At 60.1% G+C, this 56,940-nt stretch carries 50 protein-coding genes, 1 tRNA gene and 1 pseudogene (1 of these 52 only partly in view); 29 read left to right on the top strand and 23 right to left on the bottom strand.

Going from position 1 to position 56,940, the window contains the following annotated elements; all coding sequences use genetic code 11:
- On the bottom strand, positions 1 to 521 hold the 5' portion of the coding sequence (locus tag ABQ278_RS14295) for a LuxR family transcriptional regulator (protein ID WP_349320172.1). It extends 223 nt beyond the left edge of the window; the window shows 521 of its 744 coding nt (coding positions 1-521); it begins with the start codon at positions 519 to 521; its stop codon lies beyond the left edge, outside the window.
- Positions 522 to 1,218: 697 nt separating this feature from the next.
- Positions 1,219 to 2,532, bottom strand: coding sequence for a heavy metal-binding domain-containing protein (locus ABQ278_RS14290; protein ID WP_349320171.1), 1,314 nt, complete (start codon positions 2,530 to 2,532; stop codon positions 1,219 to 1,221).
- A 238-nt stretch (positions 2,533 to 2,770) separates the two neighbouring features.
- Here ABQ278_RS14290 and ABQ278_RS14285 point away from each other — a divergent pair, with 238 nt between their 5' ends.
- Complete coding sequence (locus ABQ278_RS14285; protein WP_349320170.1) at positions 2,771 to 4,114, top strand: glycoside hydrolase family 27 protein; 1,344 nt, start codon at positions 2,771 to 2,773, stop codon at positions 4,112 to 4,114.
- A 151-nt stretch (positions 4,115 to 4,265) separates the two neighbouring features.
- Here ABQ278_RS14285 and ABQ278_RS14280 read toward each other — a convergent pair whose 3' ends face one another.
- On the bottom strand, positions 4,266 to 5,354 hold the full coding sequence (locus ABQ278_RS14280) for a glycerophosphodiester phosphodiesterase (protein WP_349320169.1): 1,089 nt from the start codon (positions 5,352 to 5,354) through the stop codon (positions 4,266 to 4,268).
- Between the two features lie 71 nt (positions 5,355 to 5,425).
- Complete coding sequence (locus tag ABQ278_RS14275) at positions 5,426 to 7,837, bottom strand: TonB-dependent receptor domain-containing protein (RefSeq protein WP_349320168.1); 2,412 nt, start codon at positions 7,835 to 7,837, stop codon at positions 5,426 to 5,428.
- A gap of 94 nt (positions 7,838 to 7,931) precedes the next feature.
- On the opposite strand from ABQ278_RS14275, the gene ABQ278_RS14270 reads away from it, so the two are divergent.
- Positions 7,932 to 8,279: a hypothetical protein gene (locus tag ABQ278_RS14270; RefSeq protein WP_349320167.1), complete on the top strand. Its 348-nt coding sequence runs from the start codon at positions 7,932 to 7,934 to the stop codon at positions 8,277 to 8,279.
- A gap of 153 nt (positions 8,280 to 8,432) precedes the next feature.
- Here the strand turns inward: ABQ278_RS14270 and ABQ278_RS14265 are convergent.
- A tRNA-Ser gene (locus ABQ278_RS14265) sits at positions 8,433 to 8,522 on the bottom strand.
- A gap of 235 nt (positions 8,523 to 8,757) precedes the next feature.
- Between ABQ278_RS14265 and msrA the strand changes: the two genes are divergently transcribed.
- The 3 genes from msrA (at position 8,758) to ABQ278_RS14250 (ending at position 11,149) form a co-directional block, all read left to right on the top strand.
- Complete coding sequence (msrA, locus tag ABQ278_RS14260; RefSeq protein ID WP_349320166.1) at positions 8,758 to 9,423, top strand: peptide-methionine (S)-S-oxide reductase MsrA; 666 nt, start codon at positions 8,758 to 8,760, stop codon at positions 9,421 to 9,423.
- Positions 9,424 to 9,690: 267 nt separating this feature from the next.
- Positions 9,691 to 10,671 carry a DUF3667 domain-containing protein gene (locus tag ABQ278_RS14255; RefSeq protein ID WP_349320165.1) on the top strand — a complete coding sequence of 327 codons (981 nt, stop codon included), beginning with the start codon at positions 9,691 to 9,693 and terminating at the stop codon, positions 10,669 to 10,671.
- A 73-nt stretch (positions 10,672 to 10,744) separates the two neighbouring features.
- Positions 10,745 to 11,149: a hypothetical protein gene (locus ABQ278_RS14250; RefSeq protein ID WP_349320164.1), complete on the top strand. Its 405-nt coding sequence runs from the start codon at positions 10,745 to 10,747 to the stop codon at positions 11,147 to 11,149.
- On the opposite strand, the gene ABQ278_RS14245 is transcribed toward ABQ278_RS14250, so the two are convergent.
- Positions 11,106 to 11,921: an NAD(P)H-hydrate dehydratase gene (locus ABQ278_RS14245; RefSeq protein ID WP_349320163.1), complete on the bottom strand. Its 816-nt coding sequence runs from the start codon at positions 11,919 to 11,921 to the stop codon at positions 11,106 to 11,108. The two genes, ABQ278_RS14250 and ABQ278_RS14245, sit on opposite strands and share 44 nt — an antisense overlap.
- Positions 11,922 to 11,964: 43 nt before the next feature.
- Positions 11,965 to 12,462 carry a hypothetical protein gene (locus ABQ278_RS14240; RefSeq protein ID WP_349320162.1) on the bottom strand — a complete coding sequence of 166 codons (498 nt, stop codon included), beginning with the start codon at positions 12,460 to 12,462 and terminating at the stop codon, positions 11,965 to 11,967.
- A 181-nt stretch (positions 12,463 to 12,643) separates the two neighbouring features.
- On the opposite strand from ABQ278_RS14240, the gene ABQ278_RS14235 reads away from it, so the two are divergent.
- From ABQ278_RS14235 to ABQ278_RS14215, 5 genes and pseudogenes are all read left to right on the top strand, one after another.
- Positions 12,644 to 13,477, top strand: coding sequence for a glycine zipper 2TM domain-containing protein (locus ABQ278_RS14235; RefSeq protein WP_349320161.1), 834 nt, complete (start codon positions 12,644 to 12,646; stop codon positions 13,475 to 13,477).
- Between the two features lie 67 nt (positions 13,478 to 13,544).
- A complete protein-coding gene (locus ABQ278_RS14230) occupies positions 13,545 to 14,624 on the top strand; it encodes an IS630 family transposase (protein ID WP_023447558.1) in 1,080 nt (359 codons plus the stop codon).
- 86 nt (positions 14,625 to 14,710) lie between these two features.
- A pseudogene (locus ABQ278_RS14225) lies at positions 14,711 to 15,936 on the top strand (IS701 family transposase); the annotation flags it as partial.
- Between the two features lie 246 nt (positions 15,937 to 16,182).
- Complete coding sequence (locus ABQ278_RS14220) at positions 16,183 to 17,613, top strand: acetylxylan esterase (protein ID WP_349320160.1); 1,431 nt, start codon at positions 16,183 to 16,185, stop codon at positions 17,611 to 17,613.
- Positions 17,614 to 17,670: 57 nt separating this feature from the next.
- Complete coding sequence (locus ABQ278_RS14215) at positions 17,671 to 18,342, top strand: peptidylprolyl isomerase (protein ID WP_349320159.1); 672 nt, start codon at positions 17,671 to 17,673, stop codon at positions 18,340 to 18,342.
- Here ABQ278_RS14215 and ABQ278_RS14210 read toward each other — a convergent pair.
- The 4 genes from ABQ278_RS14210 to ABQ278_RS14195 all read right to left on the bottom strand — a co-directional run bounded on the left by ABQ278_RS14210 (position 18,339) and on the right by ABQ278_RS14195 (position 23,002).
- A complete protein-coding gene (locus tag ABQ278_RS14210) occupies positions 18,339 to 19,919 on the bottom strand; it encodes an alkaline phosphatase D family protein (RefSeq protein WP_349320158.1) in 1,581 nt (526 codons plus the stop codon). The genes ABQ278_RS14215 and ABQ278_RS14210 overlap by 4 nt on opposite strands.
- Before the next feature lie 50 nt (positions 19,920 to 19,969).
- Positions 19,970 to 20,923: a hypothetical protein gene (locus tag ABQ278_RS14205; protein WP_349320157.1), complete on the bottom strand. Its 954-nt coding sequence runs from the start codon at positions 20,921 to 20,923 to the stop codon at positions 19,970 to 19,972.
- 389 nt (positions 20,924 to 21,312) lie between these two features.
- Positions 21,313 to 22,455, bottom strand: coding sequence for a HAMP domain-containing sensor histidine kinase (locus ABQ278_RS14200; RefSeq protein WP_349320156.1), 1,143 nt, complete (start codon positions 22,453 to 22,455; stop codon positions 21,313 to 21,315).
- 169 nt (positions 22,456 to 22,624) lie between these two features.
- On the bottom strand, positions 22,625 to 23,002 hold the full coding sequence (locus tag ABQ278_RS14195) for a response regulator (RefSeq protein ID WP_349320155.1): 378 nt from the start codon (positions 23,000 to 23,002) through the stop codon (positions 22,625 to 22,627).
- Positions 23,003 to 23,301: 299 nt separating this feature from the next.
- Here ABQ278_RS14195 and typA point away from each other — a divergent pair, with 299 nt between their 5' ends.
- A complete protein-coding gene (gene typA, locus ABQ278_RS14190; RefSeq protein ID WP_349320154.1) occupies positions 23,302 to 25,140 on the top strand; it encodes a translational GTPase TypA in 1,839 nt (612 codons plus the stop codon).
- Between the two features lie 117 nt (positions 25,141 to 25,257).
- On the opposite strand, the gene ABQ278_RS14185 is transcribed toward typA, so the two are convergent.
- Entirely contained in the window at positions 25,258 to 26,193 is a 936-nt protein-coding gene (locus ABQ278_RS14185) for a LysR family transcriptional regulator (protein WP_349320153.1), read from the bottom strand.
- Between the two features lie 89 nt (positions 26,194 to 26,282).
- Here ABQ278_RS14185 and ABQ278_RS14180 point away from each other — a divergent pair, with 89 nt between their 5' ends.
- From ABQ278_RS14180 to ABQ278_RS14170, 3 genes are all read left to right on the top strand, one after another.
- A complete protein-coding gene (locus ABQ278_RS14180; RefSeq protein WP_349320152.1) occupies positions 26,283 to 26,777 on the top strand; it encodes an SRPBCC domain-containing protein in 495 nt (164 codons plus the stop codon).
- Between the two features lie 159 nt (positions 26,778 to 26,936).
- Positions 26,937 to 27,926: a glycoside hydrolase family 5 protein gene (locus tag ABQ278_RS14175; protein ID WP_349320151.1), complete on the top strand. Its 990-nt coding sequence runs from the start codon at positions 26,937 to 26,939 to the stop codon at positions 27,924 to 27,926.
- A 142-nt stretch (positions 27,927 to 28,068) separates the two neighbouring features.
- A complete protein-coding gene (locus ABQ278_RS14170) occupies positions 28,069 to 29,493 on the top strand; it encodes a nucleoside hydrolase-like domain-containing protein (RefSeq protein ID WP_349320150.1) in 1,425 nt (474 codons plus the stop codon).
- Between the two features lie 93 nt (positions 29,494 to 29,586).
- On the opposite strand, the gene ABQ278_RS14165 is transcribed toward ABQ278_RS14170, so the two are convergent.
- Positions 29,587 to 29,985 (bottom strand): DUF1801 domain-containing protein, encoded by a 399-nt coding sequence (locus ABQ278_RS14165; protein ID WP_349320149.1) that lies wholly within the window; start codon positions 29,983 to 29,985, stop codon positions 29,587 to 29,589.
- Between the two features lie 298 nt (positions 29,986 to 30,283).
- On the opposite strand from ABQ278_RS14165, the gene ABQ278_RS14160 reads away from it, so the two are divergent.
- From ABQ278_RS14160 to ABQ278_RS14150, 3 genes are all read left to right on the top strand, one after another.
- On the top strand, positions 30,284 to 30,673 hold the full coding sequence (locus ABQ278_RS14160) for a hypothetical protein (RefSeq protein ID WP_349320148.1): 390 nt from the start codon (positions 30,284 to 30,286) through the stop codon (positions 30,671 to 30,673).
- Positions 30,674 to 30,741: 68 nt separating this feature from the next.
- Positions 30,742 to 31,107: a hypothetical protein gene (locus ABQ278_RS14155; protein WP_349320147.1), complete on the top strand. Its 366-nt coding sequence runs from the start codon at positions 30,742 to 30,744 to the stop codon at positions 31,105 to 31,107.
- A gap of 120 nt (positions 31,108 to 31,227) precedes the next feature.
- A complete protein-coding gene (locus ABQ278_RS14150) occupies positions 31,228 to 31,980 on the top strand; it encodes a hypothetical protein (RefSeq protein ID WP_349320146.1) in 753 nt (250 codons plus the stop codon).
- 7 nt (positions 31,981 to 31,987) lie between these two features.
- Here ABQ278_RS14150 and ABQ278_RS14145 read toward each other — a convergent pair whose 3' ends face one another.
- On the bottom strand, positions 31,988 to 32,548 hold the full coding sequence (locus tag ABQ278_RS14145; protein ID WP_349320145.1) for a superoxide dismutase[Cu-Zn]: 561 nt from the start codon (positions 32,546 to 32,548) through the stop codon (positions 31,988 to 31,990).
- Between the two features lie 138 nt (positions 32,549 to 32,686).
- On the opposite strand from ABQ278_RS14145, the gene ABQ278_RS14140 reads away from it, so the two are divergent.
- The 4 genes from ABQ278_RS14140 to ABQ278_RS14125 all read left to right on the top strand — a co-directional run bounded on the left by ABQ278_RS14140 (position 32,687) and on the right by ABQ278_RS14125 (position 37,648).
- Positions 32,687 to 32,923 carry a hypothetical protein gene (locus tag ABQ278_RS14140; RefSeq protein ID WP_349320144.1) on the top strand — a complete coding sequence of 79 codons (237 nt, stop codon included), beginning with the start codon at positions 32,687 to 32,689 and terminating at the stop codon, positions 32,921 to 32,923.
- A gap of 102 nt (positions 32,924 to 33,025) precedes the next feature.
- A complete protein-coding gene (locus ABQ278_RS14135) occupies positions 33,026 to 35,023 on the top strand; it encodes a DUF885 family protein (protein WP_349320143.1) in 1,998 nt (665 codons plus the stop codon).
- Between the two features lie 183 nt (positions 35,024 to 35,206).
- Positions 35,207 to 37,003: a DUF885 family protein gene (locus ABQ278_RS14130; protein WP_349320142.1), complete on the top strand. Its 1,797-nt coding sequence runs from the start codon at positions 35,207 to 35,209 to the stop codon at positions 37,001 to 37,003.
- Between the two features lie 171 nt (positions 37,004 to 37,174).
- Positions 37,175 to 37,648: a VOC family protein gene (locus ABQ278_RS14125; protein WP_349320141.1), complete on the top strand. Its 474-nt coding sequence runs from the start codon at positions 37,175 to 37,177 to the stop codon at positions 37,646 to 37,648.
- Positions 37,649 to 37,680: 32 nt separating this feature from the next.
- On the opposite strand, the gene ABQ278_RS14120 is transcribed toward ABQ278_RS14125, so the two are convergent.
- Entirely contained in the window at positions 37,681 to 38,610 is a 930-nt protein-coding gene (locus tag ABQ278_RS14120) for a glycoside hydrolase (protein WP_349320140.1), read from the bottom strand.
- A complete protein-coding gene (locus ABQ278_RS14115; RefSeq protein ID WP_349320139.1) occupies positions 38,553 to 39,578 on the bottom strand; it encodes a hypothetical protein in 1,026 nt (341 codons plus the stop codon). Before ABQ278_RS14115 ends, ABQ278_RS14120 begins: the two co-directional genes overlap by 58 nt.
- 317 nt (positions 39,579 to 39,895) lie before the next feature.
- On the opposite strand from ABQ278_RS14115, the gene recA reads away from it, so the two are divergent.
- From recA to ABQ278_RS14100, 3 genes are all read left to right on the top strand, one after another.
- Positions 39,896 to 40,981, top strand: a complete 1,086-nt coding sequence (recA, locus tag ABQ278_RS14110; protein WP_031220123.1) for a recombinase RecA — start codon at positions 39,896 to 39,898, stop codon at positions 40,979 to 40,981.
- Between the two features lie 271 nt (positions 40,982 to 41,252).
- Entirely contained in the window at positions 41,253 to 43,889 is a 2,637-nt protein-coding gene (gene alaS, locus ABQ278_RS14105) for an alanine--tRNA ligase (RefSeq protein ID WP_349320138.1), read from the top strand.
- A gap of 178 nt (positions 43,890 to 44,067) precedes the next feature.
- On the top strand, positions 44,068 to 44,853 hold the full coding sequence (locus ABQ278_RS14100; protein ID WP_349320137.1) for a glucose 1-dehydrogenase: 786 nt from the start codon (positions 44,068 to 44,070) through the stop codon (positions 44,851 to 44,853).
- On the opposite strand, the gene ABQ278_RS14095 is transcribed toward ABQ278_RS14100, so the two are convergent.
- From ABQ278_RS14095 to ABQ278_RS14065, 7 genes are all read right to left on the bottom strand, one after another.
- Positions 44,784 to 45,779, bottom strand: a complete 996-nt coding sequence (locus tag ABQ278_RS14095; RefSeq protein ID WP_349320136.1) for an AEC family transporter — start codon at positions 45,777 to 45,779, stop codon at positions 44,784 to 44,786. The two genes, ABQ278_RS14100 and ABQ278_RS14095, sit on opposite strands and share 70 nt — an antisense overlap.
- Positions 45,780 to 45,879: 100 nt before the next feature.
- Positions 45,880 to 46,500 (bottom strand): DUF2939 domain-containing protein, encoded by a 621-nt coding sequence (locus ABQ278_RS14090; protein ID WP_349320135.1) that lies wholly within the window; start codon positions 46,498 to 46,500, stop codon positions 45,880 to 45,882.
- A gap of 314 nt (positions 46,501 to 46,814) precedes the next feature.
- The gene (locus ABQ278_RS14085) at positions 46,815 to 47,894 is read right to left on the bottom strand and encodes an SGNH/GDSL hydrolase family protein (RefSeq protein WP_349320134.1); all 1,080 of its coding nucleotides are present in this window, start codon (positions 47,892 to 47,894) and stop codon (positions 46,815 to 46,817) included.
- Positions 47,895 to 48,084: 190 nt separating this feature from the next.
- Positions 48,085 to 49,152 carry a putative zinc-binding metallopeptidase gene (locus ABQ278_RS14080; protein WP_349320133.1) on the bottom strand — a complete coding sequence of 356 codons (1,068 nt, stop codon included), beginning with the start codon at positions 49,150 to 49,152 and terminating at the stop codon, positions 48,085 to 48,087.
- 3 nt (positions 49,153 to 49,155) lie between these two features.
- Positions 49,156 to 50,262 carry an SGNH/GDSL hydrolase family protein gene (locus tag ABQ278_RS14075; protein WP_349320132.1) on the bottom strand — a complete coding sequence of 369 codons (1,107 nt, stop codon included), beginning with the start codon at positions 50,260 to 50,262 and terminating at the stop codon, positions 49,156 to 49,158.
- Position 50,263: 1 nt separating this feature from the next.
- On the bottom strand, positions 50,264 to 51,400 hold the full coding sequence (locus ABQ278_RS14070) for a GDSL-type esterase/lipase family protein (protein WP_349320131.1): 1,137 nt from the start codon (positions 51,398 to 51,400) through the stop codon (positions 50,264 to 50,266).
- Between the two features lie 182 nt (positions 51,401 to 51,582).
- Complete coding sequence (locus ABQ278_RS14065) at positions 51,583 to 52,797, bottom strand: NADP-dependent isocitrate dehydrogenase (protein ID WP_349320130.1); 1,215 nt, start codon at positions 52,795 to 52,797, stop codon at positions 51,583 to 51,585.
- A 544-nt stretch (positions 52,798 to 53,341) separates the two neighbouring features.
- On the opposite strand from ABQ278_RS14065, the gene ABQ278_RS14060 reads away from it, so the two are divergent.
- The 5 genes from ABQ278_RS14060 to ABQ278_RS14040 all read left to right on the top strand — a co-directional run bounded on the left by ABQ278_RS14060 (position 53,342) and on the right by ABQ278_RS14040 (position 56,545).
- Positions 53,342 to 53,464, top strand: a complete 123-nt coding sequence (locus ABQ278_RS14060; protein WP_349320129.1) for a hypothetical protein — start codon at positions 53,342 to 53,344, stop codon at positions 53,462 to 53,464.
- Between the two features lie 46 nt (positions 53,465 to 53,510).
- A complete protein-coding gene (locus ABQ278_RS14055; RefSeq protein ID WP_349320128.1) occupies positions 53,511 to 54,290 on the top strand; it encodes an RNA methyltransferase in 780 nt (259 codons plus the stop codon).
- A gap of 64 nt (positions 54,291 to 54,354) precedes the next feature.
- On the top strand, positions 54,355 to 55,179 hold the full coding sequence (locus tag ABQ278_RS14050; RefSeq protein WP_349320127.1) for a serine aminopeptidase domain-containing protein: 825 nt from the start codon (positions 54,355 to 54,357) through the stop codon (positions 55,177 to 55,179).
- Positions 55,180 to 55,188: 9 nt separating this feature from the next.
- Complete coding sequence (locus ABQ278_RS14045; protein ID WP_349320126.1) at positions 55,189 to 55,539, top strand: DUF3147 family protein; 351 nt, start codon at positions 55,189 to 55,191, stop codon at positions 55,537 to 55,539.
- Positions 55,540 to 55,603: 64 nt separating this feature from the next.
- Positions 55,604 to 56,545 carry a type II CAAX endopeptidase family protein gene (locus tag ABQ278_RS14040; RefSeq protein ID WP_349320125.1) on the top strand — a complete coding sequence of 314 codons (942 nt, stop codon included), beginning with the start codon at positions 55,604 to 55,606 and terminating at the stop codon, positions 56,543 to 56,545.
- Positions 56,546 to 56,940: the final 395 nt, after the last annotated feature.

Genomic DNA, 56,940 nt, shown 5'->3' with positions numbered 1-56,940 from the left:
TGTGCATTCAGCCGTTTGTAGCTGAGATAAAACTGCGCGGTGAGGGCGCCGATCAGATCCGGATTGGCATGGGCGCCATCCTTGCCTTCGGTCGAGGCCAGGCCGATGCTGGCCACGAGGCCGGTCCGTCCCCAGATCGGTGCGGTCAGGCCATTGCGCAAGCCCCCTTCACGCGCGACATTATAAAGCCGGGTCTGGGCGGGCAGATAGTTGGAACGCTTCTCATAGTCTTCCCAATCGAGCACGCCGCTTTGCCGGCGCACCGCCATCATCACAGGATCGAAGGCAGCGCAGCCGTTCTCCAGATAATAGCCGCGTAGATCGTCAGGGAAATTGTGCAGCACGCCGCGGCCATGCACACGCTGCGGCAGGTCGGGATCGTCGATCACCCAGAGGCTGATACGGTCGTAGCCATGCTGGGCCACCGCGCGTTTCAGCAGTGCGAACAGGTCCACGTCCGCCGTTACCTGCCGGGTGTCGGTGACGAAATCTTCGAACTGATAGCGGTTGAAATGACCCATGCCGTCAAGTCTAGGCGCTATCCTGCGGCTTGGCGAGAAGGATATGGTAGCGCAAACATGGTTTTAAACCATGGGTGGCGTCTGGGCCACATCTGGCTGCGCGGTGCAAATCGAACAGGTGGAATGTTTTCGCGCATACCGTGAATTGGTATGCTAAATTAACTCAATCAGAGGGGGAAATTATGAAAAAACAAAATGGTTGCCTGGTGGCGTGCCTGATCGTGGTTGGTATAGTTGTCGTTATTGGTCTGGTTCATCTGGGAGTCGGGAATTACCTCTTATCGAAAAAATTTGAACTCAACGAAATAAAAGCCTCAGAGAGTGTTGCATCCGCTACCGTTGAGGCCATTTCGCAATCAGCGTTCGAGCCAGTATTGCCTGCGCCAGTCCTAAATAGCTCCGTTGACGAAGCCTTCGTTCATGACAAGGCACTTGAACTTACCGGATATTACTTCTCTTTCGAGCCGGTCCAGATAGGCAATTTCCGGTTGGCCCATATCGATATGGGGTCGAATAATGATCTCATTAAATTTGAAAAGGATGGGCAATCAATCCCGACATGGACGCCTTTCGAATTTGAATTTGAAGATATAACCAGCAAGGAAATACAAACGGATCAGGGTAATTTTCGTGAAAATTCACCACGCGTTTTTTGCACGCGTTACCTGATTACCCGCGAGGTCGTAACCTTTGAAGGCTATGACAAACAGGTGGGAAAAGTAAGCTTCACAGGCAAGTTCACAACGCAGTTTCTGGCTAACATGGTTAATTCTACGTCTATCTTAACGCAGGATAAGGATGCCTTCCTGACAGGAGACCTGATAATTAACGGCAAGACCTTCAGGAATGTGCGATTCCAGTACTGGGCTGGCGATTGACGCGTTGCTAAGCCCCTTGATTGTCCGCCGAGCGCATCAGCGACATGCCCATATCCGAATCCATCCAGGTGTCCTTGTCGTGGACAATGGCCTGTGCCGGCATCATCTGCGTATGTGTGCCCATGCCGCTGACCTTCTGCACCGCCGTGCCGATGGCCATGAATTCGATCAGTCCCTGACCGATCTCGATGATGTAGGTCTTCACCCCCACCACCTCCTCGGCGCCGATCGAATTCGGCTTCGGCCTTGAGGCGATCGAGCGCGTGTTCGCGGGCGTCATGCACCAGCGAGGTTAGTTCGCTGATCTCGCCCTTGGCGAAGGATTTCAGCGCCGAGAAGATGCCGCCGACGAGCCCCAGCGAATAGATCGAGGTCGACATCAGAAGCTTCATCGGCGCATAGCCCAGGCTTGCCATCGACCACAGCTCTTCGCCGGTCAGGTCGGACGTCACCACATGGTCAGACGGAAGCCCGGGGTGTGAAGCCGCCGTGCCGGTCATGACCATTTCATGCGTGCCCATCCACGGCAGGATGGTGGTGCGGATACCGAGCACCGCATTGGCGCCATCGGCGCGGGCGGCGGCGGTGATGCGGTCCAGCGCCTTGTGACGGGTCTTGTTGAAGACGTCGGAATATTCCGAAATCTCCCCGCGCCCCAATTGCTTGAGCGCGCCGATGAAACCGCCGCCGACGCCCATGGAATAGGCGATATTGCCAAAGACGTGCTGGATCGGCGTGTAACCGGCGTCCATGTGGCAGTAAAGTTCCTGCGCATTGCCGGCGGTGGTGAAGAACGGATCGCTGCTGGTTTTCGAGAAGACGCAGGAGCCGACAAACAGGAATTCGGTATTGCCGGAAAAGGCGCGCAGATCGCCCGAAACACCCGCCACGCCAGACGCGCCATAATTTTGCGCCTCCTTGGCCATGCGGGCGAAGGCGTGCATGCGGCCATCCTGAATGGCCTGCGTCACCTGCGGGATTTCACCGCCCAGAATATTGTTGAGACCGGCGCCGATCGAGCCCAGGAACCCCATCGAATTGACGCTGTTGCCCACCACCAGCTCACCGGCCGTATAGCCCTTGAGCGCCATGCAGTAGATTTCGTTGCCTGATAAACCGGTAACCCTGGCCATGACGGCGCTCCCTCACTTGGTGATGATAAGCGGGAGGGTGGAGCCTCTTTGGAGCGTTTGTCAATGGCCGGAGCGGCGCCAGATTTATAGGCGCATGATGTCGCTGGACCTGATCGCGTTGGGCTGTGGGAAAGGCACCAAAGTGTCCTCGCTGTCGGGTGTTTCGTCTTTACGGCTGGATTTCTACGCGGCCCATGGTATTCCTCAGACAATAACAATGATCACGCAGGATGACCGCATGCCCCGTTTTTCGACCGACCGCCGCAGCCTTCTGGCCGGCCTTACCGCCTTGTCGGCATTGGGCGCTATGGCGACCACAACGGCCGAGGCCAAAACACCGGCAGTCCTGGCGCCGAAGCCGCCGATGGGCTGGAATAGCTGGAACAGCTTCGCTACCACCATCAATGAGGACCAGGCGCTGGAAACGGCGCGGATCATGGCCGACAAGCTGAAACCGCATGGTTATACGGTCTTCACCATCGACATCCAATGGTACGAACCCGGCGCTAACAGCTATGCCTATGCCGAAAAACCGGTTCCGACTATGGATGGTTACGGCCGATTGCTGCCGGCCCCCAACCGTTTCCCCTCCAGCGCCGGCGGCAAGGGTTTCAAGCCGATCGCCGATCAGGTGCATGCGCTTGGCCTGACCTTCGGCATCCACCTGATGCGCGGCATCCCGCGTCTGGCGGTTGAGCAGAACCTGCCGGTTTTCGGCACCTCGGTCCATGCCCGCGATATCGCCAATATTGAGAGCATCTGTCCGTGGAACCCCGATATGTATGGCGTCGATATGTCGAAGCCGGGGGCGCAGGCCTATTATGACAGCGTGTTCGCGCTCTATGCCTCGTGGGGCGTTGATTTCATCAAGATGGACGATATGAGCCGCCCTTACGATGCCCATGCGCCTGAAATCGAAGGCGCGCACAAGGCCATCGTCAAGACAGGCCGGCCGATTTTGCTCAGCCTGTCGCCGGGCGAAACCCCGGTGGCGCGCGCCGGCCACGTCCGGAAGTACGCCCAGATGTGGCGCATCAGCGATGACTTCTGGGACGAGTGGCCGCTGCTGGAATCACAGTTCACGCGTCTGGAAAACTGGAACGAACACCGCACCATCGGTGGCTGGCCCGATGCCGACATGCTGCCGCTGGGCCGTCTGGCGCTCGGCAACCGCGACACCAAGTTCACGCCGGCGGAGCAAACCACGCTGATGACCTTGTGGTCGATTGCGCGTTCACCTCTGATCATGGGCGGGGACTTGCGTCACCTCGATCATCCGACGCTGGCCTTGCTGAACAATGACGAAGTCATCGCCATCAATCAGGACAGCCACGACAACCAGCCGCATTTCCTGGGCGATGGAAAACGCGTCTGGACCGCGAAAGCCGCCAATGGCGACACCTATCTGGCTTTGTTCAACACCGCGGACAAGACCGCGGATCTGACTTTCGATCTCAGTGTGATCGGCCTTAAAACTGCGAAAGTGCGCGATCTGTGGGCGAAGGCAGATCTGGCGCCCGTCAGCGGCCGCCTGATCGCGTCCGTGCCATCGCATGGCGCAGCCTTGTTCCGTTTGAGCTAAGTAGGTTTGATTCCCCCCTGTAGCGAAGCGTACGGGGGAGGTGTCACGGCTTGTCCGTGACGGAAGGGGGCGACCCTACAACAGAAGAGGCCCCACCGGCGGGACTACGCCCGCCACCTCCCCCGATAAATCAAGGAAGGATGAAGAGGTTTTACCCCTTAAAACTCGCCCGCGCTTTGACGCCGGCATCCGGAAAATCGGTGAAAACCCCATCGACACCCATGCGGAAAAGCTGGTGGTATTCGGCATCGACATTGCCGGTATAGACCGGATCCAGGCGGTCATTGCGCATCGTCCAGGTGTGAACCTGCAGGCCGAGTTTGTGGGCATTGTGCACGATATCTTCCCGCAGCACGGGCTTTCCCTTGGCGAAGCTGATCAGGTGGCGCTTCCATGGCGCCACGATGTTGGCATAGCCGGCGATCTCGGTCAGGCCTGACACTGTAAGCTGGTCAAGATTGTTACCGGCGCGGCCGGCCACCACCCAGTCATAGGGCTTGTCGGAGGGCGCGGTCAGGATCATGGCGCCGGTGTCGGGGTTGGTGTCCGAACCGTCGATCAGTTGCATCAGGCGCACATCGGTTTTCTTGCGCAGGTATTTCAGATTGGCCGTCTCGAACGACTGGACGATGACCGGCGAGCTGGCGCGCGTCAGGTCGGCCTTTTTCAGAGTGTCGAGGAACTTGTCCTCGATGGCGAGGCCGAGCTGCTGGTGAAAGGTCGAGTGCTTGATCTCAGGATAGACGCCGATGATACGGCCGGTCTCGCGCGATTTCGCCTGCGCCAGATCGATCACCTCTTGCAGGGTCAGCACCGGATAGAGGCCGTCATGGCTGTGGTCGCGGTCATCGAACGCCTGACGCGCGCGCAGGGTTTTGATCTCGGCCAGCGTAAAGTCGCAGGTGAAGAAGTCGGTGGTCTCGATGCCGTCCAGCGTGCGGGTGCGCTTGCGGTCGGCGAATTCGGGGTGCTTCACCACGTCGGTGGTGACGGAGAGCAGGGGCTCGTGGCGCACGATCAGGTGGCCGTCGGAGGTCGAGACCACATCGGGTTCGATGAAATCGGCGCCCATCTTGATGGCCAGTTCATAGCCGGGCCGGGTATGTTCGGGCAGATAGCCAGGTGCACCGCGGTGCCCCACGATCAGCGGCGGTTTTGGCGTTGCGGCATAGGCGAGGGTGGCGGAGGCCATGGTGGCAAGTCCTGCGCCGAGCAGCCGGCGGCGATTGAGATAGGTCATGGTAACTCCGGTAAACAGGAAAGGCCAGCCGCTGTGGTGACAGCGACTGGCCCAAGGTCAGACACACAAATTTAGAACGCTTTTTTGACCGAGACGAACCACTGACGCGGGGCGCCGGTCAGGATGGTTTGCTCGTTGTTGTCGGCGTCGGAATTGACGAAGCCGGCGGAGCCGATAGTCGAGATGTACTTTTCGTCCGTCAGGTTGGTGACGTTGAGCTGGATGCTGGTGCCGATGGTTTCGAAGCGATAGCCCACGGTCAGGTCGGAGAGGGTGCTCGAAGGCACTTCGCCGCCGACATTGGTGTAGGTGTAATAACGCTTGTCGGTGTAGCTGACGCCAAGTGTGCCGAAGAGTTCGCCGTTATCATAGGCGAGTTCGGTCTTCAGCAGGTTCTTCGGGCTGTTGACGACCGTCTTGCCCTTGGTCAGCGCTTGGATGGTGCCGTCCAGGGACACAACGTTATTTTCATACTTTGAGTTGTTGTAGCTGTAGGCGGCGTAGAGCTTCCATTCCGGTGTGAAGCGGTAGGTGCCGGCCAGTTCCACGCCCTTGGTCTCCACGCCACCGACGTTGGAGAGCACAGGGGCGTTGCCCTGGATGGCCGAGCCTTGCGCCACAGCGAGGATACGGTTGTCGAACTTGACGCTGTAAAGTGCCGCGACGCCCTGGAACTGCGGGAAGCGGAAACGCAGGCCGCCTTCAAGGGTGTTCGAGGTTTCCGGCTTCAGGTTGTTCTTCACGTAATCGACATTGGTCTGCGACAGCGAGCTGAAGGGGCCCGAAGAGGCGGCAGAAACATAGGCGTTCATGTTTTCGGCGTAGGAACCGAACAGTTCGTAGTGCGAGTTCAGCTTATAGACCGCGCCGATCTGCGGCAGGAAGCTGTCTTCCGACTTCAGCTTCGAGTTCAGCGCGCCGGCCGCCTCCAAGAGGTAGACCGGCTTACCTGCCAGCAGGCTGGCGGCAGGTATAAGGCCGTATTTCGCCGTCACGTCATGCGTGTTCTTCACCGAATTTTCGACCGACAGCGACTTGAAGCCGAAATTGACCTTCAGGACGTCGTTTACTGTCCAGATATCCTGCACATAGTATTGCGTGGTCTTGGTCTTGAAAGTGTAGGACCATTGCGTAAAGAACGGATTACTCTGGAAGCCCAGCGAGTTGCGATGCGGCGCGCTTAGGGATTCCCCATAATAACGGCGCGCCTGTTGGAAGTCATTGTCTTCCAGCCAGAAGCCGGCCGAAACCTGGTGGGCGCCGAGATCGAAGTTGACGTCACCGATTACGCCCGTGCGGTCGATATCATACTCAGTTGTACGGACCGAAACATTGGCCGTGTCGGTGCTGGTGGCGCTGTACGACGGCGAACCCGCGGCGGCAAGGATCAGGCTGCCCGGCGACGGGGTGTAGGGGGTAACCCACAGACCCTGACCTTCGTTGGTGTGATGGTAGATCTGGGCGTCGAACTTGATCATGTCCGATACCGGCATATCGAGCTTGATGCCCGAAAGCGTGTCGTCACGGACGCCGCCGCCATAATAGTAGGCGTCGTCAACGGACGTGATCTTGCCGGGATAGACGGCGGTGGTGCCGGTCAGTTTGCCGGCCCAGTACGCCATCGAAACGTCGTTCGCCAGCTTCCAGTCGGGCTGGAAGTTATCCCAGTCGTAGCCCAGACGGTCGATCATTTCGAACGACATGTCCTGATAGTCCTGCTCGCGACGCTCTGAGTGGTTCACGAAAGCCGACAGCGTGCCTTCGCCGATCGGCAGCACGGCCTTGGCGTCGATCTGCTGAGCCTTTTGTTCCGAGCTGCCCTTCCACTTGTCGGTCTTCATATCGACGGCCGACACATAGGCGCGCAGACCACCGAGCGCGGCGATCGAACCGGTCTCGAAGCGGCCATAGAGACGGTGCATCGAATCCGAACCGACGGTGGCGGCCAGTTCGCCGCCTAGGGTCTTTGACGGATCGCGCGAGACGAACTTCAGCGTGCCGCCCATGTTGGAGGAGGTGGCGGAATCGAGCGAACCGGCGCCCTGGCTCAGGTCAACGCGGGCGATGTCTTCGTTGATGATGGCGCGCGAGATGTGCAGGCCGTTATAGTTGCCGTAAGACATGTCGCCGAGTGTGACGCCATCGAGCGTGAAACCCATCTGGTTCTGGTTGAAGCCGCGCACTGAAATGCGAGCCGACCACTCATAGGCGCCGAACGGATCGGCCGACTGGAACGAAACGCCCGGCAGCTTGTCGAGGACCTTCAGCGGGCTGGTGCCGGGCGCCACCTTGGTGATGTCGTCGGCCTTGAGCGACTGGGTCTGGCGGCTCTGGCCGGCGCCATAAACAACGACTTCGGTAATCTCTTCGGCAGCGGCCGGCGCGGTGGTGGCGTTGACGGCGGCGTCCTGCGCCTGCGCCATACCGGCGAGGCTCATAAAGGCAAGCGCGGCGGCGCTCGTAAGAAGTGTGGTTTTCATCATCTATCCCCATGACGGCCTGAAGTGGCCCCATGGATCAGCGCCTAATCGGCTACGGTGACAGTTTGAGAAACCTTTTCCGACGAATAGGCGTCAGATGAGCAAAGCTTTTGCGACACAAATTAAAGTGTTGTTTTATATAATTTTTATAGCAATTCAGCCTGTGCTTTTGCGATCACAGCGCAAGGACTTCGCCGTACGCCTTAGCGACAAGGAAGCGGACTTTCAGACCGGTATTAAAGCCGGCATGAGATTCTTATTGCGACGAAGGTTTCCCAGGCCCAAAGTCAAGACCGGGGTGCTCGATAGCGCGGGAGGAAAGGGAAGGATTGGCTTCTGCTCCCTCAAAACCTTCGCTGTGACCGGGATTGACGCGCCGCGTTTTACACGGCTTGCCCTGCGGGTGCCTTTGGCTGGCACCGAACCCCATATTTTGCATTACTGAGAATTTTCTGTGTACGGAGGGATTGGCTGCGCTTTGCTCCGCCGAAACCTTCGCTGCGCTCGGTTTTCGAACCCACATTTATGCATGTACCGAGCGGTTCTGAGCCCCATTTCCGCCATTAAAAAAGGCCCCCTCGCGGGAGCCTCTTTTTAATGGCGGACAGGGAGGGATTCGAACCCTCGGTACGCTTTCACGTACACACGCTTTCCAAGCGTGCGCGATCGACCACTCCGCCACCTGTCCATCCATCAATGCGCGCCGGGGTCTATGGCGCGCGGAAGGCGGCCTTTATACCCATGCCGCGCGCATTCGCAAGCCCCACAGCCCCTTCCACACAGTTTTTTTGTAACTATATTGGCCACAAGCGCGTATCTTACATTCCAAATCCCGCTTAAAGGGGATTTGGCAAGGGCAACCGCCCGCCGCCGCCTTTGCGGCGAGCCCTGCGGCGCCTGAGCACTTTAAAAAGGAAAACAGCATGTTCGGCCTCAAAACCCAGATGATCGCTCCCGCCAACGCCCTGGCCGGTCGCAGCGAAGCCATACCCACCGAAGACACCCATTTTGTGCTGCATACACCGCTCAAAGGCCCTTATCCGGCCGGCATGGAGACCGTTGTGCTGGCCATGGGCTGTTTCTGGGGCGTCGAGCGCAAGCTGTGGCAGCAGGACGGCGTCTATGTCACCGCCGCCGGCTATATTGGCGGCTATACGCCGAATCCGACCTACAAGGAGGTCTGCACCGGCCAGACCGGTCATACCGAAGGCGTGCTTGTGGTCTATGATCCGCAAAAGATCACCTTCCAGCAACTGCTGAAAGTGTTCTGGGAAAGCCATGATCCGACGCAAGGGTTCCGTCAGGGCAATGATATCGGCACGCAGTATCGCTCGGCCATCTTCGCCTCGACCGATGCGCAATATGATGCCGCTGTGGCCAGCAAGGCTGATTTCCAGAAGGCCCTGACCGCACTCGGCAAGGGCGCGATCACCACCGAGATCGAGCCGCCCTCAAGCAGCGAAGCGGCAGGGCAAATCAATACCAATGCACCCTTCTATTTCGCGGAAGGCTACCATCAGGGCTACCTCGCCAAAAACCCCGAAGGCTATTGCGGCCTCAAGGGCACAGGCGCGGTCTGCGCCATCTGACGATATAATTTCCATCGTCACGACTTTACATTTTGCCCGCCGCAACCCATCCTTGCGGCGGGCATTTTTTTACCGGGGCGTGGACTTTGAAAGAACTTGAACTGCTGACGATGGACGGGCTGGGGTCGCTCTTCGGTCGCCATAAGGCCTTTGTGCCGGAGCCTGGCCAAAAGTGCCTGAATTGCGAAACCGAGTTGCAGGGGCGCTTTTGTTACGCCTGCGGTCAGGACGCCAGCAATCATCACCGCCATATCCTGCATATGATCGTTGATTTCGATCGAAAGCCTGTTCCATCTCGATGGCCGGCTGTGGCGCACCCTGCCGCCGCTGTTTTTCCGGCCGGGCACGCTGGCGAAGGACTACATGTCGGGCAAGCTGGCGCGCCATGTCCCGCCCTTCCGCACCTTTTTGGTCGCCCTGCTTTTGTTCATCTTTGTTTCCGAAGGCCTTACGCATCACCTCGCCAAGGAGTTCGAGCACAAGACCGAGGAGGCTGCCCATGCCTTGCATGATCCGGCGGCGGTAAAAGCGCATGGCGATGAGCTGCTGAAATCGGCGCAGGCTGACTATGCCAAAGAGACGGCGGCTCTGCAAAAAGAACACGCTGAAGATCTGAAAGATGCAGCTTCCTCCGAAGAAAAAGCGCTGGTCGAGGCCAGCTATGCCAAGGCTTTCGCGGCTGAGAAGGCCGAATACGATGCGGTGGCGGCCGATCCGATCGCGGCAGCGACCCACGATCTGGAACTGACGTCCAAAGGTATGGCGGTTCTGGATTATGAAGAGGTTTCGGTTCGCGCTTTTGCCCATGATGAAAAAGGCGCCGGCAGCCTCAAGGCGAAGATCAACAAGGCGCTGAAAAATCCCGAAGCCCTGATGCTGACCATGTTCGGCTGGGGGCACCGGCTGGCGGTGCTGCTTTTGCCGCTGATGACGCTCGCGCTGGGCCTGCTCTATGTCTATCGCAAGCGCTTCTACCTGTTCGACCACTTCCTGGTGGCGTGTAACCTGATGTCGTTCATTTTCCTGACCAATGCGCTCGTTCTGGCCCTGCCGGACAACCTGAAGATCTGGGGATTTCGTTTGTTGATGGTATGGACGCCTGTCAATATCTTCATGACCCTGCGCGGTGCCTATGGTTCGGGCATTCTGGGTGCGCTCATCAAGACGCTGCTGTTGTGGCTTACAACGACGATCAGTTTCGCCCTTCTGGTGGTGGGCATCTTCCTGGTGTCGGTCAACGGGTTCTGAAGCGCCTTCGCCTTATGGGTGAACCAGGGTTAACGGGGATGCGTAGAAGCTTACGTAACCTCCGGAGCCCGCGATGCCTTTCAAAGCCCTCTCGATCCTGACGGCCGCCCTTTGCCTGGTCCTGGCGGTGGTTTGGTTTGTCCTGCCGGACTGGATCCTGGCGAACTGGCATGTCGCCTATCTCGAAGTCGGCACGCTGGAGTCGCGACGCATGGCCTGCCTGTTTTTGGCGCTGGGCGTGATCCTGTTCGGGCTGCGACATCTGCGCTCGCGCGAAACACAACAGGCGCTGGGCAAGGGCATCATCGCCGCCTGTGCGTCGCTAATTGTGCTGGGCCTTTATGAACGCATCAGCCATCACGCCGGCAATGGTATTTTCGCCGCCATCGGGCTGGAAAGCGCCATTTGCTGCGCCTTCCTAAGCGTGGGGCGGTTCAGCGTCCGAGATGACGCAAAACTTGTGGTACAGCCTCGCTGAGATCTTCCGAAATCAGGCCGGGACCGAAAATCCGCGCCGCTTCGGCGTGAATCCAGGCCGCCGCGCACGCGGCATTGAACACGTCCATGCCCTGCGCCATCAGGCCGCCGGTGAAACCCGCCAGCACATCGCCCGAACCGGCTGTGGCCAGGGTTGGCGGCGCGGCACGGTTGATAAGGATGCGGCCATCCGGCGCGGCGATGACCGTATCGGCGCCTTTCAGCAGCACCACAGCGCCGCTCTGTTGCGCCGCTCTGAGTGCATCGCTTTCGCGGTCTGTGACCTTGCCGAACAGGCGCGAGAATTCGCCCGCATGCGGCGTGAGCAGAACCGGCGAGCGGATCGCGTCGAAAAGTTCGGTGGGCTGATCCTGAAAGACGGTGAGGGCGTCGGCATCGAGCACGCAGGTTTTTCCGGCCCGCAAGGCCGTCAGCACAAACGCCCTGGTGCGGGCAGTGATACCTGCCGCAGGTCCCAGAAGGACGGCCGTTATGCGCCGGTCAGCCATGAGTTCGGCAAAGGCGGCTTCGTCCTTCACTGGCTTGGTCATCACCGCTTGTAGCGCCGTGGCGTAGACGATCAGGCTCGACGGATCGCACGCCACCGACACAAGTCCGGCACCGATGCGAAGGGCCGCCCGTGCGGAAAGCCTGGCGGCGCCGGTTGAGGCCACCGGTCCACCCAGCACGACGCAATGGCCGCGATCATATTTGCTGCCGTCGCTTTTCAGGGCGGGCAGGGCCTTGAGCCAAAGGTCGGGGGTATTGTCCATGCTATCCTCTTATACCTCCCCGATTTGTCGGGGAGGGGGACCATCAAGCGTAGCCAGATGGTGGTGGGGTTTCTTGCTTCACAAAAGGCACTAACGCCTCCAGCCCTTGGATATCAACCCCGTCGCCATAGCGCGGCTTTAAACCCGCGCGCAGGCGCATCCAGTCCTCGACCATGGCGGCCTGTTGTTCGTAGCCATAATCCGTATAGGCGCGGCCATCGATGCAGTAATGATACTGTCCGCGTTCGCGCAAGATATAGCGCCACAGGGTCAGGCCGTTTTCATACTGCCAGACATGGACCAGTTCATGCGCCAGCAGGCTCATGGCCAGCGGGTGTGCGCTGACATCGGGCAGAAGGCGTGGCCAGAACACCTTGCGTCCGCGTACCACGATCTGTGTGCCGCGTCCGATCAGTTGCGCCAGCCAGGACACCCAGTGATGACGGCTCACCAGCCGCACCCTGTCGAGCGGGATCACCGCCGCCAGTCCGGCGGGCAGGGCGTTGATTTCATCTACAGTCAGGCGGCGCGTGTGACTCACGGTGCAATCAGCCTAAACGCTTTGGCGCTAAAACCAAGCCGTCAAAGGCGATGAGCCGCCCCAAGATAAAATCCCTTACCCGTTAAGGATACGCGTCCATAAATCCGCCCTTATTGCATTCTTATATCCTTAAGCGCATCTAAGATGCAGAACTCAACGCGCTCATGAGGAGACGCAAACCATGACCTATCTGAGGAAATTCGCCGCCCCTTCGCTGCTGGCGCTTGCCGCCGTCACGCTCATGCCGGTCGCGGCCTACGCGCAGTATGACAGTAAGGCTTATGACGGTTATTGTTATACCCGCAAGAGCAATGCCGGCACCAATGGCGCGGTGATCGGCGCCGTGGTCGGTGGTCTGGCCGGTAGCCAGATTTCCAAGAATGAACGCGGCCTCGGCACGGTCGGCGGCGCGGTGCTCGGCGGCGTGATCGGCAATCAGGTCGGCAAGTCATCGGTGAAGTGCTATAATGGCAGCTATTACGCCTATCGTCAGGGCCGTTACTATTCGCCGCCCCCTGCGCCGGAGGGCTATGACGTCATCTATTTCCGCGATCGCCCGCAGACCGGATATTACGATAACGTCTATTATGATCCCCCCCAATACAGCAGCAATTCCACGGCGCCATATACGGACAATAGCGACTATCAGTCGAAGCCGTACAACAGCACGCCGTACGCAAGTCCGCAGCCCTATCATCATTACAGCGACAACAGCACGTCGTCGGGCACCGGCTATAGTTCCTCCACCTATTCGTCGTCCTCGACCTATAGCGATGGCACGCCCTACAATGATGGCTATGGCGCTGAGCGTCCTCGTAGCGCCGATGAAGGCTGGCGTGACGAGCAGGGCCAATGGCACAACGGCCGTCCGCGTGCGGTTGGCTGGCAGGACGATCAGGGCCGCTGGCACGTCGGCCAGGTCGTCGCCTATGGCTGGCGCGATCGTGACGGCGCGTGGCACGAGGAATTGTCAGGCTATTCGAGCACAAGCTACAGCTCGAACTCCGGCTACTGAGTTTAGCTAGTGTTGCGGAATCAACGGATGGATTCCCTTGATCTTGCAAATATGCGAGTTTGTGTCGATGGACATGGACAAAAGGCTGTTGCTGTCGCCTGAGGCTCGGGTGCGGTTGGAAGGTTGGGTGGCGGACCGGAACACGCCGCAGAAGCTTGTTTGGCGTGCGCGGATCGTGCTGATGTGGGCGGACGCGGCGAGTTTGGCGTCGATTGTGCGGACGCTGGGCAAGACCAAGAAGACGGCCTACCGCTGGCGCGATCGTTATCTTGAGCAGGGTGTCGATGGGCTTGGGCGCGACGCGACCCGGCCTGGCCGTAAGACGCCGTTGAGCGCCGAAGTCATTGCGCGTGTGGTCGAGATGACGCTGCGACAGAAGCCACCGGCTGCCACGCAATGGAGCGCGCGCACGCTTGCCAAGGCGGTGGGTCTGAGCCACACCAGCGTACAGCGCATTTGGAGCGCGCATGGGCTCAAGCCCCATTTGACCAAGACGTTCAAACTGTCGAACGACAAGCAGTTCGTCGAGAAGGTGACGGACGTCGTCGGTCTCTATCTTGATCCGCCGGACCGGGCACTGGTGTTCTCGGTCGATGAGAAGTCACAGATCCAGGCGCTGGACCGCACCCAACCGGGCCTGCCAATGAAGAAGGGGCGGGCGGGAACGATGACCCACGACTATAAGCGGCATGGCACGACGACACTGTTCGCCGCCCTCGATGTCGCCACCGGCAGGGTGATCGGCGAATGCATGAAACGTCATCGGCACCAGGAATGGCTCAAATTCCTTCGACTCATCGACCGCAGCACGCCCAAGGGCTTCGACCTGCACCTGATCGCCGACAACTATGCCACCCATAAGCATCCGGCGGTCAAAGCATGGCTGGCCAAACATCCTCGCTTCCACATGCATTTCACCCCCACTTCGGCGTCCTGGCTCAATCAGGTCGAACGCTTTTTCGGCTTGATAACAGGCGATCGCATCCGCTGCGGCGTGTTCAAGAGTGTCGCCGAACTCGAAGGCGCAATTCAAGACTATCTCGATCATCACAACGCCGATCCAAAGCCCTTCGTTTGGACCAAATCCGCTACAGACATTCTTGAAAAGGTCGCCAGGGGGCGACAGGCGTTAGAGTCACAACACTAGCACTACTTTGGCAGAAAATGAATTTTGAGGATTCCCCCGGCTGACATTGCGTGATTCATAGAGAGCCAGCTTTAAGGAGACTGGCGATGTCGGAACATTGGCGCGTAGATTTGGAAGATTGGTTGACGCCCTTCCTGGTGGCCTTGCGGCATAAGACCCGGATGCGGCTGTGCCCTGCCTATATTGCAGGCCTGATTGGCCCGGGTGACCGCAAGAGTGTCCAGCCGATGGCCGCCCGCGATGGCGAGTTTGGCTATGACCAACTCCATCATTTTGTCTCTGACGGCGTTTGGGAAAGTGGACCGCTTGAAGCCGTTCTCCTGAAGGAGGCCGACCGTCTGGTGGGGGATGATGCCGGTTATCTTGTCATCGATGACACGGCGCTGCCGAAAAAGGGCAGCCATTCGGTTGGCGTGGCGGCGCAATATGCTTCCTCGCTTGGCAAGACGTCCAACTGCCAGTCGCTTGTTTCGGTGACGCTGGCATCGCGCGAAGTGCCTGTGATGGTGGGCCTGCGCCTGTTCTTGCCCGAGAGTTGGACGAATGATGTCGCGCGGATGAACCGGGCTCGGGTCCCGCAAGAATGCCAGGTTGCCCTGACAAAGCCGGAGATCGCCATTGAGGAAATTGATCGTGTTATAGCCTCTGGGGCCCGGTTCGGGTGCGTGCTGGCCGATGCTGGCTATGGGTCAAGCGGGCCGTTCCGCGAGGCCCTGAGCAAGCGCGACCTGTTGTGGGCCGTCGGCATATCACGGCGTCAGAATGTGTATCAGGCAGACGTCGGCCTAATCTTCCCGGAAGCGGCAACCGGAAGGCGGCGCAAATACCATGTCCCTGACGATGTTGCTGTCTCTGCCGAAAAGATGTTGGCTGATGGGAAATGGAAGAAAGTAAGTTGGCGGCGCGGAACCAAAGGCAAGCTGAACTGCCAGTTTGCCGCTTGCCGCGTTCGGGTCGCAGATGGCCACAGGCATCGTATGAGCGACGGTCGTGTCCAAGCCATGCCTGGCGAGGAGGAGGTCTGGCTGGTCGGGGAAAGGCGTTCAACCGGAGAACAGAAATACTACCTGTCAAACCTGCCTGCCGACGCCCCCCTCAAGATGCTAGCCGCGGCTATCAAGGCAAGGTGGATCTGCGAACAGGCACATCAGCAACTCAAGGAAGAGCTTGGGCTTGATCACTTCGAAGGCAGGTCATGGACCGGTTTGCACCGACATTGTCTAATGGCGATGATCGCTTTTGCATTTCTCCAATCCCGCCGCCTCAAAGCAGCGGGACGAAAAAAAAAAGTCGGGGGGCCACCGCCTCAGCCGACAATGCCCGCCATCCGCCAGGCCATTCTCGACCTCTTCATGCGACCGCCACCAAGGCGCTGTCCCCACTGTGACAAACGCCTCGCCGAGCCCGCCAAGAATAATATGCCAAAGTAGTGCTAGCGTAAAAGTCTTGAAGGTGGAAGGTGCGTGCATCTTCCGCTTTTTTTGATCTTTCCGTCCGGCCGATTACATGGGACAGTAGCACCAAGCCGCCCGCATGAGCGCGGCATGGGAGAGATGTCATGACACCAGTTTTGCGGGCCGTTCTGGCCCTGTCCATGTTAGCGCTACCGCTTTGCGCCCCGGCGCAGGTCATGGCCGAGCCGGTGACCTTTACCACCGCGCAGGACCACCGCAACATGATGGACCAGCTCCACATCGAGACCTTGCGGCCGGGCGCCAATGGCGATGAAAACGCCCCAGACCATGCCAATTACGATGAGGCCAGGGCCAATCCTTACCCCGACTGGCCCGATATCCTGACGCGCGACAACGGTCAGCCGGTCACTAGCCCCGATCAGTGGTGGCAGCAGCGCCGGCCGGAGATCGTCGCGGCCTTTGAGCGCGAGGTCTATGGCCGTGTACCCGCCCATGTGCCGGCCGTGACGTGGCGCATCAAGGCCAGTGAAGCCGAAACCCTGGAGGGCATGGCGATCGTGGCCACGCACCTGACCGGTCATGCCGATAACAGTGCGGCTCCCGATATCACTTCCGATATCGACGCCATGCTGATCATGCCCGCCGCCAGCAAGACGCCGGCGCCGGTACTGATCATGTTCGACTGGTCGCCGATCCGTTTCCCCGCGCCACTCAAGCCCGAACCGGAACCGGCCAATGTCGATCCGCGCATGGCGCCCTTTCAGGCCGCCGCGCGGGCCGGCATGCTGGAACGCCTGCAGCACCTGCTCGGCGATGGCTGGGGCGTCCTACTCATCAACCCGGGCAGCTTCCAGGCGGATAATGGTGCAGGCCTTACCCGGGGCATCATCGGCCTGACCAATCAGGGCCAGCCGCGCAAGCCCGAGGATTGGGGCGCCCTCAGAGCCTGGGCATGGGGCGCCAGCCGCGCCCTTGATTATCTCTCGACCCGCCCTGATGTGGATAAAAACCATGTCGGTATTGAGGGCGTGTCGCGTTACGGCAAGGCGGCGCTGGTCACCATGGCGTTCGATCAGCGCTTTTACATGGGTCTGATCGGATCATCCGGCGAAGGCGGGGCCAAACCGCACCGCCGTAATTTCGGCGAGGCGGTCGAGAACCTGACCGGCGAGGGGGAGTATCACTGGATGGCCGGCAACTTCCTGAAGTATGGCGGCCCGAAAAACGCCGGCGACCTGCCGGTGGATGCGCATCAACTGATCGCCCTTGCCGCGCCGCGCCTGATCTTTATCTCCTATGGTATCCCCAAGGAAGGCGATGCCAAATGGCTCGATCAGCAGGGCAGCTATATGGCGACGGTGGCGGCCGGTTCGGCTTGGAAGCTGCTCGGCGCCAAGGACCTGGGTGTCGGCAATGACTATCGCACGGCACAGATGCCACCACCCCTGACCGAACTGATGGATGGCCAACTCGCCTGGCGGCAGCATGTCGGCGGACATACCGATACGCCGAACATGGCGAGCTTCATTCAATGGGCTGATCGTCACATGGGGCGCGAAACCACCTCTAAATAGGCTTGCCAAAGCGGCTGAAATTTCGATACTTCGGCGCAGCGTACAAGGAGTGTGACGGTGGATCATAACAAACGTGGATTTTTGGCGACCGGTGCGGCTTTCGCGCTTAGCGCCCTTGCTGGCACTTTGGCGGCCTGCTCCAAGCCTGCGCCGAAAAAGACCGAGGCCAAGCCCGCGCCTGTGGCAGCACCCGCCCCGCCGCCGCCCTTGCCGGATACGGTAACTGTCAGCCTGCAAACCACCAAGGGCGAGATCGTCATTTTGCTGGAGCAGAAGAAGGCGCCGATCACCGTGGCCAACTTCCTGCACTATCTCGATACGCACAAGTTCGACGGCGCCACCTTCTGGCGTTCGCTGAAGGACGGCAAGACCGGCTTTGTCCAGGCCGGCGCCTCAGGCCTGACCTATCCGCCGATTGCCCATGAATTGACCAAGATGACCGGCCTCAGCCATACCGACGGCGTGATCTCGATGTCGCGTTTCGCACCCGGCACCGCCACCAATGAATTCACTATCATGGTGGGCGACAACACCTATCTCGACGCCGGCCCCAAGGCGTCCGACAACGAAAAGCTCGGCTATGCGGCGTTCGGCCACGTCATCAAGGGCATGGACGTGGTCCACGCCATCCTGAATGGCCGGATTGACAAGCATACCCGTGAAGGCGGCTGGGCCGGTCAGATGCTGGCCGAACCGGTGGTGATCACCAAGGCCGTCCGCGTCAACTAAGCGATCGCATTGACCGTGGCGTTTCCGGCCTCGACCGCGAAGGCGATCTCGGTGGAGACCGTCGCGTTCAGATCGGTGCGGTCGGAAATTGCCATAAACCGGCTCATCAGCCGCTTTGGCGTCACCTCGACCGCGACATAGCCGTTGGTGCGGCTGTTGAAATACTTCACGTGCGGATTCTGCGGCAGCATGTCGGCGAAGGCCTTATACGCCGGCATATCGGCCGTCACCGAGGTGCAGACAAACTCGCTGGCGATCGTCCGGCTTTCCGGATCGCGGAAGTCGGCCTTCAGTTCGGTCGCCCAGTAGGAGTGGATGTCGCCACCGAGCATGACCGGATTCTTCAGCTTCGTGCCCTGCATCGCCTTGATCAAGCGGTCGCGCGTCGCCGGATAGCCATCCCAGCCGTCGGTCCAGTGCCCGACGATCGGATTCTTGTCCTTGTCCTTCCCCGATTGCAGCAGGGAGGTGGCCAGCAGATCCTGACCGAGGATATTCCACGTCGCGCGGCTCTTGCGGAAGCGGTCGAACAGCCAGGCCTCCTGCGTGAAACCGAGCATGCTGCGCTTCGGATCGAGCCGGTCTAAGCAGCTATCATCGACCACATGGCCGCGGCGGCTGTCGCCGACCGGACAGGCGGCGGCGGAGCGATATTGCCGGCCATCCAGCATGTTGATCTCGGCCAGCGCGCCGAAGCGGTAGCCCTTGTAGAGATCGAGCCGCGTGCCGATCAGGCGCGACGACCGGCGCAGCGGCATGTTCTCGTAATAGGCCTGATAGGCGGCCATGCGCCGCGCCACCATGCCGGAATCGTCCTTCATATATTGCGACAGGAAGCCGCCGTAGTCGTTCTGCACCTCGTGATCGTCCCACGTCATCAGGCAGGAGGTGCTGGCGTGCAAAGTCTGAAGGTCGGCGTCCATATGATAGAGGGCGTAGCGGTTGCGATAACCGGCCAGGTCGGTCACCTCGTCCTTGCGCTCATGCTGGCGCACCAGTTTCGAGGTGTCCTTGTAGCTGTATTCATAGATATAATCGCCGAGGAACAGCACGAAATCGGGGTTTTCGGCGGCCATATGACGGTAGGCGCTGAAATAGCCTTTTTCATAGTGCGAGCACGAGGCGAAGACCAGTTTGAGCGCCGCGGGCGAGGCGTTTTCCAGCGGCAGGGTGCGGGCGCGGCCGGCCGGGCTCTGCACCCCCATCGCCTCGAAGCGATACCAGTAGAAGCGGTCCGGACGCAGACCGGCGACCTCGACGTGGACGCTGTGGGCCGTATCCGGATGCGTGGTGACTTCACCGCTCAGTGCCGGCTTCGTCAGGGCGGCGTCGTGATAGACGCACCATTTGACCGTGGCGGGCGCGGTCAGGCCGCCCAGACCATCGGGCGCCAGCGGATCGGGCGCGATGCGCGTCCAGATGACAAAGCCATCCGCCGACGGATCACCGCTGGCGACGCCTAAGCCAAACGGCTTTTGCGCCGACGCCAAAGGGCCGGCGTGCGCGACGGTGGTGGACAGGAGGGCGCTGACGCCGCCCAGCAAGGCGTGACGGCGGGTCAGTAAGGTCTGGCGCATGGATACTCTCACAGGGAAGGTATCTCTGGCTTAGGCCTTATGTTTGACGATTATATTACAGTCAGCGCCATCAGCCCCGTGCGCGGGCCGAATGTCTGAAATGCGGGTTGCGCACCAGCCACCACGGGAAGCACGATCCGATCGTGCTTATCGGGCGGATGCGGAATATCGGGGGGCGGCCGTTTGAGGACATCCTGCTCATAGCGCGCGGTGATATCGTAATAATCCGGGTCGTTTTCGTCAAAGGGCGACCGGTCGGGCCAGTGGCCGTCACGGCGGGCCATGGCGCGGGTGACGGCGTTGACGCGGCTGATGATCAGGATGGCCGGCCAGCGGTCCTTGTCCTTCTGGGTGGCTTCCTCGCTCCGGCAGCGGGTCAGGGTGATGCGGTCGGGGGCGTCCCACGGATAGTCCGGCTCCGGTTCGCCTTTGGCGCACGGCGTGCCGTCGGGCCAGATGCCGCAGTTTTCGGCGTGGAGCCTCGTCATGCGCTCGACCTTGGCAAGGAAGGCCGCACCCCATTCGTTATCCGATCCGTCGGCGCTTTCGTATTCGTCCTCGTCGTCGGTATCGCGCGCGCCGTGGCCTTTTGTCTTGGCGCCTGTGTGGGTTTGCGGCGCTTCGTAGAGCTGGCAGAGCATGCGGTCGGTGGCCAGCACGCAGCGGCCGGCGCGTTCGCATTCCAGAAAATTGTCCGGATCGGGGATATGGCCGATGACCTTGATCAACTGGTCGGCGAAGACGCGCAGGCGCTGGCGCGGCGGCTTGATGACGCCGGTGTCGGTTGTGCTGTCGGTGTCGGTCAGGGGCAGTTGCTGGACCATGCGGTCGGCCACGGTGACGGCGCGCGCGGCGCGTTCGGCCTCCAGAAAGCTTTCAGGCAGGTCCATGCCCTCGATCACCTGCGCGATATGATCGGCATAGGCGCGAAGGGTCAGCCGGCGCGTGGCCAGCGCCGTTGCATCATCCTTCGTCTGTGTCGCCGGATCGGCAGAGCTGTCCATCGGGCTATGATGAGGCCGGATGATGGGGGGGGATATTTTTGTTTATCCTCCCCTGCAAAGCGGCAACTTCGTTGTGAGGGAAGGTGTCGAGCAAGCGAAGCGCGCAGGGCTGGTGTCGCTGACGGAGGGGGCATCTTTCCGTATGATGAAAGACAGCCAGAAACCCCACCACCACATTCGCATCGGCGATCCGATCGGCCTTCGGCCTCGTGCGGTCCCCCTCCCCATCAAAGCTGGCGAGGTATAAGGTTAAGCGCCTGTCTTCTGCCTTATACCTCCCTGGCTATGCCGGGGAGGGGGACCGACGCGCGCTTGCGCGTTGGTGGTGGGGTTTCTTGCTTAAAGCCGTTTAATTATGAAGTTAAGCTAACGCACCCCATCTTCATCCGTCATTCCGGCGTCTTCACGGTGCGCGGGAAGGAGGCCGTAAACGTGGTGCCTTCGCGTTCGGACGAGGTCACCCAGATCTTGCCGCCATGCGCCGTGACGATTTCCTTGGAGATATAGAGGCCCAGACCCAGATTGGTGAGGGGCGTGCGCTGGGTGTCGTCAGCAACGGCGGGCGCACGGGTCAGGGCGTTGAAAATGGTGCCGATGGCGTCCTCACTGATCGGAACGCCTTCGTTATGGACGCTCAAGACCACCTCGCGCGGCATGCCCTCGACCCGGATGGTGATCGGCGCGCCGCGAAAGCCATACTGGACGGCGTTGCCCAGCAGGTTGGAAAACACCTGGCCGATGCGCGCCTTGTCCCAGTCGCCGGTGGTATCGCCCGAAACGGTCAGCACGAAATCGCGGTTGGGGTGCAGCACGCGCATTTCATCGACCAACTGGTTGCTGATGAAGCCGATATCCATCGCTTCGCGCAGGATCGGCAGGCCGGAGCCCAGCCGCGCGCGGGTCAGGTCGAGCAGGCTTGAGACAATCGCGGTAGCGCGGGACGAACTGTCGGAAATCTGCGACTGGAGCATGGTCTGGCGTTCGCTCAAGGCGCCGATTTTCATGGTGAGCTGGGCCGACATCGAGATGGCGCCGAGCGGATTGCGCAGATCGTGGCTGAGAATGCCGAGGAACAGGTTGCGGGAGAGATCCATCTTCTTGGTGTAGTCGCAGATGGACTCGGTCAGCGCCTGGTCGATCGCCTCGTTGAAGCGGATCAGGTCGCGCATGTCCTCGATGCCGGATTCCGGGCCGGCGGCTTGCCACAGCTTGATGACGCTGGCGCGTAGGGAGCGGTATTCCGAGACCATCTGGTCCATGTTGAAGCCGCCGTCATAGCGTAAGGACGCATGGACTTCCGCGGCGCTGGGATAGAGGCTTTCGGGCTTTTCGCCATGCGATTTGCGCACCTGTTCAGCATCGGTCTGGGCGGACTCGATATCGGCCGTCACGAAAGCCAGAATCTGGTGGATATGGTTGCGCAGGGCCAAGGGGCCCATATAGTCGGACTCCGGTACAAGGCTCCGGGCGAAGGCCTCCCATTCACCCACGATGAGCTCTATGTTGTCGCGGATAAACTGGGCGAGGCGCATTCAGGATATCTTTCCACAGCGACCCGTGATCCCGATCTGCTGCGGGGGCTGTTCAGGTCGAATTTCAGGGAAGGGCCTGCGCTCAAAACGGGCTTGCGATATCCAATCCGCGCATGTTTTTTGATGATAATACGAAATCTAATTCTTGTATAGGTTGAAGGCGGGTCGTCTAAGGGTGATGGGTGGTGAGGACGAGGCGCTCGACCTCAGCCAGATCTATGGGCTTGACCAGATGAAAATTGAAGCCGGCGGCAAGGGTTTCCCCCCGCATGCCGGCATCGTCCCAGGCCGTCTGCGCAATGATCATGGCGTCATTCATATGCGGCTGCTGCCGCAGGGCGCGGCACGCCTCCAGACCGTTCATAACCGGCATGCCGATATCCAGAAGAACGACCTCCGGATGAAAGCTCAGGGCCATTTCAACGGCATCCCGGCCATTGTGGCAGGTGCGAACATTGTGGCCGTTGCCTTCCATGGCCCAGGTGAGGGTCATGGCGGACGGATAGTTGTCATCGACAACAAGTACGCGGGTGGCGTGGTTTTGCATAGGAACGGGCGCTTTCTGCATCTTTATAAGAAGCCGCTATCTTAAGCCCGCCGGAGCAAGGTGAACGCTTAGACTATACGCCCATAAGTTTTATTGCAGTGGTGCGGGGGTGTTCATTTGTAATGATGTCATGCGAGCATCGGGTTCTGTGCGCGTATGAGCTTTTCGCACCCGCGAAAATAATCCACCGGCTGCACTAGCCTTTTGCGCCGGATTCGGTTATAGAGCGCGCAATTCCGAATGAATCAACCCTTCCGGCCTCTCTGTCGAGAGGCTTTTGCGCGTTTAAAAGGCCCCGAATGAACCTGCGTAACATCGCCATCATCGCCCACGTTGACCATGGCAAGACCACTCTTGTCGACGCCCTGCTGGCGCAATCCGGCGTCTTCCGCGCCAACGAAGCCACCGTCGAGCGCGCTATGGACTCAAACGACCAGGAACGCGAGCGCGGCATCACCATTCTCGCCAAGTGTACCTCCGTTCTGTGGAACGGCAAGGCCGGCGAAACCCGCATCAACATCATCGACACCCCGGGCCACGCCGACTTCGGCGGCGAAGTCGAACGCATCCTCGGGATGGTGGACGGCTGCGTCATCCTGATCGACGCCGAAGAAGGCGTCATGCCGCAAACCAAGTTCGTGCTCGGCAAGGCGCTGAAGCTGGGCCTGCGTCCGATCCTCTGCATCAACAAGGTCGACCGTCCGCACGCTGATCCGGATCGCGTCCACAACGAAGCCTTCGACCTGTTCGCCATCATGGGCGCCACCGACGAGCAACTCGACTTCCCGCACATCTACGCTTCGGGCAAGAACGGCTGGGCGACGATGGACATGAACGTGCCGTCGGATAACCTGGGGCCGCTCTTCGACCTGATCGTCGAGCACGTGCCTGAGCCGAAGGTCATCGAAAACAAGGACAAGCCGTTCCAGATGCTGGCCGTTCTGATCGAATCCGATCCGTTCCTCGGTCGCGTGCTGACCGGCCGCGTCAATTCGGGCAAGGCTGTTCCAGGCCTGGCCATCAAGGCGCTGAACCGTGACGGCGTTGAAATCGAGCGCGGCCGCATCACCAAGGTGCTGGCCTTCCGCGGCCTGAAGCGCCAGCCGGTCGACGAAGGCACCGAAGCCGGTGACATCTGCGCCATCGCCGGTCTCTCCAAGGCGACGGTTGCCGATACGCTGTGCGACATGAGCCTGACCGACGCGCTGCCGGCGCAACCGATCGATCCGCCCACGATCTCGATGACCGTTTCGGTCAACGACTCGCCGCTGGCCGGCAAGGAAGGCACCAAGGTGCAGTCGCGCGTTATCCGTGAGCGCCTGCTGAAGGAAGCTGAATTGAACGTCGCCATCCGCGTGACCGAAACCGACGAGAAGGACGCTTTTGAAGTGGCCGGCCGCGGTGAACTGCAACTGGGCGTTCTGATCGAAAACATGCGCCGCGAAGGCTTTGAAGTCGCCATCTCGCGTCCGCGCGTGGTCTTCAAGATCGATCCGGAAACCGGTGAGAAGATGGAGCCGATCGAAGACGTCGTGATCGACGTCGACGAAGAGTTCACCGGCGTGGTCATCGAAAAGCTGTCGGCCCGCAAGGCCGAACTGAAGGACATGGGGCCTTCGGGCGCCGGCAAGACGCGCATCACGCTGAAGTCGCCTTCGCGCTCGCTGATCGGTTATCAGGGCGAGTTCCTGACCGATACGCGCGGCTCCGGCGTGCTGAACCGCGTGTTCTCGCACTATGAAGGCTACAAGGGCATCATCGACCAGAACCGCAAGGGCGTGCTGATCTCGAACGGTGACGGCGAAACCGCGGCGTTTGCGCTGTGGAAGCTGGAAGAGCGCGGCACCATGTTCGTGGGCGGCAACGAAAAGACCTATATGGGTATGATCATCGGCGAGAACTCGCGTCTCGACGATCTCGATGTCAACCCGATGAAGACCAAGCAACTGACCAACATCCGCGCCTCGGGTACGGACGAAGCCATCCGCCTGACCCCGCCGCGTCGCCCGACGCTGGAGCAGGCCATCGCCTATATCGAAGACGATGAACTGGTCGAAGTGACGCCGAAGTCGATCCGCCTGCGCAAGAAGGAACTTAATCCTTCGTTCCGCAAGAAGCGCGTCCGTACCGACGCCTAAGCTTCGATCCCAGGCCGCCTAATACGCAGTCGCTCTCGCAGGTACCAAAGTACCTGCATTGTGCGCCGGCTGTTATGCAACTCAAGGCTCTCGCTTAGGGCTGTCATCGCCCAAGTCCTAAACGGCCTCAGTGATGGGGCCGTTTTTTTGTGCGGAAAAGAGCAGGGCGCGTATCCAGCGGTGTGCGGCATTGCGATGGGTGCGTTCATGCCAGAGGGCGACCTTGGTGAAGCCGGGCACTTCGATTGGCGGATCGACGATTACGAGCCCTTCGCTATCCGCAGCCAGCCGGCGCGGCATGATTGCGATGATATCCGTGGTCCGCAGGATTTCCGCCAGCACAAGGAAACTCGTGACGGTCAGGACGATGCGGCGCTCGCGGCCGATCCGGGCTAGCGCGTCATCGGTCACGCCGCGAAAACGCTCGCCGGAATAAGAGACCAGCGCGTGATCGAGCGCGCAGAAGGTTTCTAGGGACAGGGGCGTGTCGCTGGCGTGCGGATGCCGGGCGCCCATGGCGCAGACATAGGTCTCTTCGAACAGGCGGCGGGAATACTGGCCGGGGTGAGCGCTGCCGGGGGTTGAGAGGGCAAGGTCGAGATCGCCTCGCTCGAATTGGCCTTGAACGCTGTCCTCTTCCATCGGTCGTATCGCCACCCTTATGCCTGGCGCTCTGGTGCGCAGATGGACCAGAAAGGGTACGACAATCGCTTGCAGGGCGTAATCGGTGGCCGCCAGTGAAAAGGTCATCTCTGCGGTAGCCGGATCGAAAGTCGCGGGCTTAAGCAGCCTCTGCGCCCCACCTAAAACTTCCTTCACTGGTGCTGCCAGTTCCAGTGCTCGCAAGGTGGGGGTGATGCCGCGCGGGTTGCGGACGAAGAGTGCATCGCCGAAAATGCCTCGCAGGCGCGTCAGTATGGCGCTCATGGCAGGCTGTGTCAGGCCCAGGCGGACGGCGGCCCGCGTGACGCTGCGTTCATCGAGCAGGGCATCGAGCGCCTTAAGGAGGTTGAGGTCAAAAGCCTTGATATCATTCATATCTATATCAATCATGCAATATATCTATTTGATTTATATCACGCCTACGCCCATTTTGCGTTCAGGCCAAGGGGAAACCGTATCCGCATTAGAAAGGTAAAGTCATGAACGAGATTATCTGGCCGCAGGACTACGTCCCCGGTTTTACTGAAAATTTCTGCTCCAATGAGGTCATAGTCGCCGGTCTAAGTGCCGTCGCAGTCTGGCCCTTGCTTAGCCGACCAGCCGCGTGGCCCATCTATTACGCCAATTCCGCCAACGTGCGTTTTTATGAGGACAAGGGGCCGGAACTGGCAGAGGGCGTGCGCTTCTATTTTGAGACCTTTGGTTTTCCCGTTGAGGCCCAGGTCGTGGAATATGTGGCGCCAGCGGGCCTGCCGGGACGTGTGGCCTGGCATGGCTGGGCCGGCGAGGGGGAGACCCGACTGGATGTACATCATGCCTGGCTTGTGGAAGACTTGCCGGGCGGACGGGTGCGAATCCTGACGCAGGAAACTCAGAAGGGCAAGCCGGCAGCCGAACTGGCGCAGACGCGGCCCAATCCCATGATCAATGGTCATCAGGACTGGCTCGATGGTCTTGTGGCTGCTGCCAGGTGAAGCAATGCCGGCTGTTATGCGACTTAAATCTCTCGTTTAGGGCTGTCATGGCTCAAGTCTTAAACGGCCCCAGCGATGGGGTCGTTTTTTTATACTGTTGAGGGATCGCCGTTTCCTGACTATGCTCGCCGCTAACGATATATACAGGCAGGTCTACCCATGAAACTGATCTCCGCTGGTCTTGCGGCCCTCACCTTACTGATGACGACGCCGGTTCACGCGCAAACCCCTGTCGAGGTGCATGGGGCCTTATCGATTTCGGGCAAGCATGTCGTCGATGCCCAGGGCCAGATGACGGCCTTGAGCGGGGTCAGTTACTTCTGGTCAAACACCGATTTTGGCCAGTCGGGCTTTTATAACCCGCAGAGCGTGGCCTATTTTGCCAAGGACTGGAACGTGTCCGTGGTGCGCGCCGCCATGGGGATTGACGGGCCCGGCGGCTATGCCGAGTCGCCGGAGGCCAACCGCGTGCGGGTCAAGACGATTGTCGATGCCGCGATTGCGCAGGGTATCTATGTGATCATAGACTGGCATTCGCATCATGCTGACAAGGACCCGCAGGCGGCTGTGGCCTTTTTCAGCGACATGGCGCGCACCTATGGCCAGACGCCGAACGTGATCTATGAGATCTATAATGAGCCGTTGCGAGATGTTAGCTGGCCGAAGACGATCAGACCCTATGCCGAGACCGTGATTGACGCTATCCGCGCCATGGATCCGGACAATCTGATCCTAGTGGGCACGCCCACCTGGGACCAGGATGTCGATCTGGCGGCGGCCGATCCGATCAAGGGGCGGCGCAATATCGCCTATACCCTGCATTTCTACGCCGGCACCCATAAGGACGATATCCGCGCCAAGGCCCGGGCCGCGATTGCCGCTGAAGCGCCTTTGTTCGTCAGCGAATGGGGCAGCGTCAATGCCGATGGCAATGGCGCGGCCGTGCCGGACGAGACCCGCAAATGGTTTCAGTTCCTGAAGGCCAACTGCCTGTCCAATGCCAACTGGGCCGTCAGCAATAAGGCCGAAGCGGCGTCGATCTTCAAGCCCGGCGTGTCGCCAACTGGCCCATGGACCGATGCTGACCTGACGCCTTCGGGCCTGCTGACGCGCGATCTGGTGCGCAACTGGACGGCGGACTGTCGCTAGGGCTGGCCTTTAGGGCGCCTCATCCTTGCGCTGCCCCATGTGCGCCCTTAGACAGCGGCCCCGGAGTCTCCGGGGCCGTTTTTTATTGTGCCGGGGAGCAGGCCGTAATAGGTTGCCGTAAAGATAAAAAGGGAGCGGTAACATGTTTGGGAAGCTGATTGCGGCGGCGCTGGTTCTGGCGCTCGTGAGTGCACCGGTGCAGGCGGCGGAAAAGCAACGGTTATTCGTTCTGACCGATATCGAGGCCGATCCGGATGACAGCATGTCGCTGGTGCGGCTGCTGCTCTATGCCAATGAGATCGATATCGAAGGTCTGGTCGCCACCACCTCAACGCACCAGAAGACGTTTGTGGCGCCGGAGACGATCCGGCGGATTGTCGGCGCCTATGGCGAGGTGCAGCCGAACCTGCTCAAACATGAGGCCGGTTTCCCGGAAGCGAAGGCCTTGCTGGGTGTGATCAGCGAGGGCCTGCCGGTCTACGGCATGGCGGGGGTGGGCGAGGGCAAGGATTCAGCCGGGTCTGACCGCCTGATCCGCGCGCTGGAAACGCCCGATCCGCGGCCTTTGTGGGTGACGGCATGGGGCGGCACCAACACGCTGGCTCAGGCGCTGTGGCGCATCCGGCAATCGAAAAGTCCGGCAGAGGCGAAGCGGTTGATCGCCAGGTTGCGCGTCTATACGATCTCCGATCAGGACGACAGCGGCATCTGGATACGGACGCATTTCCCCGACCTGTTCTATATTGTCAGCCCGGGCAGCTATGCCGTGGCGACCTGGACCGGAATCCTGGCCGAAGAGGCGGGCTTCGATAACACAGAGATCAGCAATGCCTGGCTGGCGGAGCATATCCAGCAGGGCCATGGCCCGCTGGGGGCGCAGTATCCCGATGTCGGCTACGGCATGGAAGGCGACACGCCATCCTATCTGGCGCTGATCCCTAATGGCCTGAACGCGCCGGACCATCCGGACTGGGGCGGCTGGGGCGGTCGTTACCGGATCTCGATCCCCAAACTGGCCGATCTCGATCCGAAGGGCTTTACCGGCGGGGTGCCGGTGGGCGAGGAGCCGCGCCCGATCTGGACCAATTCGGCGGACAGCTATACGCCCTATGTGGCCAATGACATCGGCAAGTCGGTGAAGCTGTTCGACAAGACGGTGAAAAGCGCCCGTATCACGGTCGGTCGCTGGCGCAAGGATTTCCAGAACGATTTCGCCGCCCGCATGGACTGGACGGTCAAGCCCTATGCCGAGGCCAATCATCCGCCGGTGGTGACCCTGGGGCAGCCGGATCATATCACGGTCAAGTCCGGCGCCGGCTTTCATCTGAGCGCCACCGGCCGCGATCCGGATGGCGATAACCTCAGCTATTTGTGGTTCAACTATCCCGAAGCGGGAACGCTCGACCAGCCCATTCCGATTCAGGGCGCGGAAAACCTCTACCGTGTGCCGGTGACGGCACCGGTGGTAACGACGACGCAGACGGCGCATTTTATTGTCAAGGTGATGGACAAGGGCACGCCGCCGCTGACGCGTTATGGCCGCGTGATCGTGACCATAACGCCGTGACATCAGGCTTCTCGCGCCGCCACAGCGCGCGCCACAGATTTTCCGGTATATGGGGAAAGTCGCGTTCGATGACGACGCAGCGGCGCTCGGTGATCAGGCTTTCGCCTTTTGACGGTTCAGTGCGATGGCGGCCTTGATCAGCGCCTTGAACGCCTCGGCATCGATCGTATCGCCCTCACGGACATCGATAGCGCGGCGGGTGGCGCCTTCCAGGCTGGCATTGAACAGGCCGGAGGGATCGGGCAGGGACGCGCCCTTGGGGAAGGTGGTCTTGACGGCGGCCTTGTAGGTCTCGCCGGTGCAGATGATGCCGTCATGTGACCAGACGGGGATGTTCCACTTCCACTCTTCGATGACATCCGGATCGGCCTCCCTGATCAGAGCACGCAGGTGCGCAAGGGTAGCGCCGCGCCAGTCAGCATAGGCCTGGATGGTTTCGTCGATGAGCTCGGAGGCGGGGATGCCCGCGGTGGCTTTCAGAGGCTTTTTCATGGGAGCTTTCTCAGATCTTTTCGCCGGTCATTGGTCCATCCGTTTCAGCAGGTCTTCGAGGCCATTAAGGCGCTTTTCCCTCTCTGCAGCCTCAAGACAGATTTACTGACAATCGGATAATTGCAAGGAGCATTTAAAGTTGTGTATTTTTATGGGCTGTCGCAAGCGTGGAAAGGTCCGGCGGAGATTGCGCGTGTTTTCTTTTTGTTCCACCCCTTGACACTTATCCACATGCGGAACATATTAAGAACATCAACGAGGCCTTCGCCCTGAGGCCTTCATGCCAAGGAATGTTCCTATGCTGGATACCAAGCTCTACGCCTGTCCGCCGCAAGTGAAAGACCTGCCGCGCGATACGAAGATCGGTGTCACCTGCAGAAGCTGCGGGCGGCATTGGGGGGAAAGTGTGCAAGGTCTGATCGATAACCATCTCGGTGTCGAATTTGTCGACCTGCTGGAATGGAAATATCGCTGCACCGACGACACCTGCGGCGGCATGGTGCGGATGGCCTTCAATGGCCAGGCGGCGGTCGTGCCGCAGGCGCCGCCGCGCGTCACCCTGCTGGGGCGTCCGAAGGTGACCGAGCGGCTGGCCTATCCGGTCAAGGCCGTGGTCAAGGCGCGCCATTATGAGGCGCCGGTGATTCCGGCGGCGAAACGGCAATTGTCCCTGCCGTTGGGCGCATAAGTTCCACATTGAGCCTTTAGGTTTAGCGGCCCTATGATGCGGCTATGACAACTATTCAGAAGACCAAAATGTCGAAACCAAAATCTTCAGGTGCTGCCCTGCGCGTCATGGCCGCCGGCATTTTCGCCGCCATTCCGGCCATCGCGTTGCCGGTCTATATCGACCATTTCTACCGCGTCCGCCCAACGGTGACGCGCATCGCTGAAGGCTTTATCCAGCCGCATTTCCGTGATGGCGTCGGCTCTTATTTCACGCGTGGCGATGAAATGGTCATCCGTGGCCTGTCCTTCTGGCTGATGGCCGCGATCATTCTGTTCATGTTCATGGCGGGGCATATGATGCGTCGCCGTCTCAAGATCATGCTGCGCCCGCCGCGCGATCCGCAACCGGTTGTGACCGAAGACGCCGGCACCACACCGGCAAACCCGGCCTAAATCTGATGGCGTTAGATTTCAGCCCCGACACACGTCTGACAAGTCGGAAACCTCCCCGCCGTTCTGCTGCCGCATGATACCGCTCTACTGGCGACTCAGTTCAGTTGCCGGAGTCCTCGCTTGTCGCAAAAACCCCTCGTTTTCATCGCTACGCCGTGTTTTGGCGGGCAGGTGACACAGACCTATATGCAGTCGGTCATCTCCCTGATGGGCTATGGCGCCACGCGTGACATCACCATGACCCTGGCCATGCTGGGCCATGATTCTCTGATCACCCGCAGTCGCAACACCCTGGTTTCGGCGTTTCTGGCCACGGAATTGACCCATATCCTCTTCATCGACGCCGATATTGGTTTCGAACCTGAGCAGGTGGCGCGGATGCTGGCGGCGGACAAGCCGCTGGTGGCGGGGATTTATCCGCTGAAAGTGCGCGACTGGGAGCAGCTTGATGGCGTGGCGCCGCCCGAAGATGCAACTCTGCACTATGTCGGCACACCCTATGCCGATGCAGAGTGGTCTGGCGATTTCGCTACGGGGGCCTATGCCGGCACCGGTTTCATGCTGATCCGCCGCGATTGTATTGAGGCGATGCGAGACGCCTATCCGAAGCTGCGATACGGTCATGTCCATGCCTTCCCTCGTCCGAAGGACCTGGGTGTGCAGCATGTCGCCCTGTTTGAATGCCTGATTGAAGCTGAGAACGGCCTTTATCTCAGCGAAGATTTTGCCTTTTGTCACCGCTGGCGCGCCATCGGCGGCAAGGTCTGGCTGGATACGGCGGGCGAGCTTACCCATGTCGGTAGCCATGATTTCGTCGGTCGGCCGCAAACGCGCTTTGCCCCGCCGGTGAGCCTGCAACAACTCACCGGCTGAAGGGGGCTTACTGGATAACCGCACACGCCACGCGCACGCCGGCGCCGCCAATGGGTTGCGTGGTGTAATCGTCGGGCAGGGCGTGGATGACCACGGACGAACCATCCGCGTCCATCAGGGCGGGGCGGCTATCGACGGACTTGGCGGTGACCAGCGAAGAATAGATCTCGGCGTTAGCGGTGCCATCGCTGCCCGCGAAGATGTTGGTGAGATCGCCGGCGTCGTTGGCGGCGCCATTGAGCAGGCCGTGATTAACCGGGGTGGCGTTATGGACGTGGCCGCCGGCCGAGGCGAATTTCTCGTCGCTGCACGACCCCTTTTCATGGAAGTGGATGGCGTGCCAGCCGGGCGTCAGGCCCTTGGCCTCCACGCGCAGGATGACGCCATTGGGGGCGGGCTTGATCGTGATGGTGCCCAGATCGGCGCCACCATTGCCGGCCAGCTTGCCACTGAGGGGGCTCGTGGCGGGCAGGGGGGCAGCTGCCGGGGCCGGTGTTTGCGCCATAGCCGGCACGGCGCACAGGGTAAGGACGGCAGCGAGCGCGGAGGCGTGTGTGAGATGGGACATGGGAGGTTCCTGAATTGCATGCCTGAAATAATGAGAATCGTTCTTAACGACGAAACATGGCCCTGCAAAGGCGCGATTATAAAGAAGGGATCAGAATCGCGTGAACGACAAAATGGACAAATTGGGGTGTCCATGTAAATGTCATTGTTATCTGGTTGGGGGGGCATTCTGGAAAAGAAGAAAAAATCTGCGCCTGTTTGGGTTATCGTCGTCGTCGTACTGGCCACGCCGGTTATATTTGCACTTAAGCGCTATAGCATTTACGGCGAAAGTCTCGAAACGATCATGGCGCGCTATGGTCTGTTCTATGCCCTGTTTCTAATCGTCGGGCTGGGCGTCATCATCTGGAGCCTCTTCTTTCGTAAGAGAACCTGACTATCTGCCTGTATGATGACAAACTATTCACCTGCACCCCGTTGCAGACGTGACAAGTTCGTCCTAGGTTCGCATCGCAAAAAAAGCATAAGTGGGTTTGTGATGATTGATCGCCGTTTTCTTGTCGGTGCCCTGGGCGCCTTGCTTGGCATGACCGCTTCCGAGGCGCTGGCCGCGAAAAAGAAGAAGCCGGCGGCGAAGAAGACCACGAAATCCAGCAAGAAGACCAAGGCTTCGACCAAGAAAACCAAGGGCAAGGCCAGCAAGAAGACCGCTCCTGCCAGGGCGAAGCCGGTCGAGCCGCCACCCCCGCCGCCGGTGCCCGATGTCACGCCGCCCGAACTGGCGGCCGCGCTCAAGTCGGCCTTTGACGCCATCCTGCACGACATGCTGATGGCCTCGCCGGCCCTGGCCACCTATGCCGGCCTCGACAAAGGCCCGTATGCCGGTCTGAAATCAAAGCTCGATGACCGCAGCGAGGCCAGCAAGGCCGCGACGGTGACGCGCCTCAAGCGCTCGGTCGATCGCCTGAACGCCCTGTCGCGCGAGCAGATGGCGGCGGCGGACCGGGTCAATTACGATACTGTGCTGTGGGACCTGAGCAACCAACTGGCGCTGGCGCGCAATTTCAATTTCGGTGACAGCGCGCCTTCGGGTGGTCTGTGGAGCGGCGGCTTCCCCAATCCCTACCTGATCAGCCAGTTATCGGGCGCTTACCAGTATATCCCTGACTTCCTCGACAGCCAGCACACGATCGAGACCGCTGCCGACGCGCACGCCTATCTCAGCCGGCTTTCGGCCTTTGCCGTGGTGCTTGATCAGGAAACGGCGCGCATCCGGGCCGATTTCGCCCGCAGCGTTGTGCCGCCCGATTTCATCCTGACCGTCACGATCAAGCAACTGACGGCCTTGCGCGATGTCGATCCGCTGACTTCGACCCTGATCAATTCTCTGGTAACGCGCACCGCCGCCAAGGGCATCACGCCGGTTTCTGGCGGCGACTGGCAAACGCAGGCCACCGCGCTTGTTACCGGCCCGGTGAAAGAAGCGCTCAGCCGTCAGATCGATACCCTGGTGGCGCAGCAGGCCGTGGCGAAGCATGACGCCGGCGTGCGCAATCTGAGCAATGGCGAGGCCTATTACGCGAGTTGCATCAAGCTCAACACCTCGACCAGCCTGAGCGCGCGCGATATCCACCGGCTGGGGCTGCAAAAGGTCAGTGAGATCACCGCCGAACTGGACAGCCGCTTCCGCGCACTGGGCCGGTCGCAGGGCCCGGTGACCGAGCGGATGCAGGCCATGTACAAGGATCCGCAGTATCTTTATCCCAACGACGAAACGGGCAAGGCAAAGCTGCTGGCCGATCTCAATGCCAAGGTGAAGACCATTCAGGCGCGGCTGCCGCAGTGGTTTGGCGTGCTGCCGAAAACGCAGGTGCAAGTCAAGCGCGTGCCGGTGGCGACCGAGGCCGGTGCGCCGGGCGGCTATTACAGTCCGGGCACGCTCGATGGTTCGCGGCCGGGCATGTATTACATCAATCTGCGCGATATCTCGGAACTGCCGAGCTGGACGCTGCCGACCCTGACCTATCACGAGGCCATTCCCGGCCATCATCTGCAGGGCACCATCCAACAGGAAACGCAAGGCCTGCCGCCTTTGCGCAAGCTGTCCAGCTTCAACGCCTATGTCGAGGGCTGGGCGCTCTATGCCGAGCAACTGGCCGGCGAGATGGGTATGTATGACTCCGATCCGGCCGGCCGCATCGGTTACCTGCACGACGCCCTGTTCCGCGCCGTGCGGCTGGTGGTCGATACCGGCATGCACGCGCAGGGCTGGAGCCGCGAACAGGCGATCACCTATATGGTCGAGACCGCCGGCAAGGCGCGCGGCGAGGCGACCGCGGAGATCGAGCGCTATTGTGTCTGGCCCGGTCAGGCCCTGGGCTACATGGTCGGCAAGATCGAATGGCTGCGCCTGCGCGATGCCGCCAAGGCGAAGCCGGGCTTCGATATCAAGCGCTTCCATGATACCGGCCTTCTGTGCGGCGCGGTGCCGCTGGATGTGCTGGCCGATGTTTATGAGGCTGCGGATTTGATTTAGGGCCGCATATCTTTCCCTTCTCCCTGCTTGCGGGGAGAAGGTGGCCGCAGTGAAACGAAGGCCGGGTGAGGGGCTTGCTTGGGGTAGCCCCTCACCCGGTCGCTTTCGCAAAGCTCGGCTCCCGTCCTCTCCCCATGGTCATGGGGAGAGGGGATTAACCCAGATAGAAAAAGGAAAAATGCCATGATCAATCGTCGTCATCTGCTGGTGGGGGGCTCGGCCCTGACCGCCGTTGCGGTCACTGCCTGCGCCAAGCCGGCGCCCAAGCCTGACCTTAACGCCACCTTCCAGTCGATCTATGATGAATTGCTCGACAATTCGCCGACCCTGGCCACCTCGCTCGGCCTCGACAAGGACAAGCGCGCCGGCCTCAAGGCGAAGCTCGATCCTTCGACGCCGGCGGAGCGCGCCCGCCAGCAGGCCTTTATCGAAAAGGCCCTGGCCTCGCTGAAGGGCATCGACCGCGAAAAGCTGACCGGCATGGATCGCATCAATTACGACACTGTGGTCTGGGACTATTCGCAGAGCCTGAACGGCTTCAAGAGCTTCGATTTCGGTTCCTTCGGCTATCCGGCGCCCTACGTGCTGACGCAACTGAGCGGCGCCTATCAGAGCGTGCCCGACTTCCTCGACAGCCAGCACAGCATCGAGACCAAGGCAGACGCCGACGCTTACCTCTCACGCCTCACCGGCTATGCCGTGCTGCTCGATCAGGAAACCGAGCGCTTCAAGGCCGACGTCGCAAAGGGCGTGATCCCGCCCGATTTCGCCCTGCAAAAGGCCCTGACGCAACTGAAGGGTCAGCGCAACACCAAGGCCGCCGACAGCGTGCTGGTGGCCTCGATCACCCGCCGCACCAAGGAAAAGGCGATTGCGGGAGACTGGAACGCCACCGCCACCAAGACTTATGAGGGCGAGGTGGTGCCGGCGCTCGATCGTCAGATCGCGGCCATCGAAGCGGCCCTGCCCAAGACGACGCACGACGCCGGTATCTGGCATATTCCGGGCGGCGAGGCCTATTACACCTTCGGCGCGCGCGGCGGCACCTCGACCGACATGACGCCGGATGAGATCCATCAGATCGGGCTCGACAAGGTGAAAGAGATCAGCGCCGAGATGGATGCCATCATGAAGGCGCAGGGCATGACCAAGGGCACGACCGGCGAACGCCTGGCCGCCATGGCCAAGGACCCGAAGTTCATCTACCCCAATACCGACGCTGGCAAGGACAAGCTGCTGGCCGATCTCAACAAGCAGATTGATGTCATCTTCGCCAAGCTGCCGCAGTTCTTCGGCACCCTGCCGACCTCCAAGGTGACGGTGAAGCGCGTGCCCAAGGCGACCGAACTGGGTGCGCCGGGCGGTTATTACATGGGCGCCTCGCTCGATGGTAAACGCCCCGGCGCCTACTATATCAACCTGCGCAACACCGCCGAGGTGCCGAGCTGGACCCTGCCGACCCTGACCTATCACGAGGCTATCCCCGGTCACCACATGCAGATCTCGATCCAGCAGGAGAACAAGAACCTGCCGGAACTGCGCAAGATTTCGGGGTTCAACGCCTATATCGAAGGGTGGGCGCTCTATTCGGAGCAACTGGCCGGCACCGACATGGACATGTACGCCACCGATCCGTTCGGCAAGATCGGCTATCTGCATGACGCCCTGTTCCGCGCCTGCCGCCTCGTGGTCGATACCGGCATGCACCACAAGAAGTGGAGCCGCGAGCAGGCCATGGATTACATGAACACCTATCTCGGCGATCCGAATGAAACCGAGATCGAGCGTTACGCGGTCTGGCCCGGTCAGGCGCTGGGCTATATGATCGGCAAGATCAAATGGCTGGAACTGCGTGAAAAATCAAAGGCCAAGCTCGGCGCGGCCTTCGATATCAAAAAGTTCCACGATACCGGCCTTCTGGCGGGCGCCGTGCCGCTGGCGGTGCTGGAACAGGTCTATACGGACGCCGGCCAGATCTAGGTTAGACCAGGCCCGCTTTGACAGGAGCCGTGCAGCATCAGCCTTAGGGTTGGTGCTGCTTTTTTGTGGCGGGTGTGCCCTCCGGCATCGGAATTGACAGCTTTGGCGTGTGAGCCGATACTTTCCTTGCCAGAGTTGGCGGGGATGAAATCATAAAACCGAGGACACGCCATGAACAAGAACACGATTTGCCTGTGGTACGACAAGGACGCGGAAGCCGCCGCGCGCTTTTACGCCGAAACCTTTCCTGACAGCGCGGTGGGCGCCGTTTTTCGCGCACCGTCTGATTTTCCCGGCGGCAAGGCGGGTAATGTCCTGACCGTCGAATTCACCGTCTGCGGTATCCCGTGCCTGGGTCTCAATGGCGGCGACGTGTTCCATCAGACCGAGGCCTTTTCCTTCGCCATCTCCACCGACGATCAGGAAGAGACCGACCGTTACTGGAACGCCATTGTGGGCAATGGCGGTCGGGAAAGCGCCTGCGGCTGGTGCAAGGACAGATGGGGGCTCTCGTGGCAGATCACCCCGCGTGTGCTCACTGAGGCCATGGCAAAAGGCGGCGATGTGGCCAGGCGCGCTTTTGAGGCCATGATGCAGATGGGCAAGATCGACGTCGCCAAAATCGAGGCGGCGGTGAGGGGATAGGCGGGCCGCTTTGTCGCCCAGGCGTAACCTGTTCAACGGGTGGGTAAAGCCGGTGGGCACAGGTCTATCGCGGCTTTCTCAGGCCGTTTTACCCGCACACAATGTGTCGCCAGCCCCTGAAAAGGTGTCGACGAGAAGTTTGCAGTAAGGGTCCGGCCATCGGCAAAGCTCGTCGTCTGGACAAGGCGATCCGCTGTTTCCCACCTGAAGCCGGTCAAGGCCACAGGTGCATTCCAGCCGTGGGCTATGCGAAAATCATCATGCGCGGCTTTCAGCCATGGCCCCGTGCGCCGGACTTCCTGCCGGTCGAGCGGCCATATGGTCGGCGTGCCGTAAAGCAGGGCGCGCGCAAAACGCGCCCCTTCCATCCCCGACACCTTCATCAGACCGAATTCCCACCGGTCCGAGGCGATGACGGAATCGTGGAAGACCGCGTCAAACAGAGGCAGCCGGTCCGCAGCGCCGAACAAAAGGCGGGCTTCGTCTTCCGTAGGCGTGAAGGTTTTGAAAAACAGGGGCAGACGATCAGACGGCCACCAGCCGCCGAAACGGTCCTTATCATTTTTAACTTTCCAGACGATGCTGACATGTGCCTGCGCCGTGCCGTGGGAATAATGCACAACGCCGGCACTCCAGGCGGTCGCGTTTTCGGAGCCCATGACAAGCTGATAGTGTGTCATGCCGAGCGAAAGACGCGCCAGACGGTTGTCGCGGTCCCGCATCATGGTCATGGGGTGGTCCGGGCTGTAGTCATGATAGAATTCACCATAGGCGTCGACATCGACAAAGACCTGATTGGCCCCTTCGGCGCGATGCTGCGCATAACGCGCGCCGGGCACAAAAGCGCCGGGTGCACGGACAATGGCCTCGCTGGACATTTCGCAGCCCATGCCGGCGAAACCTGTCACCGGCTTGCCCGTGCGATCCAGAACGCAGCCGGCGGGGTAGAGAGTTTGTCCCATAACACATAGGGCGACGTGTCTTCGCCCGGCGGCTGTCCATTGTCGAACACATCGTAAGGTCCGGCGAGGTAGCCCAGCGCCTCGGCTTTTTCAAGATAGGCGCTGCGCACGACATGCGCGTTTTTTGCGGGATTCTGATCATAGCTGAGGTTTATGCGTTCTATCCCCAGCGCCTTCAGGTCATCCAAGAATGCGAGATCGCGCCCGTCTCCCCACACATAGGCCTGGGGCGCGCCATACAGGCGCTCAAGATCGGGGACGGCCTTGTCGGTCAAGGTTCTGAACTGACCACGCCCCTTGAGCCTGTCGCGGTAAAAAATGGCCGGCGCCAAAGGATCGGGCGGGCGCACGGCAAACAGAATCTCGAGCCCCTCGGGTGTTTCATCGAAACTGTGATTCAGGCGCGCTTGCAGCCCATGATCATCTTTCAGGCACAGTTCCGACCGCAGGCCATCCCCCAGGGCATAGATCACGGCCCGGTCGCTGGTCAGATAACTCCAGGCTGGAAAAGACAGGCCCGCTGTCCCATCCAGACAGTGTTCTCGCTGATTGTGCTGGCGCCAGAAAGCGTCATCGACCTGGAAAGCCATCCCTTCGCCGTCCGGTATCAGCCATGTGCCCGTGGCGACCTGCGGGAGGGCCCAGTTCAGCTTTTGCTCCGGTGGCGCCCGGACGACGAGTTTCAAAGCGTCGCCCTCCGTCGACGCCGTGTAGGTGCGCCCTGTGGTATCCTGCCAGCGCCAGCCCTTGTCAACGGCTACGGGGGGCACACCTGCCTCGGCATCATGCTGAGGCGGCATGACGGATTGTGGTGTTTCGCCGGCGCGCGCCGCGTCAATGCGCAGTGTGCTGGCATCGATCGTAAAGGTCGTCTCACCTGCTTTTAGCGTGACAGGTTCAGCGTTTGAAGCACCTGCAAGAGCAATCATCAGGGCAACAAGGCCAGCAGGGCGAAGATGACGCGGCATGAGGGAGGGGCTCCTGATTTCAACCTGAGTTAACATGCGGGAGGCACGAAACGTCAAATCACGATCTGGTTCAGGGTCGGTTCGAGCGGCCACCTGGAGAGAACCGAGGGCTGATGGCAGTGGCCGTGTCTGCATTAATTATTTTATGCAGCAAACCCAGGCGACAAAACGGTTTTGGGCGAGCAAGAGAAGAGAACACGAAAAAAGACCGTGAGAACATATTGCGAACTTGGAACAAATGAGGTACATCGTGGTTTGTCAGAACGATTTAAAAGAAACACCCGGTGGCGGGAATCGTGACATAGGAGGGTTTGGTTATGTCATCTCAAGCGGTATTGAAATTGGTCGGTAAAAACGAAGCTGAAAAGCAACGCGCCCTCGAAGCGGCGCTGGCGCAGATTGATCGCGCCTTTGGCAAGGGGTCGGTGATGACCCTGGGCAAGAACGGCAAGATCGCGGATATCGAAGCGGTCTCCACCGGCTCGCTGGGTCTCGATATGGCGCTGGGTATCGGCGGCCTGCCGAAGGGCCGCGTCATTGAAATCTATGGTCCGGAATCGTCGGGCAAGACGACGCTGGCCCTGCACACCGTGGCCGAAATCCAGAAGCAGGGCGGCACGGCCGCGTTTGTCGATGCGGAGCACGCGCTCGATCCGAGCTATGCGCAGCGTCTGGGCGTCAATCTCGATGACCTGCTCGTCTCGCAGCCGGATAATGGCGAACAGGCTCTGGAAATCACCGATACGCTGGTCCGTTCGGGCGCCGTTGATATCGTGGTCATCGATTCGGTGGCCGCCTTGACTCCGCGCGCGGAAATCGAAGGCGACATGGGCGACAGCCTGCCCGGTCTGCAAGCCCGTCTGATGTCGCAGGCCCTGCGCAAGCTGACCGGCTCGATCTCCAAGTCGAAGTGCATTGTCATCTTCATCAACCAGATCCGCATGAAGATCGGCGTGATGTACGGCTCGCCGGAAACGACGACCGGCGGCAACGCGCTGAAATTCTACGCCTCGGTGCGTCTCGATATCCGCCGCACCGGCGCCATCAAGGTGCGCGACGAGAACATCGGCAACAGCGTCAAGGTCAAGGTGGTCAAGAACAAGATCGCGCCGCCGTTCCGCGAAGTCGAGTTTGACATCATGTTCGGTCAGGGCATCTCCAAGATCGGTGAGATTATCGATCTGGGCGTCAAGGCCGGCCTCGTCGAGAAGTCGGGATCCTGGTACTCCTACAACTCGACCCGCATCGGTCAGGGCCGCGATAACGCCCGTGACTTCCTGAAAGCCAATCCGGAAATGTGCAACGAGATCGAAAAGGGCATCCGCAACAAGTCGGTGGTCCTGGCCGAGGAACTGCTGGGCACGCCGGAGCCGGACGCCAACGAAGGTGACGAGTCGCTGTAGGCTCCAGATTACGCGCGTGATCTGGCAAGGGCGCCCCTTGCGGCGCCTGAGCAAAAAACATGATCGGGCCGGACCGGCTCCAAACCTCCGGTCCACCGGCCTGATCAGGAAAAGACGCCCCGCAACGGGCGTCTTTTTTGTTTGTTGCAGCAACAGATGCCACAGAGCGGCAAAAAGATAGCCTTAGCGGTGCAAAGGTCTTTGCGCTTGTTGTGAAGCCCCTCTATATACAACCTCTTATTTGCCCATCTACCTCGAACTGAAGCAGACCATGCCGTCCTTAAATCAGATACGTCAGACCTTCCTCGATTACTTTGCCAAGCAGGGCCACGAGGTCGTTTCGTCCTCCTCGCTCGTGCCGCACAACGATCCGACCCTGATGTTCACCAATGCGGGCATGGTGCAGTTCAAGAACGTCTTTACCGGCGCGGAAACGCGGCCCTACAATCGCGCCACCACGTCGCAGAAATGCGTGCGGGCCGGCGGCAAGCATAACGACCTGGATAATGTCGGCTATACCGCGCGCCACCACACCTTCTTCGAGATGCTCGGCAACTTCTCCTTCGGCAACTACTTCAAGGCCGAAGCGATCGAGTTCGCCTGGAACCTGATGACCAAGGATTACGGTCTCGACAAGAACCGCCTGATGGCGACCGTCTATATCGATGACGATGAGGCCTTCGACCTGTGGAAGAAGATCGCCGGCCTGCCGGAATTGAAGATCGCCCGCATCGCCGGTTCGGATAACTTCTGGTCGATGGGCGATACCGGCCCCTGCGGCCCGTGCACCGAAATCTTCTACGATCACGGCGATCATATCTGGGGCGGCCCTCCCGGCACGCCGGAAGAAGATGGCGACCGTTTCGTCGAAATCTGGAACCTCGTCTTCATGCAGTTCGACCAGTCGGCCGACGGCACGCGCGTCAGCCTGCCCAAGCCGTCGATCGATACCGGCATGGGCCTTGAGCGCGTCGCCGCTGTGTTGCAGGGCGTGCACAACAATTACGACATCGACCTGTTCCAGACCCTGATCAAGGCCAGTGTCGAGGCCACTGGCGTCAAGGCCGAGGGCGATAATCTGCCGTCGCACCGCGTCATCGCCGATCACCTGCGTTCGTCGTCTTTCCTGATCGCCGATGGTGTCACGCCGTCGAACGAAGGTCGTGGCTACGTCCTGCGCCGCATCATGCGCCGGGCCATGCGCCACGCCTATCTGCTGGGCGCGCAGGAGCCGCTGCTGCACAAGCTGGCACCGACGCTCGTCGCGGAAATGGGTGGCCACTACGGCGAACTGAAACGCGCCGAGGCCAGCATCATCGATACCCTGCGCCAGGAGGAAGAACGATTCCGCCGCACGCTTGGCCGTGGCATGACCCTGCTCGACGAAGCGACGCGCGACCTCAAGGACGGCGACGTCATGAACGGCGAAACCGCCTTCAAGCTTTACGACACCTACGGCTTCCCGCTCGACCTGACGCAGGACGCCATTCGCGGTAAGGGCCTGACCGTCGATACGGCCGGTTTCGACACTGCCATGGAAGCGCAAAAGACGCGCGGCCGTGAAAACTGGACCGGCTCCGGCGAAAAGGCCCAATCGGCCGAATGGTTCACCATCAAGGACGCCATCGGCGCTTCGGACTTCGTCGGTTACGATCACCTGAACGCCCAGGCGCACGCACAGGCGCTGCTGCTCAATGGCGAGCAGGTTGGGGAAGCCATTGCCGGCGATACGGTCGAGGCGGTTTTTGAAAAGACGCCGTTTTATCCCGAAGGCGGCGGACAGGCCGGCGATACCGGCACGGTCGAGCTTCTGCATGGCCAGGGCGTTATCAAGGACACCTATCGTCAGGCCGGCGAGCTCATCGTGCACCTGCTTGAGATCACCGAAGGCACGCTCAAGCTTGGCGACAAGGTCGAGCTCAGGGTCGATCCTGAAAAGCGCCACACCACGCGCTCGAACCACTCGGCCGCGCACCTGCTGCATGCCGCGCTCAAGCACGTTCTGGGCGCGCACGTCGCGCAAAAGGGCCAGTTGGTCGATGCCGACCGCATGCGCTTCGACTTCAGCCACGGCGCGCCGCTGAGCGATGCCGAGATCGAACGCATCGAAGACGAGGTCAACGCGGTCATCCTGCAAAATCAGGCGGCGGCCACCAAGCTGATGTCGCCGGAAAAGGCCATCGAAGCCGGCGCCGTGGCGCTGTTCGGGGAGAAGTACGGCGAGGAAGTGCGCGTGCTGGCGCTCGGTCATGCGCTCGAAGGCGAGGGTGACTATTCGGTCGAACTGTGCGGCGGCACCCACGTGTCGCGCACCGGTGATATCGCCCTGTTCAAGATCATTTCCGAAGGCGGCGTGGCGGCGGGCATTCGCCGCATCGAGGCCTATACCGGTGAATCGGCGCGTCAGTTCCTGCTCGATCAGGCGGGCGTGGCCACGGCTCTGGCCGATCAGTTCAAGGTGCCGGTCCATCAGGTCGGCGCCCGCGTCGAAGCCCTGATCGCTGAGCGCAAACGCCTCGAAAAGGAACTGTCCGAAGCCAAGCGCGCGCTGGCGGTGGGCGGTGGCGGCGCGGCCTCCGGGCCTGAGGAGATCAACGGCACCAATGTGATCGCCCGTGTGCTGGATGGCGTCGGCGGCAAGGATCTGCGGCCGCTGGCCGAGGATTTCAAAAAATCAATTGGCAGCGGCATCGTAGCGCTGGTCGGCAAGCTCGATGGCAAGGCGGCGGTCACCGTGGCGGTAACGCCTGACCTGACCGGCAAATATAACGCTGCCGAGCTGGCCAAGGCGGCCGTGATCGCCATGGGTGGTCAAGGGGCGGGCGGCAAGGCCGACTTCGCCCAGGGTGGCGCGCCCGATGACAGCCAGGCCGATGCGGGCATCGCAGCGGTCAAGGCGCTGATCTAGTTCGCATTCCGATCTGATGGAATCAGATAGGCGCTCTTAGTTTTTTGTGTTTACGCGCTTTTTGATCCAAAAAGTGTGTCACACTTTTCGGAAAGCGCTCCAGCGGCTATCTGGCGCATAGCGTCCTTATGTTCCATGCTATAACCCTGCATCTTCTTTTCAGATGCAGGGTTTTTCTATGAACAGACTATCGGGCAAGACGGCATTGATCACCGGTGCGGCCAGCGGCATCGGCGCGGCCATCGCTGCGGCCTTCGCTGCCGAGGGCGCCTATGTTGTCATCAGCGATATCAATGTGGAAAAAGGCGAGGCCGCAGCCCGGGCGCTGGGGGACAAGGGCGGCTTCATGGCGCACGATGTCACCGACGAAGCGCAGTGGGCGGCGGTGATGGCCGCCATCGTGTCAGACCGCGGTGGGCTCGATATTCTGGTCAATAATGCCGGCATCACCGGCACGGAAGGCGGGCATCCGCACGATCCGGAACACGCCAGTCTGGAGGATTGGCGCAAGGTCATTGCCATCAATCTCGACAGCGTGTTCCTGGGATGCAAGCACGCGATCCAGGCCATGCGCGCGGTCGGCAAGGGCGGCTCGATCATCAATATGTCGTCGCGTTCGGGGCTTGTGGGCGTGCCGAAAACCGCTGCCTATGCCGCCAGCAAGGCCGCCATCCGCAATCACAGCAAGTCGGTGGCGCTCTATTGCGCCGAACAAAATCTCGGCATTCGCTGCAATTCGCTCTATCCGGCCTCGATCCGCACCCCGATGTGGGACGGCATGATCGATGGCGCGGCCGATGAAAAGCGGATGCTCGATAATATGCCGCTGCATCGCTTTGGCCGGCCGGATGAGGTGGCGGCGGTGGCGATCCTGCTGGCGTCGGATGAAGCGACCTATATCACCGGTTCGGAATTCAATATCGACGGCGGCATACTGGCGGGGACATCGACCTCGCCGAAGTAGTCATATTCCATGCGTAAAAGCAAGGCCAACGCCGACAAGGTGAAGAGACTGATCAGGGTCGACTGCGCCACGGTCTTGGCGGCGCCTTCAAACCACAGGCCGTACATCTTCGTCTGGATAAAGACGCTGACGGCGGTGGGTGTGGCCGCTAGAAAGACACAGACGCGCAAGGTCAGTGGATCGACGCGAAGCAGGCTGAGCACAAGCGCGACCAAGGCGGGAGCGAGCAAAATCTTGCCGATAATGGCGATGGCACTAGTGGCGTCCGGACGGGTCAGGTTCGTCACGGGCATCAGAGCCAGCATCCCGCCCAGCGCCACGAGGGCGACCGGCGGGCCGGATTTGCCGAGGATATCAAGCGCGTTTTCGACTGGCAAAGGAAAGCGGAAGCCGATCAGCATACAGGCGACACCGGTCAGGGCGCCGATCACGGTCGGGTTTTTGGCGGTGTGGGCCAGGGCAGCCTTGAAGGTTTTGCCCGAAGCCTTGGCCAATCCGGCGCAGCCGATGCTGAACAGGATGAGGAAGTCGGCGGCCACGACCAGCGGCCCGATACGCGAAACTTCCGGCCCGAACAGGCTAAGCGCGATGGGGATGCCGAGGAAAGCGGAATTGTTGATGAAACCGGCCATGCCGGCGGCGATGGCGTCGTCCTTTCGGCTTTTGAAAAGGCGCGTGGCAATAACGACGATCGCGCCGGTCAGGACCATGGCGGCAAGATAGGCCAGGATCGGCATGGCCATGGTGATATCGAAATGCGGCAGGCGGGAAAAGCTGATCATCAGCCAGCATGGAAAGGCCAGCCAGTAGAAATAGGCGGACAGACCGTCCAGCCCCTGTGCGTTGAGGCGCTTGAGTTTCACCAGCAAGGCACCAAGGCCGATAAAGGCGAAGAAGACGAGGACGCGGCCTAAAGTGTCAAACATACAGCACGCTATAGGCCGTTTGAGGGAGAAAGCAAGAAACCCCACCACCACTTCGCTTCGCTTGTGGTCCCCCTCCCCGGCAAGCGGGGAGATAGAAGAGTTAGCCGGCCGGATTGGCTTTGAGCGCTTCGCTTTCGGCAGTGGGCAGGCCGATATGGACCAGTTCCCAGTGGGTCAGGCCGTGGCGCTCGAAGGTGAAGGTGGTGGTGCCGTGGGCCTCGTCTGTGACGGTCAGGCGGGCGCGTTCGAGACTGAAAAAGGCCACCTTGGGCGAAGGCGGCTTGCCCTCGAAGGTGGACGGCTCGAACCTGTTGGCGTCTTTCGCCTCGCCATAGGTCAGGCCGAGAATCGCCTTGGGCGTCAGGTAAGAATTGACGTCGATCACCGGCTTGGCGGGTGCTTTGACGGCGTTGGGATTGACCATGTCATTGATGGCCTTGCCGACGGAATCGGCGACATTCTTGAAGGCGCTGCCGGTGGCGCCCACCGGATCATTGAGCGCGCTGGGGGCGGGAGCGGCCAGCCCCTTGTCGCCGGCATCGAGCTGGGCTTTCAGGCTGATGCGCACGGTGTCGAAATCGATCAGCTTGGCCAGGGCGTCGATATCCTGGCTCTGGCAGGAACTGCGGACATCCGCGAAGGAGATGATCGGCGCGGCATAGAACAGACCGGCGCAACCCGCGACGATGATAACCAGCAACAGGCTTAGAATTCTCGACACAGTACATTTCCCCCTGGAGACCGTATGAAACAAGGTTAACACGCCAATCTAGGCTTGTCGCCCCTTTGCGGTGAATTGACGCGCAGGTGTGGCGCGGCTGCCGATATTGGAAGACAGTTTTGACCACGGATAAAGGCACGGATGCCGCTTCGCTGCGACACGGATAAGGCACGGATAGAGGTGTAGACCTGTGACGGCTTTGCCGTCCTAAAGGGCTATGGGACGGCGTATCACCTTTAATTTATTATGAAATCCGTGTCTTATCCATGTTGATGACCAAAGGTCATCATCTGTGCCTTATCCGTGTCAGAGCCTTACTTGCCTTGCCAGAGCTGCGGGTGGGCTTCGAGATATTTGATGTAGATATCGGCGGCCCGTGCGTCCGAGCGGGTATTGGGGTGACTGTTGCAGCCGGTGTAGTCGAGCACCGGCAGGGTGATGCGGTCTATCTTGTTATCACCGCCCGAGGTCATGGCGGTAAATACCTCATTCGTGCCGCCGATATAGCCTTCCGGTTCGCCTTCCAGCGTGGTCAGCAGGATAAAGGCGTTTGGGTTTCGGGCGCGGAGGGTTTTGACGAAGGCGGTGTAGGTCTTCACATAGTCGGCGCGGAGATTGGCCTCATTTCCCCACGGCTCATCTGGACGCACAGGTGTGGAAAAATCATTGCTGCCGATACCGATGACAATGACCTGTGGGTGCCAGTCGGGCTGGTGGGCGGGCGTCGGGTCATCGAAGAGCGCACGGTCATAGAGCATCGGCATATGGTATTTCGGATGCTCGCGGCCGTCGTAATTGCGCACCATGCCAAGACCGGAAAAGGCGTTGATCTGGTAATCGGCGTCGAAATGCCTGGCGGTGAGGACGCCAAAGCCCTGCTGGCTGTCGGTGGTCTCGAAGATTTCCTCAGGCGTACACTGGGTAAAGGCTGAGGTATTGCCATAGCCGACGGTCAGTGAGTCACCGATGAACTCGATCTGGCGGGCGCGGTGGGGCGGGGGTAACAGCGGGCTTGGCTGATCGATCGTGTCGAACCCGACGAAACGACCTGTCAGGTATTGGGTTTCTGATCGCTTTTCGAGGCGTATCGTATGTTCGCCGTCGCCCAACTCACCTAGCTCTACGACCTTGCTGCCTGGCTTTTGCAAAATCATCAGCGGCTTGCCATCGACAATAACATTGAAGTTGCTGTTCTCATTGTCGAAAAGCAATTTTACGGACGGCCCTGTGAAACGCGATTCGAAATAAACGGCAGGCCATTGATGAACATTATCGGCTGTGACGCGCCCGCCAATGGTCATAGGCAGGAGATATGCGATCTGAAATGTTGTTGTCGCGTGTGCGGCGAACGGAGATATAGCCAGCGCCCCGGCCAGTAAAATCGACTTCCACATGTGTTTTCTCCCTTTTTGGCGATAGTGGCGGCTATCGGGCAAGAAAGCAAGAAACCCCACCACCAACGCGCCTATTTGGGGTGCGCTACCGCTTCGCTGTTTGAGCGCGGGGCGCGTCGGTCCCCCTCCCTGGCAAGCGGGGAGGTATAAAAAGCAGACCCATTCATGAGCGGGGAGGTATAAGAGGGGGCTAGATCTGCCGCGTCAGCAGGCTGTGGACATAGGCCAGTTTGCCCTTGATCACCGGGGTCAGGATAAAGGGATAAAGATCGCGCTCGCCCATCGAGTGGTGGATGGTGTTGAGCGCCAGGCTGAGCGGTATCCACACCTCGGCGATGCGTTCGAAATCGAGCACCGAATAGGGATCGAAGTTCGCGTGCGCCGCCAGGAAATCGTGTGACATGGGCGCCAGCGCTATCCCGAACATGTGCGCTGTCTCCAGTGAATTGATGATATGCAGCACATGGGCGAAGCACTCTGCGAAATCCTCCCACGGATGGGTGGTGGCGTAATAGCTGATATAGCTGGAACCCCAGCCGGGCCTGGGCCCCCGCGTGTAATGACGCTTCAGCGCCTCGTCGTAATCGACGCTCTCGTCACCGAAAACGGCGCGGAAACTCTCGGTCTTGCCGGCATCGCGCACCATCTTGTTCCAGATGAAGTGGCCGGTCTCGTGGCGGAAGTGACCAAGCAGGGTGCGGTAAGGCTCGTTCATCATGGCGCGCTGCTGTTCGCGCGTCGGGTCGTCGGCCTCGGCGGTGCGGATGACGATATGGCCCTCATCGTGGCCGATCAGCACCGGCTGGCACGAGCCGTCCGGATTGATCTTGTCGTCCTTCAGATCGAAGCGAAGCCCGCCGATCGGATCTTCCTTGCGCGAGGGACGCGGCAAATCCCAGCGCAGGAACGAATAGAACAGGTGGCGCTGGGCGTCGGAGATGGCGCGCCAGCGGCGCAGGCCCTCCCTGCTTTTCGCATTGGGCACCAGTCCATTGTAACGGCAGGCGGTGCAAAAGGCCTCGTCGCTGTCATCGCGCACCAGCCAGTTGCAGACATCGAAAGCGGCGTTGGGGCAGAAGCGATAGACGAACTGCTGCTGATCGACGCGGCGCCAGCGATCGGCATGGTTGGCGTCGGGCTGCATGGCGTGAAGGCTGATTTCTTCGCAGACGAAGCCCAGGCGTAAACCGCATTTGAGGCAGGACCGGTTCTCGAAATAGATCGAATTTCCGCAGTTATCGCAGCGAAAAAGTTTCATAGCTTATTGGTTGTCCCATATCTCCGGCCGGGCCTCTAGGAAACCGATCAGGCTGTTCGCCACCTGAGTATCGTCCGCCGTGGTCGGGTGCCAGTCGCACCCGCCAAAACTTAGGCCGTTCATGGGTAAGAAATCGATGCGGCTCTCACCCGATGCGCGCAAGGTGGCGAGTACCTTTTTGACCTCGGACAGGATCTCGCCATTGGCCTGATCGGTGGCCATCAGGATGAAATAAGCACCGGGATATTTGCCGCGCAGGGACTGCACGAACGCGACATAGGTCTGCTCGTAATCGCTGTGCAGTTCGTCGCGCGTGGTCCACACCTCGCCGCCATGCAGGGGCGTGGTGAAATCGTTGGCGCCGAGGCCGATGACGATGACCTGCGGGTTCCAGTCATCAGAGACAGGCGAGGCGGTCACGGTGAGGCCGGGGCCTGTCAGATTGAGGGCGTTCGGATAGGCTTGCGGTAGGGGCAGGCCTTCGCCGCCATTGTAGTTGCGCACGATGCCGCGGCCGGAAATGGCGTTGACGCGGTAATCGGCCTTGAAATGCTTGGCGGTGACCGGCCCGAAGGCGGCCTGGGTGTTGGTGGTGGCCCAGACCTGATCGCCGGGGCAGGTGCGGGTGGACGAGGTGTTGCCGTAGCCTACGGTATAGCTGTCGCCGATGAACTCGATGCGGCGTGGCGAAGGCTCCGGCGCGGGACGGACATCATCAGCATCGGCCACGAACAGACCGGTGAATTGCGCCGAGCTTGAGGCCGACTCGGTCAGCTTCTCGATGCGGATGGTGTGTTCGGTATCGGCGAAGGGGCCAAGCACGATATCGCCTTCGCCGGGGCGGTTGACGGTCTGCACCTTCTGGCCATCGACATAGACATTGAGGATATTGGTCTTGTCGTTCAGGCGCAGCGATATCTCCTTGCCCTTGAAGCGGCCCTCGAAATAGGTGCCCGGCCACTGGTGGATATAGCCTTGCGCCGGATCGGCGCCAACGGGCGCCACGCGGCCGCCGATATGCAGGGGCAGGGGATAACCGATCGGCGTTCCGGCCTGGGCGGCGCTGGCCAGAAGCGTGCCGCTGAGCAGGAGCGCGTTGAAAAGACGCATATTATTTGCCTTGCCAGAATGCGGGATGAGCGTCGAGGTATGCGATCAGGGTTTGGCTGATCTTGCGGTCATCGTCGGTATCGGGGTGATAATCGCAGGCGTTCTTGGTGAAGCCGGTGATCTCAAGGAAATCGACCTTGGCATCGCCTTGGGCCTTCAGGCGGTCACGTACGGTGGTGATTTGCGGCGTAGTGGCCGGATCGTAGGAGATCAGCAGGACGGCCGCATCCGGGTTCTTCGTGCGCAGGGATTTGACGAAATTGACATAAGTTGCTTCGTAATCCGCAATCAGTTCAGCCTCAGTCTTCCACTTTTCGCCGGCATGGACGGGCGTGGAGAAATCGTTGGTGCCGAGCGCGATGACGATGAGCTGCGGCTGCCAAAGCGGATCATGATATTCGGTCTTGCCATCATAGAGGGCGTAAGGATAGAGCGCGGGCAGGGTATCGCCGATGAAGCCGTCATAGTTACGCACGATGCCGCGGCCGGAAAAGGCGTTGATCTGGTAATCAGCGTTGTAGTGTTTGGCGGTCAAAGGACCGAAAGCCTGTTGCGTATCGGTGGTGGCCCACAGTTCGTCCTTGGTGCACTGGCGTTTGCCGGCGGTATTGCCGTAGCCCACGGTGTAGGAATTGCCGATGAACTCGATCTGGCGCGTGCGCGGCAACAGCGGAGGCTGGGGAGGCATAACGGCCCCAGGTTTGAAGTTCGGCAGATCGAAACCGTGAAAACCGCCTTTTTCATTTTGGGTTTCGGTGTTCCGCTCAATGCGAATACGGTGAGGGGCGTTGCTGAGACCTGAGACGCGATATATGCGGCTTCCCGGCTTGCTGAGCTTACCTAAGAGGACGTCATCGACACTGACCGAGAGGATGTTGGCGTTATCACTCAGGGCAAAATAGACCTCTGGGCCGGTGAAGGTCGTTTCATAATAGGTTCCGGGCCACTGATGTACTTGGTAAGGTCCGTAAGGGAAATCCACTGAAATATAGGTCTCCAGGGCCGTACGACCACCGGTATAGACGGGCAGTTGCCAGAAATAGTTATCATTTTTTTGCGGGGCAAACTCAAGGCGTGTTTCCGCCTGTGCGGCGCCGGCCAGCACGATACCCGATAATAGAGCCGCAATGAATTGCATGATCTTTCCCTGTATTTAAGCCGACTATTCCAGTTCGGCTGGCGGGCGTCAACGCGCGGTTTTAGCCTCTGCATGAAAAAAGCCGCCGGCATGAACCGGCGGCTTTTTAAAGTAACATACCCCACCACCACGCCCTTCGGGCGCGGTCCCCCTCCCATCGGAGATGGGGAGGTACAAGAGGCTTAGGCAGCCAGGGCCTTGGTCAGGTTTTCGCTGATCTTGTCGAGGAAGCCCTCGGTGGTCAGCCAGCCTTGCGACGGGCCGACGAGCAGCGCCAGATCCTTGGTCATGAAGCCGGCTTCGACCGTATCGACGCAGACCTTTTCCAGGGTTTCGGCGAACTTGGTCAGCTCGGCATTGCCGTCGAGCTTGGCGCGGTGCTTCAGGCCTTGTGTCCAGGCGAAGATCGAGGCCATCGAATTGGTCGAGGTGGCTTCACCCTTCTGGTGCTGGCGGAAGTGGCGTGTCACGGTGCCGTGGGCGGCTTCGGCTTCCATGATCTTGCCATCGGGCGTGACCAGGGCCGAGGTCATCAGGCCGAGCGAGCCATAGCCTTGCGCCACGGTGTCGGACTGGACGTCGCCGTCATAGTTCTTACAGGCCCAGAGGTAACCGCCCGACCACTTGAGCGCCGCGGCGACCATGTCGTCGATCAGGCGGTGCTCGTAGTGCAGGCCGGCAGCCTTGAACTTGTCTTCGTATTCGGCGGCGTAGATTTCGGCGAAGATGTCCTTGAAGCGGCCGTCATAGGCTTTCAGGATGGTGTTCTTGGTCGACAGGTAAACCGGATAGCCGCGCGACAGGCCGTAAGCGAAGCAGGCATGGGCGAAATCGCGGATCGAGTTGTCGAGGTTGTACATGCCCATGGCCACGCCGGCGCTGGGGAACTTGAAGACCTCAAAGTCCATTTCCTTGCCGTCGTCACCGACGAACTTCATCGTCAGCTTGCCGGGGCCGGGGACGAGGAAATCGGTGGCCTTGTACTGGTCGCCGAAGGCATGACGGCCAACGACGATCGGCTGGGTCCAGCCGGGCACGAGGCGCGGCACGTTCTTGCAGATGATCGGCTCACGGAAAACGACGCCGCCCAGGATGTTGCGGATGGTGCCGTTGGGCGACTTCCACATCTTCTTCAGGCTGAATTCCTTCACGCGGGCTTCGTCAGGCGTGATGGTGGCGCACTTGACGCCGACGCCGCAGGCCTTGATGGCTTCGGCGGCATCGATGGTGACCTGATCGTCGGTCGCGTCGCGGTTTTCCATGCCGAGGTCGAAATATTGCAGGTCGATATCGAGATAGGGGTGGATCAGCTTGTCCTTGATCCACTGCCAGATGATGCGGGTCATTTCGTCGCCGTCGATATCGACAACCGGGTTCGCCACCTTGATTTTAGCCATTACAGAATCCTTTTCCAAACGGGAGCTGGCGGCAGGACGCACAGGGTCGGAGCCGTCGCTAACGGCAGGTGCTATAAACGAATTATCTTGCGGCGCAAATAGCTCAAATTTCGCCTGTGGGGAGGGGACTACATTTCGTCGGTTAGGTTGCCGGGCTTGCGGTTTTGTCGGCGCTCAAGGAAGCGTTTGTGGTCTTCTTCCGCGTCTTCCCGCTCTTTAACGGGATTATCTCCCGGCAGCCAGAACCAGAAGGTATCAAAGCTCCACCAGAGGCGCGACCACCACGGCGCCTTGCCCTACAGATAGCGGTAAAGTTTGACGCCGGCGATCGCCCCGCAGATCAGGAAGCCGATGTTGAACCACAACGCCGTTTTCTCATAAAGCTGATAGGTCAGCAGCCAAGCATCCGCCATTGCATCCCCCTGCATGTACTGTCGCTATTCTCTATATACGGTATTTGCGGAATGCGAAAACATTCATGCCGCCGGACGGTGTTGGCGCAGGCTTTGCAAGGTTGCCTCCAAATAACACAGAGGGTGCCGAAATGACCGGGTTAACATACGAAGTCCGCAGCCGCCGCGATTGGGGCGACACCGCCCGCGCCATAGCGCTCCTGCCGCTGGCGTTGGTTCTTCTGGTGTTTCTGGCGATCCGCGAACGCTGGTAAGGCGCTGGTGAATTGACCTGAACCGCGCACGCGCTATAAGGCGCGCATGACAGATCAACCCCTTCTTCCCTGCATCATCCTTGACCGTCCGCAGATGGCCGAAAACATCGGCGCCGTGGCGCGGGTCATGGGCAATTTCGGCCTGACCGAGCTGCGTCTGGTGGCGCCGCGTGACGGCTGGCCGCAGGAACGCGCCTGGGCCTTGAGTTCCGGTGCTGAATGGCCGCTGAACGACGCCAAGGTTTATGACACCCTGGCCGATGCCGTGGCTGACCTGCAGGTTGTTTACGCCACCACGGCGCGCAACCGCGAAGTTCATCTGCCGGTGATCACGCCGCGCGCCTGTGCTGCTGACGCCATGAAGATCAGCCGCGAAGGCCTGAAGACGGGGCTTCTCTTTGGCGCCGAACGCATGGGGCTGGAAACTAACGATCTTTCCAACGCGCACTATATCGTCACCATCCCGGTCGATCCCAAGTTCCAGTCGCTCAATCTGGCGCAGGCGGTCAATATCGTCGCCTACGAATGGCGCCTGCAGGTGATGGATACGCCGGATGCGGCCTTCACGCGCAATATGGACCCACCGGCCGACATGAAATTCGTCACCGGCCTCTATGAGCATCTCGAAGCCGAACTCGACACATCGGGCTTCTTCTTCCCGTTGGAAAAGCGTCCGTCGGTGGTGCGTAACCTGCGCGCCGTCTTCAATCGCGCCGGCCTGACCGAGCAGGAGGTGCGCACCTGGCGCGGCGTGGTGACGGCACTGACCAAGGGGCGCGGGCGCGTTCTGGCGCGTCTGGCGAAGGAACAGGGTGAAAAAGAGTAGATTGCGTCTGGTCAGTGGGCGAATCCCGGTGTTACCTGTTCTTTGAAACGAAAAGGACACGCCCATGGCCCTCGACCGCCGCGCCTTGCTGACCGCGTTTGCTTCCACCGCCCTTGCGCCTTCGCTTACGCGGGCGCAGGTCACCGCCAACGATTTCGACCTGCCGCTGGCCGATGGCCGCGTTGTGCGGGTGATCAGCCGCAATGTGCCCAATCCGCGCGGGGTGGTCCTTTTCTCGCATGGCGGGGGCAGTTGGCCCGAACAGTATGACAAGATGGGCGCGTTCCTGCTGAAACAGGGCTTCGCCGTGCTGGCGCCGCTCCATACCGATTCCGTCAAGATCCCCGAAGACAAGCGCGCCACGCTGCAATCCAGCTTTCCGCAGCGCATCGCCGACATGGCGGCCGTCGCGGCCTATGCTAAATCGGCCTACAAGGACCTGCCGCAGATCGCCGCCGGCCACAGCTACGGTTCACTGTTCGCCCTGATGCTGGGCGGCGGACTGGACTATGTGGCGCCGCTTTATACGCCGGATGTCAAGGCGGTGGTGTGCTTCTCCAGCCCCGGTGCGATCCCCAGCCTGATCAACCCGACCTCCTATTCCACGCTGAAAGCGCCTCTGCTGATGGTGACGGGTGACGCCGATACCGTGCCGGGGTTTGTGACCGACTGGCACGATCATCTGCTGCCGTTCGAGGGCACCACGGTGAAGGAAAGCTACGCGCTTATCATCAAGGGCGGCGGGCATGAGCTGATCAGTGGCGCCGATCCGGTCAGGTTCGCGCTGGCCTCGGACGTGACACGCCAGTTCCTCGGCCACGAAATCCTGGGCAGCGATGTCACAATCAGCCTGCCGGCGGGCGCTGCGGCCGAACTTAGGCAGAAATAGGCGAGGGGCATGCTCTATCTCCTTATCAAGGCCGGTTTATCGGGGCTGATCATTGCCGCCGTTTCCGAAATCGCCAAGCGCTGGCCGGGGTTTGGCGCGCTGGTGGCGTCCCTGCCGCTGATCTCGATCCTGGGAATGCTGTGGCTATGGCGTGATACGCAGGATATCGAACGCATGGCGCAACATGCCGAGGGCACCTTCTGGTATGTCCTGCCGTCGCTGCCGATGTTCCTGCTCATTCCGTTTTTGCTGCGCAAGGGCATGTCGTTTTATCCGGCGCTGCTGGCGGGATGCGGGCTGACGGTCACGCTCTACCTGGCCATGACGCTGATCGGTCCGCGATTTGGACTCAAACTGTAGCGGCTTAACACCATGTTAGGCGTCATTGTGGAAACGTGACGCCAAATTGACAAAGGGGCTGATCATGGCTGGCATTGAACTTTACGCACCACGCACCGAGCGGCATCGCCGCACCTGGACCTGGGCGGCGATCCTTCTCGCTGTCGTCTTTATTGTGCTGGGCATGATTCCGATGGCGGTGCTGGGGCTTGTGTTTCATATTCCCATACAGCCGGGCATCAACTGGATGGCCGACAGCTTCCAACTCTATGGCTTTGCCGGCGTCATTCTGGTCTTCTTCTTGTGGGTCTGGTTGTTTGAGCGTCGCAGTCCGCGTGTCCTGGGTTTCAATGATAAGGCGGTGCCGCGTTATCTGCGTGGCCTTGGCATTGGCTTTGGTTTTATCACCGCCGTTGTGGGCGGCATCTGGCTGCTCGGCGGTTATCAGATTGAGAGCGCCGGCTTCTGGGGGGCGCCAAGTCTGACCTTGCTCGTGCCCCTGATCGCTCTGTTCGGCGGCTTCATGGTGCAGGGCGCGACTGAGGAAATCGCCATGCGTGGTTATCTGTTGCAGATCATCGCCTCGCGCCACGGCATTATCTGGGGCATCGTTGTCAACATGATCATCTTCTCGCTGCTGCACGCCGGCAATATCGAGATGTCTAAGGAGTTGATCATTGGTCTGCTTAATATCGTACTTGTCGCGGTTTTTCTCAGCTTCTATGCCATTCAGGAACGTTCACTGTGGGGGGTCTGCGCCTGGCATACGGCCTGGAACTGGCTGCTTGGCGTTGGTTTCGGCCTTGAGGTCAGCGGCATGAAACTCGATGCGGCGCCTTTGGTGGTCGATTTGATGGATAGGCCTGGCGCTATCTGGTGGCTGACCGGCGGCAAATTTGGCCCCGAGGCCAGCCTTGTCACCTCGGTGGTTCTGTCGCTCGGCGTGGCATGGCTTGTCTGGAAAGGCGCGCTGAAGCCCAAAGAGAGCTATCCGGCGCCGGTTTCGGCAGAGAAAACCGCCGTTTAGTCCGTGTTCTGTTGATAAGATGAGTTATTTCGGAATCCGTGTTGACTCCCACCGCCCGTATCCTTAGAAGCCGGTCTCCCGACTGAGGGGCTTTGGACGCGACGACATGAGGAACCGGAAACGGTTATGATTTAAGTCTTTCAGAGGTTTTTGGTTGGGGCGATTAATTGGTTTTGCTAGAGTTTTCGGTAACGACATTCTTTTAAAAAACTGGTTGACTCGTTTGCGGTGTTTCCCTAGAAACGCCGCTCCGCTGAAAGGGCTTTCGGACGTTTCCGGTTGTTGGTTTAGCGGTGTTGGTTGTCGAGAAAATCTTTTTGAAAAGAAACGCTTGACACTAAAAAATGATGCGGTATAAGCGCCGCTCTCTTCGATAACGAGATTAAGTTGTCGCT

This window comes from Asticcacaulis sp. MM231 (assembly GCF_964186625.1).
Lineage (GTDB): Bacteria > Pseudomonadota > Alphaproteobacteria > Caulobacterales > Caulobacteraceae > Asticcacaulis.
This window is presented reverse-complemented; position numbering and strand designations above follow the sequence as displayed.

Bases quoted from the DNA above. Each gene is read 5' to 3' on its own strand.
- ABQ278_RS14290 (WP_349320171.1), bottom strand. From the start codon at position 2,532: ATGGCCAGGGTTACCGGTTTATCAGGCAACGAAATCTACTGCATGGCG.
- ABQ278_RS14285 (WP_349320170.1), top strand. From the start codon at position 2,771: ATGCCCCGTTTTTCGACCGACCGCCGCAGCCTTCTGGCCGGCCTTACC.
- ABQ278_RS14280 (WP_349320169.1), bottom strand. From the start codon at position 5,354: ATGACCTATCTCAATCGCCGCCGGCTGCTCGGCGCAGGACTTGCCACC.
- ABQ278_RS14275 (WP_349320168.1), bottom strand. From the start codon at position 7,837: ATGATGAAAACCACACTTCTTACGAGCGCCGCCGCGCTTGCCTTTATG.
- ABQ278_RS14270 (WP_349320167.1), top strand. From the start codon at position 7,932: ATGAGCAAAGCTTTTGCGACACAAATTAAAGTGTTGTTTTATATAATT.
- msrA (WP_349320166.1), top strand. From the start codon at position 8,758: ATGTTCGGCCTCAAAACCCAGATGATCGCTCCCGCCAACGCCCTGGCC.
- ABQ278_RS14250 (WP_349320164.1), top strand. From the start codon at position 10,745: ATGCCTTTCAAAGCCCTCTCGATCCTGACGGCCGCCCTTTGCCTGGTC.
- ABQ278_RS14245 (WP_349320163.1), bottom strand. From the start codon at position 11,921: ATGGACAATACCCCCGACCTTTGGCTCAAGGCCCTGCCCGCCCTGAAA.
- ABQ278_RS14235 (WP_349320161.1), top strand. From the start codon at position 12,644: ATGACCTATCTGAGGAAATTCGCCGCCCCTTCGCTGCTGGCGCTTGCC.
- ABQ278_RS14230 (WP_023447558.1), top strand. From the start codon at position 13,545: ATGGACATGGACAAAAGGCTGTTGCTGTCGCCTGAGGCTCGGGTGCGG.
- ABQ278_RS14220 (WP_349320160.1), top strand. From the start codon at position 16,183: ATGACACCAGTTTTGCGGGCCGTTCTGGCCCTGTCCATGTTAGCGCTA.
- ABQ278_RS14210 (WP_349320158.1), bottom strand. From the start codon at position 19,919: ATGCGCCAGACCTTACTGACCCGCCGTCACGCCTTGCTGGGCGGCGTC.
- ABQ278_RS14205 (WP_349320157.1), bottom strand. From the start codon at position 20,923: ATGGACAGCTCTGCCGATCCGGCGACACAGACGAAGGATGATGCAACG.
- ABQ278_RS14200 (WP_349320156.1), bottom strand. From the start codon at position 22,455: ATGCGCCTCGCCCAGTTTATCCGCGACAACATAGAGCTCATCGTGGGT.
- ABQ278_RS14195 (WP_349320155.1), bottom strand. From the start codon at position 23,002: ATGCAAAACCACGCCACCCGCGTACTTGTTGTCGATGACAACTATCCG.
- typA (WP_349320154.1), top strand. From the start codon at position 23,302: ATGAACCTGCGTAACATCGCCATCATCGCCCACGTTGACCATGGCAAG.
- ABQ278_RS14185 (WP_349320153.1), bottom strand. From the start codon at position 26,193: ATGATTGATATAGATATGAATGATATCAAGGCTTTTGACCTCAACCTC.
- ABQ278_RS14180 (WP_349320152.1), top strand. From the start codon at position 26,283: ATGAACGAGATTATCTGGCCGCAGGACTACGTCCCCGGTTTTACTGAA.
- ABQ278_RS14175 (WP_349320151.1), top strand. From the start codon at position 26,937: ATGAAACTGATCTCCGCTGGTCTTGCGGCCCTCACCTTACTGATGACG.
- ABQ278_RS14170 (WP_349320150.1), top strand. From the start codon at position 28,069: ATGTTTGGGAAGCTGATTGCGGCGGCGCTGGTTCTGGCGCTCGTGAGT.
- ABQ278_RS14165 (WP_349320149.1), bottom strand. From the start codon at position 29,985: ATGAAAAAGCCTCTGAAAGCCACCGCGGGCATCCCCGCCTCCGAGCTC.
- ABQ278_RS14160 (WP_349320148.1), top strand. From the start codon at position 30,284: ATGCTGGATACCAAGCTCTACGCCTGTCCGCCGCAAGTGAAAGACCTG.
- ABQ278_RS14155 (WP_349320147.1), top strand. From the start codon at position 30,742: ATGTCGAAACCAAAATCTTCAGGTGCTGCCCTGCGCGTCATGGCCGCC.
- ABQ278_RS14145 (WP_349320145.1), bottom strand. From the start codon at position 32,548: ATGTCCCATCTCACACACGCCTCCGCGCTCGCTGCCGTCCTTACCCTG.
- ABQ278_RS14140 (WP_349320144.1), top strand. From the start codon at position 32,687: ATGTCATTGTTATCTGGTTGGGGGGGCATTCTGGAAAAGAAGAAAAAA.
- ABQ278_RS14135 (WP_349320143.1), top strand. From the start codon at position 33,026: ATGATTGATCGCCGTTTTCTTGTCGGTGCCCTGGGCGCCTTGCTTGGC.
- ABQ278_RS14130 (WP_349320142.1), top strand. From the start codon at position 35,207: ATGATCAATCGTCGTCATCTGCTGGTGGGGGGCTCGGCCCTGACCGCC.
- ABQ278_RS14125 (WP_349320141.1), top strand. From the start codon at position 37,175: ATGAACAAGAACACGATTTGCCTGTGGTACGACAAGGACGCGGAAGCC.
- ABQ278_RS14120 (WP_349320140.1), bottom strand. From the start codon at position 38,610: ATGGGACAAACTCTCTACCCCGCCGGCTGCGTTCTGGATCGCACGGGC.
- ABQ278_RS14115 (WP_349320139.1), bottom strand. From the start codon at position 39,578: ATGCCGCGTCATCTTCGCCCTGCTGGCCTTGTTGCCCTGATGATTGCT.
- recA (WP_031220123.1), top strand. From the start codon at position 39,896: ATGTCATCTCAAGCGGTATTGAAATTGGTCGGTAAAAACGAAGCTGAA.
- alaS (WP_349320138.1), top strand. From the start codon at position 41,253: ATGCCGTCCTTAAATCAGATACGTCAGACCTTCCTCGATTACTTTGCC.
- ABQ278_RS14100 (WP_349320137.1), top strand. From the start codon at position 44,068: ATGAACAGACTATCGGGCAAGACGGCATTGATCACCGGTGCGGCCAGC.
- ABQ278_RS14095 (WP_349320136.1), bottom strand. From the start codon at position 45,779: ATGTTTGACACTTTAGGCCGCGTCCTCGTCTTCTTCGCCTTTATCGGC.
- ABQ278_RS14085 (WP_349320134.1), bottom strand. From the start codon at position 47,894: ATGTGGAAGTCGATTTTACTGGCCGGGGCGCTGGCTATATCTCCGTTC.
- ABQ278_RS14080 (WP_349320133.1), bottom strand. From the start codon at position 49,152: ATGAAACTTTTTCGCTGCGATAACTGCGGAAATTCGATCTATTTCGAG.
- ABQ278_RS14075 (WP_349320132.1), bottom strand. From the start codon at position 50,262: ATGCGTCTTTTCAACGCGCTCCTGCTCAGCGGCACGCTTCTGGCCAGC.
- ABQ278_RS14070 (WP_349320131.1), bottom strand. From the start codon at position 51,400: ATGCAATTCATTGCGGCTCTATTATCGGGTATCGTGCTGGCCGGCGCC.
- ABQ278_RS14065 (WP_349320130.1), bottom strand. From the start codon at position 52,797: ATGGCTAAAATCAAGGTGGCGAACCCGGTTGTCGATATCGACGGCGAC.
- ABQ278_RS14060 (WP_349320129.1), top strand. From the start codon at position 53,342: ATGACCGGGTTAACATACGAAGTCCGCAGCCGCCGCGATTGGGGCGAC.
- ABQ278_RS14055 (WP_349320128.1), top strand. From the start codon at position 53,511: ATGACAGATCAACCCCTTCTTCCCTGCATCATCCTTGACCGTCCGCAG.
- ABQ278_RS14050 (WP_349320127.1), top strand. From the start codon at position 54,355: ATGGCCCTCGACCGCCGCGCCTTGCTGACCGCGTTTGCTTCCACCGCC.
- ABQ278_RS14045 (WP_349320126.1), top strand. From the start codon at position 55,189: ATGCTCTATCTCCTTATCAAGGCCGGTTTATCGGGGCTGATCATTGCC.
- ABQ278_RS14040 (WP_349320125.1), top strand. From the start codon at position 55,604: ATGGCTGGCATTGAACTTTACGCACCACGCACCGAGCGGCATCGCCGC.